This window comes from Priestia sp. FSL H7-0729 (assembly GCF_038005685.1).
GTDB lineage: Bacteria > Bacillota > Bacilli > Paenibacillales > Paenibacillaceae > Paenibacillus.
On record NZ_JBBOTQ010000021.1, the window covers coordinates 1 to 57,671 of the forward strand.

Here is a 57,671-nt window from a genome sequence, read left to right on the forward strand (position 1 = left end):
CCGTGTTCTCGCTGGGCGACGCCAGCGAGCTGGAGGAAGCAGCGCGCAGGCTATACGCCGCGCTGCGCAGTTGCGATGAGCAAGGCGCCACATATATTGTGGCTGAAGCCTGCTCACGCGAAGGGCTGGGAGCAGCCGTCATGAATCGGCTGCTCAAGGCCGCGGGGAACCAACTCATACAAGTTGGCCACCAGCAGCCCTCCTAACCTCTCCTGATCATACAGTCAGGAGAGCTACGCACTCTTTTCCAAAACAATTCATGAACCATCATATCCACGTGCACGCCAATCTAGCTTCATGCAGCATGGATATCGAGTAGATTCGTCGCCGTTTACCTTTCATCGGTCATGTTTAGGTCCTTGTCCGCATATCGTGTACAAGAACCTTTACGTGACTTGGGGGTATGGGGATGTGGGATGTGTCTGCCCATGTAGGGCAGTTGGTAACCATTTTGATCATGGCTGTTGCGCTGGGCCTCGATGCGTTCTCGCTCGGGATCGGAATAGGCATGAAGGGCATTCGGCTGAGGGATGTATTGCGAATCAGTACAGTAACGGCGCTATTTCATATCATCATGCCGCTCATCGGCATGTATATGGGAAAATACGTCAGTTCCCTGCTCGGTGACATTACGACGTATGCGGCAGGTGGATTGCTTGTTCTGCTGGGTGGTCATATGATTCTGAATGCATTCCGTGAAGGGGATACCAAGCTGGTGGACCACCGTTCCCTGCTCGGCGTTGTTTTGTTCTCCCTCAGCGTAAGTGTAGATTCATTCTCCGTTGGCGTTTCCTTAGGGATGTTTAGCAGTGATCTGATCTTGACCGTACTTGCCTTTGGTGTTTGTGGCGGGGTCATGTCGGTGATGGGTCTGCTATTAGGCCGTCGGGTGAGCCAGAATCTCGGGGATTATGGCGAAGCTATTGGTGGCGCAATCTTGCTTGCGTTTGGACTTTTGTTTATATTTTAAAATAAAACGTGAGACATCATATCATTCGCATCATATGTAAAATGGGGAGGCTAACACAATGAAACATATTTTATTCGTATGTACAGGAAATACGTGCCGCAGCCCCATGGCAGAGGGGCTTTTGCGAAAACTGGCATCGGAGCGCGGCATTCAGGTAGAGGTTCGTTCCGCAGGTGTGGCAGCTACGTCGGGTATGCCGATCTCCCGTCACGCGGAAGCGGTTTTGAGAGATCATAACGTTGAAGGTCCACCTCATTCCACACAGCTTAGCGCCAACCTGGTCGGTTGGGCCGATCTGGTTCTTACATTAACGCGGAGTCATAAGCAGCATGTCATGCAGGTATTTCCCGACTCCATCCACAAAACCTATACATTAAAAGAGTATGTGGAGGACGACGAGCAGGTATTAAGAGATGTTCAGGAGTTGGACAGCCTGTTTGCAACGCTGGAGATGAAACGCGCCCTTGGGCAAGAGATCCTGGCATCGGAGCGGGAGCGAGCCATTGAAATCAGACAACGAATTCCAAGTTTCGACATCTCCGATCCGTTTGGGGGAAGTCGTGATGATTACAATATAGCTGCAGCTGAGATTCGGACGGCATTGGACCGGCTTTTGGATAAGCTGGGTTAAATCTGATCCCGCGAGGCAGTTTATAGAAATAGGACACGTGATGTAAATTAACCGTTGATTTTAGACGCGGGTTGTTTTATGATGAAGGGGAAAACAGGGATCCGGTGTAACTGGCGACGAAGTGGGCATAACCACGATGGAGCACCGGAACAAACGGCCGGTCGCCTGGGCAAAAGAGCAATTCTGCGTTACCCGCAGACTGCTCTTTTTTTCGTCTTTCATCTGATTATTCGCTATAATAGTACCTGAGATGCCGTGCAAGAATACGAAGGACAGCCAAGAAACAGCGGGCATGATTTTATCAGGAGGCGATGATAGGATGACAATAGAGTTAGATTCAGAACAACCCGGATTACAGGAACAGACCGCATCCATTCTGCATGAACTGGCGCTTGCCGGACAGCTTGGGCCAGGACAGATCGTTGTGATCGGTACAAGCACAAGTGAAGTCGCAGGCGCGCGGATTGGTACGAATGGTGCCATTGAAGTGGCGCAACAGCTTCTTGCGGGTATACGCGAGGTGCAGGAGGAATTCGGTTTTGATACGGTATTCCAATGTTGTGAACATCTGAACCGTGCACTGGTCATGGAACGTTCTGTGCTGACTCGTCTTGGATTGACCGAGGTTGGTGCAGTACCCGTGCCCAAGGCCGGAGGTTCAATGGCATCCGCAGCATATCGTTCGCTAACCGATCCATGCCTGGCTGAACATGTGCAGGCCCATGCGGGACTGGACATTGGGGAGACCATGATTGGCATGCATCTCCGGCATGTAGCCGTACCTTTTCGTACAGCGCTCCGCTATGTTGGAGATGCGCGTGTGACCACAGCGTTGACTCGTCCGAAGTTAATTGGCGGCGAACGCGCGGTGTATCGTATGGAAGAACAACCAGATTCAACATTTTGTGACTGATATCTTCAACCAATATAAAGCTAAATTAGACTTTACACGAAAACGGAGAGTGCAACACCAATCTGAAGAAGCGAAGCGTTCGCCTTTATCCCCGGATTTTCCCCTTATTATAAGGGAGTCCAGAGAAATCCGGGGATAACAGCGATCAGAAGATGGTGATGCAATCGAAGTCAGGAATGTAACCACTGTAGTTTCGCTTTATAACTTCACTTATAACTGGGAGGAATTTAATCATGGAACAATTGCGCAAGAATGACCCGGCAGTACTGGAAGCGATGAATCTTGAACTGAAACGTCAACAGAACAACATCGAACTGATTGCATCCGAGAACATCGTAAGTGAAGCAGTAATCGAAGCATTGGGATCTGTACTGACCAACAAGTATGCTGAAGGATATCCAGGGAAACGTTACTATGGCGGTTGTGAGCATGTGGACATCGTTGAAGACATCGCGCGTGATCGTGCCAAAGAATTGTTCGGAGCAGAACACGTGAATGTTCAACCTCACTCCGGTGCACAAGCGAACATGGCAGTTTATCTTGCAGCGTTGAAACCTGGTGATACGGTACTCGGTATGAACCTTGCCCATGGTGGACACCTCACACACGGTAGCCCGGTTAACGCTTCCGGTTTGCTGTACAACTTTGTAGCATACGGCGTACAGGAAGATACATTCCTGATTGATTATGATGAAGTGCGCAAAGCGGCTTTTAAACACCGTCCTCGTCTGATCGTTGCAGGTGCAAGTGCATATCCGCGTACCATTGATTTTGAAAAGCTGGCTTCCATCGCTAATGATGTAGGTGCTTTGTTCATGGTGGATATGGCTCACATCGCAGGATTGGTTGCTGCTGGTCTGCATCCAAACCCGGTTCCACATGCGCATTTCGTAACGACAACAACACACAAAACACTTCGTGGACCTCGTGGTGGTATGATCCTGTGCCGTAAAGCATGGGCAGCAGCGATTGATAAAGCGGTATTCCCAGGTTCCCAAGGTGGCCCTCTGATGCACGTGATTGCTTCCAAAGCAGTAGCATTCGGAGAAGCTTTGCAACCAGAGTTCAAAACATATGCACAGAACGTCGTGAAAAACGCACAGGTTCTGGCTGAAACATTGATCGCTGAAGGATTGAACATCGTATCTGGTGGTACAGATAACCACTTGATGCTGATCGATACACGCAGCGTGAACATCACAGGTAAGGAAGCTGAGCATGTGCTCGATTCCATCGGTATTACCGTGAACAAAAATGCAATTCCATTCGATCCGACAAGCCCGTTTGTAACGAGCGGTATTCGAATTGGTACACCTGCGGCAACATCCCGTGGCATGAACGAAGAAGCGATGGTAGCGATCGGTAAGATCATTGCCAAAACGTTGAAAAATCCAAAAGATACAACGAAGCTGGATGAAGCTCGTGCAGAAGTGACTGCACTGACAGACCAATTCCCGCTCTATACAGATCTTAAATACTAGTATTACTAAATATTACTAAATATTACTAAAAAACATTGCTCGTGCTGTTTGTATTTGAGGGTCTCTAAAATGAAATACAAAATAACGAAGCAGACAGAATGAGGCCGTAGAAGCGAAGCGTTCGCATTTATTCCCGAATTTACACCTTTATAAGGTGATTCATAAAATTCGGGGATAACGGCGATCGAAGGAGCATTCTGGTGGCGGAGTGCCATTGTAATTATCATTTTCCTTATCTCAATGACATAACAGCAGGAGCAAAACAGGACCGGATGGATCATTTTCCGGTCCTGTTTTTTATAGGATTCGGTATTCTGTAATGATTGGGTGCCCTTTGATGGTGTAATTCGTTGTTGGTGATGATATAATATACAGGATTTATCGAGCCCATGAATGGTGGCTAGGTATATTTGGAAATGCTGAACATGAAGAACTTACCGGAGGGACAAATTAAATGGGAAAATTAGTAATATGTGATCACCCTTTGATTCAACACAAACTGACGTTTATACGCGACATGCGTACGAATACGAAAGATTTTCGTGAATTGGTGGATGAAGTAGCAACGTTGATGGCTTATGAGATTACAAGAGATGTTGAACTGGAAACGATTGATGTACAGACACCTGTAGCTGCAACACAAGGTAAAGTCATCTCCGGACGTATGCTCGGACTGGTGCCGATTCTGCGTGCAGGACTCGGAATGCTGGATGGCGTTGTGAAATTGCTGCCAGCGGCAAAAGTTGGACATGTTGGTTTGTTCCGTGACCCGGAAACACTGCAACCGGTAGAATACTACACCAAACTGCCTACAGACGTAACAGAGCGTCAATTGATTGTAATCGATCCGATGCTGGCAACAGGCGGTTCGGCAATTGCAGCTATTGATGTGCTCAAAAAACGTGGCTGTACCCAAATCAAAATGATGAACCTGGTGGCAGCACCTGAAGGCGTAAAAGCGGTGCAGGATGCACATCCCGATGTGGACATCTATGTAGCAGCATTGGACGACCGTCTGGATGATCATGGTTATATCGTTCCAGGACTCGGAGATGCAGGAGACCGTCTATACGGCACTAAATAAGCATATCTCATGCTTGTAATCGGAACTTATAGAAAAGGGGCTTTGCTCGAATGTCCAAGAAAATTAAAGTCATGACGATCTTCGGGGTGCGTCCAGAAGCCATCAAGATGGCTCCTCTTATTTTGGAATTGCAAAAACACCCTGAGTCTATTGAATCTATTGTTTGCGTAACTGCGCAGCATCGCCAGATGTTGGATCAGGTACTTGAAGTTTTCGACATTCATCCCGATTATGATCTGGATGTAATGAAAGACCGCCAGACATTGAATGAGATTACAATTCGCGTTCTTGGTGGACTGGAACCCGTGTTAGCAGAAGCTAAGCCGGATATTGTACTGGTTCACGGAGATACATTGACTACCTTTGTAGCGAGTTACGCAGCATTCCTGCAACAGATTCAGGTAGGGCATGTGGAAGCAGGACTTCGGACGTGGAACAAGCTTTCTCCATATCCGGAAGAGATGAACCGTCAACTGACGGGAGTACTGGCTGATCTGCACTTTGCGCCTACAGACTGGTCTTCTTCCAATCTTGCCAAAGAAAATAAATCAGAGTCTAGTACGTATGTCACAGGCAACACGGTAACAGATGTGTTTCAATATACAGTACGGGAGGACTACACACACCCGGTACTTGATTGGGCCCAAGGCAAACGCCTTGTGCTGATGACAGCTCATCGCCGTGAATCTCAAGGCGAGCCTCACCGCAACATTTTCCAGGCCGTCAAACGGATTGCCGACGAATTTGAAGATATTGCCATCGTGTACCCGGTGCATCCAAGTCCTGCTGTGAAGGAGCCGGCTCACGCGATCTTGGGGAATCATCCCCGTATTCAATTAATTGATCCACTAGACGTGGTGGATTTGCATAACTTTTACCCGCATACTCACTTGATTTTGACCGATTCAGGCGGTTTGCAGGAAGAAGCGCCTTCGTTTGGCGTGCCTGTGCTCGTATTGCGCGATACAACAGAACGCCCGGAAGGTATTGAAGCCGGAACGCTGGAATTGGTAGGTACGGAAGAGGAACGTGTATATGAACGGACCAAAGCTATGCTTACAGACAAAACACTGTATGCAAGCATGAGTCAGGCTGCTAATCCATACGGTGATGGACATGCTTCGGAAAGAATTGTCAATGCGATTTTGCACCATTTTGGTGTAAATAGTGAGCGTCCGGAATCATTTCACAGAAAATTCAAAAAATAATACAATTTTTCTGACGGATTTATAAAGGGCATAGCATACAGTTAAACTGTACGGTTTACGCGGGTTTATGGGCTTTGATGGTCTGTATTCCCGTCGTTTTCCCCTTTAAAACGCTAAAATCATTCAATTGACAAAGGCTCTCATCATTCAGTAAAATTAACTGGGATTGCAAGGGTGGCGTGGAAAATGGCCGATTCGAACAAACCGAATTCATCCCGTAACCATGACGATAATGTATGGAAAGCGATGGGGCTCGTGACAGCTTTTGGGATCGAGATTGCCATTCTCGCTGTTGCCGGATATTACGCTGGCTCCTGGTTGGACAAGACCATCGGAGGTAACGGAATATGGATCGCCGTAAGCGTTCTCTTTTTTCTTGCGGCAGGCGGTGTAAGCATCTACTTTATCGCGAAAAAATTCATGGGGGAAAGTGATGAGTGAACTAACCAGATACCGCAGATCGATGACTGTTTTCATCATGTACTTTCTTATGATTTGTTTTCTCGCAGCGGCCTTTATGCCACGTGTGGAGACAATTGCTTTGGGACTCGCCCTGGGTACAGGAATTAGCTGGATCAATGCATTTTACTTGGGCTACAAAGTAAGGAAAATGTCTGATGATGCGGCAGAAGGTAACTTGAAGCGTGTGAACCTGGGATTTTTGACAAGAGCGGCACTCGCTGTGCTCGGTATATTCATATCGATGCGCTTTCCGCAGTACTTCAATACATATGCGGTTGCAGGCGGTCTCGTCATTGCACAATTTTCCTTACTGATTATAGGGATTGTCCATTCCCGCAGAGCAGAATGAAGTTAAGGGCTGCAGCTTTCAAGTCGAGAAAGGGGTGAGAAAAATATGCATGAAGCTCCAATTATTATGCTTGGCGGATTTCGACTGGATCTATCGGTTCTGTTGATGCTGGTTGTTACAGGTGCAATTGTTTTTATTTTTGCTGTACTGGCAACACGGAGATTATCCGTTGAAAATCCCGGCAAGCTGCAAAATTTTATGGAGTGGGCAGTAGAATTCGTCCGCAATCTGATTTCCAGCACAATGGATATGAAGAAAGGTAAACATTTTATCTCTCTCGCTCTTTCCATGATTATGTTCATTTTTGTAGGGAATATGCTAGGTCTTCCGCTCGTAGCTGTATCTGAGGTAACAGATGTTAATCAGGCACAGGTATTCGGTAAACCGATTGTTACAGCGGTGGAGGCGTTTGAAGAAGCGCATGCCAAGGATCCTGAAGCACACCCGCACGTTGAACTGGCTTGGTGGAAATCACCGACAGCCGACTTGTCTGTAACGATGGGACTCGCTCTCGTAGCGTTCCTTGTATCTCATGGACTAGGATTGTTCCGCAACACAAAAGGGTATCTCCAGCATTACCTTAAGCCATTCGCCTTGTTCTTGCCAATCAACTTGATTGAGACGGCATCCAAGCTTTTGACACACGGTATGCGTCTATTCGCGAATATCTTCGCGGGTGAGGTACTGATTGCAACGATCCTGAAACTGACCACATTCAAAGTGTTTGGTGCTATCGCAGCAATTCCGCTGTTAATGGTGTGGCAAGGCTTCAGTATCTTTATCGGCGCGATCCAGGCATTTGTGTTTGTTATCTTGATGATGGTGTACATTTCACAGAGCATCGAGACGCACGACGAGCATTAAGTTTCAAGCCCTACGAAGAATTCTTCACCAGGCTGAACAATAAAAAATTCGATTTATCATTTTAAGGAGGATATACAAATGGGAGCAATGGCATTAATCGCAGCAGCAATTGTTGCAGGACTGGGCGCGTTTGGCGCAGGTATTGGTAACGGTATGGTAATCAGCAAAACGGTGGAAGGTATTGCCCGTCAACCGGAAGCAAAATCCACTCTTCAAACAACAATGTTTATCGGTGTAGGTTTGATCGAGGTATTGCCGATCATCGGTGTGGTACTCGCGTTCATGTTCTACGGTATGGCTTAATTAAATTTTAAAGGTTTGGCGGGGAAGGCCATAGCCATCCGCGCCTTCTTTTTAGGTAATGTCCGTTCTAACGGATGACGTTTTAAGGATACCTCCAGGAAGGAGTGAACAGATTGAGTTTCATATGGGAAAATACGCTTCTTGCGATTGTTGCATTTGCAATTTTATACTGGCTGCTTAGCCGTTATGCCTTCGGGCCTTTGTTCTCCATTATGGAAAAACGTCGTGAACTCGTGATGACGCAGATGAATGAGGCTGCACAGACTCGGGAACAGGCCATTGCCTATGTGGAGGAACAAAAACAAGCTCTTGAGCAAGCACGTCAAGATGCTTACGACATTATTGAACAGTCCAAACAAACGGGTGGCAAACAAGCTGAATCGATTTTGGCTGATGCGAAAGCTGAAGCTAATCGTCTGAAAGACGATGCAGTACGCGAAATCGAGAGCGAGAAGAACAAAGCAGTCGCAGCACTTCGCAGCGAACTGGGTACAGCTTCCGTTCAGATTGCATCCAAATTGATCAAAAAAGAAGTTGAGAACGGTCCTGCACAAGAAGAGCTTGTGAACCAATACCTCAATGAGGTAGGAGGCCGACAATGAGCCGCGATACGATTGTTGCCAAGCGTTATGCGAAAGCATTGTTCGAAGTTGCTCTTCAGCAACAGCAGGTGCTTGAGGTTGAACAGGAACTGGTTGCAGTAGTCAGTGCATTGACCGGAGATGCAGATATCGAGAAATTTATCGTATCCCCTAATATTTCTGATGAAGCCAAACAGAACGTGATTCACTCAAGTCTTGATGGCAAGGTATCCGATTCAGTCCTTCGTACAGTCTTGCTGTTGATTGAGCGCGGACGCGTTGAATTGCTGGGAGACTTGCTGAATGATTATCGGAAGATCCAAGGTGAGTCGCTGGGCATCGCTGATGCACGTGTCTACTCAACTTATGCGTTGAATGATGAAGAAAAAGAAGCGGTAGCCCGTGAATTCGGTGGCCGTGTGAATAAAAAGATTCGTATCGAGAACATTGTTGATCCGACTCTGCTGGGCGGATTGAAAGTCGCCATTGGCGATACGATCTATGACGGCAGCTTGGCTGGCAAGCTCGAACGTCTTGAGCAGTCTTTTAACAGACGAGTACAGTAGATTGGGGTGAGGACACTTGAGTATCAAACCAGAAGAAATCAGTACATTAATTAAGAGCCAAATCGAACAATACAAGACCGATATCGATGTAGTCGAAGTCGGAACGGTAATCGAGGTTGGTGATGGTATCGCTCGTGTTTACGGACTTGAGAACGTCATGTCCAACGAGTTGGTTGAATTCCCAAGCGGTGTTATGGGACTCGCCATGAACGTGGAAGAGAGCAATGTCGGTGTCGTTATCCTGGGACCTTACTACGATATTCGTGAAGGTGACCAAGTGAAACGTACGGGCCAAATCATGCAAGTGCCTGTAGGCGAAGCATTGATTGGACGCGTTGTGAACCCGCTCGGTATTCCAGTGGATGGCAAAGGGCCAATCGCTACAACGGAATTCCGTCCGGTTGAAGGTAAAGCACCAGGCGTAATGGATCGTAAATCGGTTCATGAGCCGATGCAAACAGGGATCAAAGCCATTGATGCCATGGTTCCAATCGGTCGTGGACAACGTGAGTTGATCATCGGTGACCGTCAAACCGGTAAAACATCCATCGCAATTGATGCGATCCTGAACCAAAAAGGTAGCGGCATGAAGTGTATCTATGTGGCTATTGGTCAGAAACAATCTACGGTTGCTCAAGTTGTGGAAACTCTTCGTCGTAAAGGCGCAATGGAGTACACTATTGTTGTAACTGCAGCAGCTTCTGATCCATCACCACTCTTGTACATCGCACCGTATTCCGGTTGTTCGATGGGTGAGTACTTTATGTACAAAGGCGAGCACGTTCTAGTTATCTATGATGACTTGACCAAACAAGCCTCTGCATACCGTGAGCTTTCCTTGTTGCTTCGTCGTCCACCGGGCCGTGAGGCATATCCGGGTGACGTCTTCTACCTGCACTCCCGTTTGCTGGAGCGTGCTGCGAAGCTGAATGATGAACTGGGTGGTGGTTCTTTAACCGCACTGCCGTTTATTGAAACACAAGCTTCCGACGTATCTGCATACATCCCAACGAACGTAATCTCCATTACGGACGGACAAATCTTCCTGGAAGCTGACTTGTTCAATGCTGGACAACGCCCGGCGATCAACGTAGGTATTTCCGTATCCCGTGTCGGTGGTTCTGCTCAGATCAAAGCGATGAAAAAGGTTGCAGGTTCCCTGCGTCTCGACCTCGCTCAATATCGTGAGCTTCAAGCGTTCTCCCAGTTCGGTTCCGATCTGGATAAAGCGACTCAGGCCCGCCTGAATCGTGGTGCGCGTATGATGGAAATCCTGAAGCAAGGTGTTAACCAGCCACTGCCTGTAGAACAACAGGTTGTCAGCTTGTACACTGCGGTTAAAGGATTCCTGGATGAGATTCCAACAGGTGATGTTACTCGTTTTGAGCGTGAGTTCCTCGCGTTCATGGAGAGCAGTCATCCGGAGATTCTTGCATCCATCCGTGATACTAAAGAATTGACTGCAGACAATGAAAATGCACTGAAAGGTGCAATTGAGAAGTTCAGAAAGAGCTTTGCTGTCTCTGTCTAAATAAATGATATGCAGGTGCGGAGTTGTCTAACCGATTCCGCATGTCTGCATGTAAAACTTTGACTCTGTCAAAAAAAGATGATGCTTACGATGTAGTTTTGACCTTGTCAAAACTAGTGGTGATGCTTACGAAGTAACTTTGACTCCGTCAAAGTTTTGAGGTGGTGAAATCATGGCAAAAGGCATGCGCGAAATTAAGCGGCAAATTAAAAGCGTACAAAGCACCAAGCAGATCACCAAAGCAATGGAGATGGTAGCTGCTGCAAAACTGCGTAAAGCGCAGGAAAAAGCGGAAGCAGCCCGTCCTTATTCGGAGAAACTGAAAGAAGTTGTAGCGAGTATTGCATCAAGCACGCAAGGCATACAGCATCCGATGCTGGAGAGCCGTCCGGTCAAAAAGACAGCTTACCTGATCATTACATCGGACCGTGGTCTTGCAGGTGGATACAATGCGAACGTTTTGCGTCAGGTAAATCAGACGCTCAAAGAGCGCCACAACTCCCAGGATGATTACGAATTGTTCGTCATTGGACGTAAAGGACGCGATTACTTCAGACGTCGTGAAATTGCGATGGCATCCACAACAACGGATCTGTCGGATTCGCCTTCATTTGCAGACATCAAATCCATCGCACACGAAGCTGTTCATGGGTTTGAACTGGCTGAATTTGATGAATTGTACATTTGTTATAACCGCTTTGTGAATGCGTTGACCCAGATTCCTACGGTAGAAAAACTTCTTCCGATGGAAACACCTGAGGTAACTGCTGCGGAAGGACCAACGGCGAGCTACGAATACGAGCCGTCTGCTGAGGCTGTACTGGAGGTTTTGCTTCCGCGTTACGCGGAAACGCTGATCTATGGTGCACTTCTGAACGGTAAGGCAAGTGAGCTGGGCGCGAAAATGACGGCAATGGGTAATGCAACCAAAAATGCATCCAAACTCATTAATGACTTGTCATTGACCTATAACCGTGCCCGTCAAGCGGCGATTACGCAGGAGATTACGGAAATTGTGGCAGGTGCCAACGCAGCACAAGGCTAACCGTTTTTTTATTAATGAAGGCTTGCAGAGCAAAGATAAACGAACGGTACATTATTTTTGCAAAAGTAGCAGGCTTGTAGGAGGGGAACGTTAAGATGAACAAAGGACGCGTTGTGAGCATCATGGGTCCGGTTGTTGACGTCGAGTTTGATCGCGGCGGTCTGCCGGAAATCCTCAATGCCATTACGATCACTACAGTAAGTGAGAGCGGCGTTAGTGTAAACCTTACACTCGAAGCTTCGAAACATCTGGGTGACAACCGAGTACGTTGTATTGCGATGTCCTCCACGGATGGACTTGTTCGTGGTATGGAAGCTTTAGATACAGGAGCACCAATCTCTGTACCCGTCGGAGAAGCAACACTGGGTCGTGTATTTAACGTACTCGGTGAAGCAATTGATACTGGCGGTGCCGTAGCTGCTGAGCACAAAAACCCGATTCACCGTTCAGCACCTGCATTTGATGAACTGACTACCCAAGCAGAGATGCTGGAGACAGGAATCAAAGTTATCGACTTGCTTGCTCCTTACGCTAAAGGTGGTAAAATCGGCCTCTTCGGTGGTGCCGGTGTAGGTAAGACGGTAACGATTCAGGAATTGATCAACAACATCGCACAAGAGCACGGCGGTATCTCCGTATTCGCGGGTGTTGGTGAGCGTACACGTGAAGGTAATGACTTGTATCACGAGATGAGTGATTCCGGCGTTATCAACAAAACAGCAATGGTCTTCGGACAAATGAACGAGCCTCCAGGCGCACGTCTTCGTGTAGCCCTCACAGGTCTGACGATGGCGGAATACTTCCGTGATGAAGAAGGCCGTGACGTGTTGCTCTTTATCGATAACATCTTCCGTTTCACCCAAGCGGGTTCAGAAGTATCTGCCTTGCTTGGACGTATGCCTTCCGCAGTAGGTTACCAACCTACGCTGGCAACAGAAATGGGTCAACTGCAAGAACGTATCACTTCAACGAAAAAAGGTTCTGTAACATCCATCCAGGCCATCTACGTGCCTGCGGATGACTACACTGACCCGGCTCCTGCAACGACGTTTGCCCACTTGGATGCAACGACGAACCTGGAGCGTAAAATTTCCGAGATGGGTATCTACCCTGCGGTAGATCCGCTGGCATCCAGCTCCCGGATCTTGTCCCCTGAAGTTGTAGGTGAAGAACACTACAGCGTAGCTCAAGGCGTTAAACGTATCTTGGCGCGTTACAATGAATTGCAAGATATCATTGCGATCCTTGGTATGGACGAGTTGAGTGAGGAAGACAGAGCGCTTGTATACCGCGCTCGTAAAATCCAACGTTTCTTGTCCCAGCCTTTCCACGTTGCTGAAGCATTTAACGGTATTCCAGGTAAATACGTTCCGGTTAAAGAAACGGTGCGCAGCTTTAAAGAGATTCTCGAAGGTAAGTATGATGATCTTCCGGAAGCAGCTTTCCTCTTTGTTGGTACAATTGAAGAGGCAGTGGAGAAAGCCAAAACACTGGTTTAGTCTGAATCCAGGATTGTCCTTATGTGGGCTATCCTTCGGATAGTTTCAGGAGGGATGGAATTGAGCACCTTTTTGTTGGAAATTGTAACACCCGAGCGTCTGGTATATTCAGAACAAGTGGATAGCATTACGGCTCGTGGTATTGAAGGGGAACTAGGCATTCTGCCTGGTCATATTCCTATGGTTACACCTTTGCAGATTGCACCAATCTATATTCGTAACGGAAAAGAAAATAAACAAGTTGCTATCGGCGGCGGGTTTATCGAAGTACGTAAAGATAAGGTTGTTGTACTCGCAGAGAGTGCTGAATTCCCGGAAAGCATTGATGTGGATCGTGCGCGTGCGGCGAAAGAGCGGGCAGAACGTCGGCTTGCAAGCCAAAGCAATCAGGATCATTTTGATCACCGTCGTGCAGAGATTGCGCTGCAAAAAGCGGTTAACCGGATTAATGTATTTGGCAAATAAACGATTCTTGGAAGCCCGGCGGTTTAATCTGCCGGGCTTTTTTGAGTTTGATTGATAGAATGGTTTGATCGAATATATCAAAATGGCTGATCACAAATTCCCTCATGTCCCTTCAGTAAACAGAAGTATTTTAAGCAATTATTCACCGATTATGAGGATTTGAATAGAATGTAGGACTAAAGTAATGGGCGCATTTACCACTAAGAGAACCATTTTTTTCATGAGTAAATTAAAATTATTTCCGAGGAAATGACAGAATCGATATCGAAATAGCGCTCTTTTATGTCGTTTTAGTCACAAAATCCCGACAGTTTAAAATTAAAATATTTTAGAAGTGGAAATCAATGTAATTGACAATGTATGATGAAAGAGCCTATATTCCATAGAGTCAGCAGAAGCAGGAAGCTGCGTAGTAGATTCCATAGTCATGCACTGTCGGATTGTTGCTGCTCGCTCTTTGGGCATCAGGAGATTCCTGCCTGGCAGGAGTAAAACTGACAGTACGATCAGCATGTTGTGATTAAGGCATTCCAGTATACTAACAAGTTATGGGTGCCAGGCATATGATATGCTGACCGCTGCAACAAATGTGGAGGTAAAGAGTATATGGATACTGATCTGACGAATCAGGTGAACCAGGCGTTAAGTACCAATGGCTTGGTTTCGATCATCGTCTCCCTTTTATGTATTGCGTTGTCTTGGTGGGCTTTGACAAATCTCAAATTGGATTTAATTATCAGACAGCCACGAGGTGCTCAAGGAAGACTGTTACATTTGTTGCTCGCCATTATTTTGGGGCATGCCGTTGCTGGCTTTGTCATTGACTACTTGTCTTGGACTCAAATGTTGCGTAATTTGTTTTAATGTTGAGATGGTTGGTTAATCATCTGTTAGGCCCTTGAAGGAGCTCATTGTCGAATAACATCGATTAATTGTGTTAACAATTAGAGTATGAGTTGTCGGTAAAGAAATTAAGAAAAAAGTGTGACGTAAAATTGGATGAATTTGAGATGTTTTATGTAAAAAATGCTTGTATCGTACAAATCAACAATGTTATGATGGAAGTTAGGGAATTCACAATTGTTCACTTATTTTGTAGTTATAAACGGGATATCCGGTTCATACCGGCTAATAACCATCCCACTCTGTCTGTTCTGTTGCTCTGCTGGCTTGTAAACACTAATTTTACATGCTGAATAGCAAGATGCACGACACATGGTATCATTGATATGAACTATAAAAACCAATTCTTTTCTGAACAGACATCTGTGGCAATATGCCAGAATATGTCGAAATTCCACACACAGCAACAGTCCTTTCTACACACAGTGGGGCTTACGTATTCCGGAATGAAGAAAAGGGAATAAAAGCGCGGAGGGAACCATGATGAGCAAATTTATCGTCCGCGGTGGCAAAAGGTTGACCGGAAGTGTCAAAGTTAGCGGCGCTAAAAATTCTGTTCTTCCGATCATCGCTGCCTCTCTCTTAGGGGAAGAAGGACAAAGCGTTATTATTGACGCGCCTCCTCTAGACGATGTGATGACGATTAACAAGGTGTTGGAATCGCTGGGAGCGGGAGTTACATACCGGGACGAAGTGATTACCGTAAATGCGGAGAAACTTACTTCCTGTGAAGCCCCGTATGAATGGGTTAGTAAAATGCGGGCGTCTTTCCTGGTCATGGGGCCTTTGTTGACGCGAATGGGTCATACAAGAATCTCACTTCCTGGTGGATGTGCCATCGGTACACGACCTATTGATCAGCATTTGAAAGGTTTTGAAGCCATGGGCGCAGAGATCAGCTTGGGCCAAGGTTATATCGAAGCTCGTAGCCAAGGACGGTTGCGTGGCGCGAAAATTTATCTGGATGTGGCTTCCGTAGGTGCCACTCAAAATATTATGATGGCTGCAACATTGGCCGAAGGTGTAACTGTTCTGGAGAATGCGGCCAAAGAACCTGAGATTGTAGATCTTGCCAACTTCCTGAATGGAATGGGTGCCATTGTACGTGGTGCTGGTACTGGAGTGATCCGCATTGAAGGTGTGGAGAAACTGTCAGGCGTTACACACACGGTCATTCCGGATCGGGTAGAAGCTGGTACGTACATGGCTGCTGCTGCAATTTCTGGTGGTGACGTGTACATTGAAGGTGCAATCTCTGATCACCTAGGCTCCGTTATCGCGAAGCTTGAAGAGATGGGTGTAACGATCCAACCGGATGAGAATGGCGTGCGTGTAATCGCAGATCGTCCTCTTAAGGCTGTGGATGTGAAAACATTACCATACCCAGGATTCCCGACAGATATGCAATCCCAGATGATGGCGCTTTTGCTCGCATCTGAAGGAACCAGTGTCGTGACAGAGACTGTTTTTGAAAACCGATTCATGCATGTGGATGAATTCCAATTGATGAATGCGGAGATCAAAGTTGAAGGACGCTCGTCCATCATCACAGGTAATGCCAAACTGAAGGGTGCCAAAGTAACGGCTACCGATTTGCGTGCGGGTGCCGCACTCATTATTGCAGGTCTTGTTGCTGAAGGTACAACGGAAGTGGGCGGTACTCATCACATTGACCGTGGCTATGTACATCTCGCTGAGAAGCTTAACGGACTTGGTGCTGACATCTATCGGATCTCGGTTGATGAGCCTAAGTTGGAAGCAACCAAAGCACCTAGTGAAAAAGTGGAGAAAGAAGTACCGATGTTTAAGGTGCAACCAACTCTGGCTTAACACTGGATTGAAACAAAAGAATACTGTTCAGTAGTATTGAGAAGTTCCACGGTTGTGTGAATTACAAATGCGATGGAACCTTATTGTAAAAAGTGATAAAGCTAAGCCATCAGGCTTGGCTTTTTTTGTGTTTATTTTGAAGAAAGACGGACGTAATGTTTGATACCTGATTCTATTAATAGCTGGTCCTAATTTATATAACATACCATCGTATTCTGTACCAACTCTGAACCAATTGAAAGAGCATCCTGATTATAAGGGGACGTTTCAAGATACACACTTCTATCCCGCGACAGATCAACGTTTTTAAGATGTACACAGCAAAATAAAGTGGGACAGGGAACGGATTGAAAAGGGACTCGTTTCTCTTAAATTAGGTTCTATCAGATCGAGCTATCTCATACCCTAAACTATGGATTTGAACAACACGACCGGCACATGACCGGCCATAGACAACGGAGGGTTGTAGTCGAATGAAAGAAGCTCGTATACAGGTAAAAGTACCGCTTGTCCCCCGTCCAGGTATGCAAGAGCCTGAGGAGAATGCCGTATCTGGAGTGGAAAAAGACAAGCCTGCCCCATTGAAACTGAGGGCTGTTTCACCACAGCCTGCAAGATTATCAACTCCAGAACGGGTGTCGACAGATGAACTGAACCAGCAGGCTACCGAGCATATTCATATACCTGTTATTGAGCTGGACGAATTCCGCCGTGTAAAGCGTCGCCGAATGCGGACATTTGGACGAAAACCCCGATGGGGGAGGGGGCGGAACTCTACACGATGGCAACCTGCTGCTGCTGTATCTGCCCTATTGGCAATGGCTCTGCTGATTCCGGTAATTCTGGTATGGCCGCGGACTAGCGAATCATCAAAGCCGATCCCTGCTCCAACAGATGTCAGTACTACAAGAACCCCAGCTCCTGCACCAACCGTTCCTGTTACCTACCCCGAACCCCAAGTTCGCGTCTACCTGTCTGCAACGGGGACAACGATGAATCTGCCACTGGAAGAGTATGTTACCGGAGTGGTGGCAGCTGAGATGCCAGCGGAATTCAGGCTGGAAGCGTTAAAGGCACAGGCGATCGCAGCTCGCACATTTATTGTGCGGAGACTTGCTGCGAGTGATACAAGTGGTGTTCCATCAGGTGCGGCGGATGTGACGGATACGGTAAGCCATCAGGTATTTATTCCGCCAGATCAGGTGAAATCGGAATGGACTCGTCTGGGAAAGGCGAAGGAATGGGAGAAGCTGCAACAGGCTGTACGTGAAAGTCGAGATACGGTGATGACATATCAGGGCAAGGCGATCACCGCATCCTTTTTTTCCACAAGTAATGGGTATACCGAGAATGCAGAGGATGTATGGGGTAACGCTGTGCCGTATCTGCAAAGTGTAGACAGTCCCTGGGATAAAAGCCTGGCACCAGGCTATAAGCAGACCGTTACCATGAAACGTAATGAGATTCTGCAGAAGCTGAACCTGGATGCCATTCCGGTTACTACCCAGAAGAGTGGATCGTGGATGGAAGTATTGTCTACAACCAAAGGACATCGAATTAAGGAAATGCAAATCGCAGGTGAAACATTCAGCGGTCCAGAGGTTCGCAAGCTGCTTGGATTAAGATCCAGCCAGTTCAGTTGGAAGACTACGGGTGACGAGGTCCAGATTACAACGTATGGATACGGGCATGGGGTTGGCATGAGCCAATGGGGAGCAAATGGCATGGCACAGGAGGGACACACGGCCACCCAGATTCTCAAACACTACTATACCGGCATCTCATTCGGACAGGCATCCAAGATGCTTGCATCGCAGTAGGAGAGATGAACAGACAACCAAGACTTCTCTACCAACCACCTATTCCGGAGCTTTAGAGAGAGCTTTAGAGATTCGGCTATATATGCGGAGAGTGCTAACGTATGGAGAGCGCAGGGGACAGAAAAGACCTGAAGAAACGAAGTTGAAAGCTTTCTGAAAGAAAGCTGCATCGGAAGCATTAACTTGCCTTTACTACCGGATTTCACCTTTGAAGAAGGTGATAGAAGAAATCCGGTAGTAACCAGCGGTCGAAAGGTTTTCTGGCCCCGAAGCGGCGCACATACTAATCACTCCCCCACACACATATATAGCACTCTTTGAAACCTTCGTGAAAATAATTAGAGTCGCGCGTGTATAAAAGAGTTGCACCCGGTAACACTTGTTACTGAGGTGATCAAGATGAATGAACAAAACAAAAAAACAGTCCAAGAAGAAACTCCTAAAACAACTCAAGGAGTACCGGCTAGCCAGCCCTCTTCATGGAAAAGAGCAATGTCCAAACGCTGGGTCTTCCCGGCAGCCTACATCGCAGCAGCAGGCATTATACTAACCTTAGTGTGGGTCTATCAGGGAACAGGCGACAAAGCTATGAACCCGGACTCTGCTAGCGGGGTAGTAGAAACAGGTGCATCGGCGGGTACAGAAGGAACAGCAGCAGGCGGAGAAGAAGAAAGTGTGGAAGTTGTTGCCAAGTCGGAGAATTTTGTATGGCCGGTAGCGGTACCGTCCGAAATTTCGGTAGTGAAACCTTTCTATGACAGCGAAGCTTCAACCGAGGAACATGAAGCGGCAATGGTGCAGTACAATGATACATTTATCCCGAACACGGGTGTGGATCTGGCACGTGGGGATAACAAAACGTTTGAAGTCAAAGCAGCACTTGCCGGTAAAGTTACCCGGGTTGAGCAGAATCCGCTCACAGGTCAGGTTGTGGAAATTACACACAGCGATAACCTGAAGACGGTATACCAAAGCTTGGCAGACGTCAAAGTGAAACAGGACGACGAAGTGAAACAGGGAGATGCGATCGCATCCGCTGGCGTCAATGAACTGGGTAAAACGCTCGGCAACCACCTTCACTTTGAAGTGTACGAAGACGGACAGCCGGTTAACCCGCAAGGATATCTTCCGGAAAAATAAATGATTTTTACCGCAGCAACATGACGGGCAGAGGGTTGAACCTCTGCTCTTTTTGTGCTTTTCAGAAAATAATGGGACCTTCGAAGCTTGTCACACCTCTAAACCGCGAATATATAGGCATGCTCCTCATATAATGTACCAAACTATCCACACAGTAGGGAGGCGGGAGCGTGCACGATTACATCAAGGAACGGACCATCAAAATTGGTCGCTGCATTGTTGAGACGAGGAATACGGTCCGTACCATAGCCAAAGAATTCGGCGTGTCAAAGAGTACTGTGCATAAGGATCTGACGGAGCGTCTGCCGGAAATCAACCCTGATCTTGCTGACCAGGTGAAACACATTTTGGAGTATCACAAGTCCATCCGCCATTTGCGGGGCGGGGAAGCGACCAAAATTAAATACAAAAAAACGAGTGGCAAGAAACGTGAGGTGTTGGCTTCCGCCAAATCGTAAGCATCTTCTTGAAGACATAGGCCAAAAAGCTCACACATGCATTGAATCCCTCCCCTGAAGTATGATATGTTAAAAGCTGGTACAGGATCGAATTATGACATCTTATCAGCCCGATTTTTACATATATATGTTGCACTTTGTCGAACGAGCGGTGACGTGATAAGGGACTCTTTTTCACAGGATACGCTGACCAAATAATATCACTTTGGGGGCTCTTTTATGTTTAGCAAGGATATCGGTATTGATCTTGGCACGGCCAACGTGCTTATTCACGTGAAAGGAAGTGGGGTTGTCCTCGATGAACCTTCCGTCGTGACCATTGAAAGCGATACGAAGCGTGTCCTTGCTGTTGGGGAAGAAGCGCGTCGTATGGTGGGGCGTACTCCAGGTAACATTGTTGCCATTAGACCGCTGCGAGACGGCGTTATTGCGGACTTCGAGATTACGGAAGCAATGCTCAGACATTTCATTAATCGTGTGGGTGCAAGAAGCTGGTACAGCCATCCGCGAATTCTGATCTGTGCACCAACGAACATTACTTCTGTAGAGCAGAAGGCCATCCGCGAGGCGGCAGAACGCAGCGGTGCCAAAGAAGTGTTTCTGGAAGAAGAGCCGAAAGCGGCAGCGATCGGTGCAGGCATGGATATTTTTCAGCCGAGCGGCAATATGGTCGTGGATATCGGCGGCGGCACGACTAACGTTGCAGTCCTTTCTATGGGCGACGTGGTCACCGCCTCTTCTATTAAAGTCGCAGGGGACAAGTTCGACGAAGCTATTACCAAGTTTATTAAAGCCAAGTACAAGCTTATGATCGGTGAACGGACCGCTGAAGATATCAAAATTGCGATTGGTTCCGTACATCCGGGTGGGCGTCAAACGGAGATGGACATTCGCGGACGTGATATGGTATCCGGTCTGCCTGTTACCGTAACGGTATCGGGAAATGAAGTACAGGAAGCGCTTTGGGATTCCGTGCAATCCATCATTGTGGCAGCCAAATCGGTATTGGAGCGTACACCGCCTGAATTGTCAGCGGACATTATCGACCGTGGTGTTGTATTGACTGGTGGGGGTGCATTGCTGAACGGACTGGACGAGCTTTTGTCCAATGAATTACATGTACCGGTATGGGTTGCGGAAGATCCAATGCACTGTGTTGTGAAGGGGACGGGCATTATGCTTAATAATTTGGATCAGGTGGTTAAGAAAAAGTTCTAATCTGCCGATATAAAAAGCAAAGGTTCGCCATGCTCGGAAAGCAGAACGGACAAGCAGCCAACCTGCAATGCAGGTCAAGCGCTTGAGGAGAGGGGTTAATACATGTTAAGAGGTCTGTACACCGCTACTGCGGGAATGATTACGCAACAACGCCGCCATGACACAGCAACACAGAATATCGTAAATATGAACACCACGGGATACAAACAAGTGAACAGCGTAAGCCGTTCCTTCCCGGAAATGCTCATTACCTTGGTAGGCGGAGATGCGAATCTCCCGACAAAGCGGCTGGGCAAGCTGAACACGGGGGTGTTCGCGGAAGAGAGTTTGTCCATGAATTTGCAGGGGACCATTATGGAGACTGGGCAGAAAAATGATTTTTCCATTTCATCCAATATGACGGTCAATGATCCGCAGACTGGACAACCTGTCCCGTTTGACGTATCAGGTAAATTTGTACGGGCCGATGGCACGGTTACTTACCAGCCTCAGGCGTATTTTACAGTTCAGGATGCGGAGGGTAACACCGGATATACACGTGATGGTCACTTCGAGATTACAGGAACGGGACAATTGTTGAGTTCGACAGGTTCACAAGTGTTGGATAATAATGGACAACCTGTCGTGTTGACAGGTTCAGTAGAGCAATTTAAAGTGGATGAGCAAGGCCGTTTGGTGGATGCAGCAACGGGTGCACCGACAGGGGTTACTCTCGGTATTAGTGTCATTGACCAGCCGAATCAACTGGTTCGTCAAGGGGATGGCAATTTCAGTCTGAGTGATGAAAATGGGGCAACTGCCCGGATGATGGCTGCGGGTGATAATGTGCAGATCCGTCAGGGGTACCTGGAAGGCTCGAATGTCGATGCTTCACAGGCAACGGTTGATATGAACGCCGCATACCGTGCGTATGAAGCGAATCAGAAGGTCGTACAGTTTTACGACCGCAGTCTGGATAAAGCCGTCAATGAAGTCGGGCGTGTATAACGCCGACGTTAAAATATAACCGCACAGCGGGAGGGTAACCACCGATGAATAATTCCATGATTAGTGCCAAGGTTTCCATGACTGCCATACAGCAGCGTCTGGATGTCATTTCCGATAATATTGCCAACGTGAATACGGCAGGCTATAAAAGCAAACAAGCGGCCTTCGAGGATGTGCTGACCCGGGTTCAACAACAACCGGACAAGTACAAACTGGATGGACGCTCCACACCGATGGGATATAACCTCGGTTTTGGTGCTCGATTGGCGGATGTGACGAAAGATATGTCTCAAGGCCCCTTGAACGAGACAGGCCTTCCAACCGATCTCGCCATTGAGGGGAATGCCATGTTTGCCGTTGAAGCGAATGGGGAGAAAATGTGGACACGTCAGGGTGCATTTCATTTTGTACCTGATACAAGACCGAAGCCTACTCCGAATTCACCAGATATGATGGTAATGGTCAATGGCGAAGGCCACTTTGCCTTGGATCGTCTGGGCAACCGTATTACGGCACCGAATAATAGCAAAGTTGCTTTTGATGAAAATGGCAACCTGTTAATCCGACGCGGTAATGAGGCAAACGCCACCATTGGAGCACAACTTCAAGTCGTAGACATCGAACGCCCTGAGGGGCTGGTACAGTATGCGGACAACCTGTTCGGACTGGATGCGGGATTGACCGAGGATGATGTATTTGGTGCCAACGCGGCGACACGCCAAGCGGTTGCCATGATTCGTCCGGGTTTCCTGGAGCAATCCAATGTGGATCTGACTCAGGAGATGTCTTTGCTTATGCAAGGACAGCGGACCTATCAGCTGGCGGCGAAGGCACTAACTTCGAGTGACTCCATGATGGGTCTTGCCAACACTATGAGAGCGTAAAAGGTGAATGTGATGACAGAAACACAGCAGCAGAACAGTAAGCCGGAGAAGAAGGAAGTCAAGAAGAAGAAGAGTGGATGGCGCATCGCAAGATGGTTCCTGGTTCCGGTCCTGCTTGTTCTTGCCCTTGCTGGCGGAATGGTAGCTGGCTATGTGGTACTGGGCAAACAGGATATTGGATCCGTATGGCAATGGAGTACATGGGAACATGTATATAATCTGGTGTTCGCTCCATAATGTAACGAGATAAGCGAAAACTCCTGCGCAGGCAGGAGTTTTCTTTTTGACGTTGAAAACAGTATAATGATGGATGACGTTTGACGTCAAAAGAGGCCTCCCCTGCGAAAGACATTCGTCATCGCGAAGAGAGACCCCTTATCTTAACCTTCACTACTGCAGTCATGAAGGATATAACTAGTGTTAACCGAAAATATGCTTTCCATACAAAATTTAAAATTAAAAAACCTTTATATGAGGTTCGATTTGGTCATAATTAAGTTTCATGCCGCACCGAAGTAAGTGGAGGGAACGGAATCGTTCGAAAGAAGCGAAGCGCTCGCCTTTGTTTCCTAATGTTATCCATCTGAAAAATATTTCAGAAACATTAGGAAACAACAGCGATCAGAAGAACGATCCGTGACCGTAACGCACGCCTGTGCGCCCATGAAAACTTTATGATGAAGAACGCTCATATAAACATCCCGAGAGGAGATTACACTGTGCTCGATATCAAACAGATTCAAGAAATTATCCCGCACCGTCCGCCGTTCCTGTTGGTGGACAGAATTTTGGAGATGGAAGATGGCAAACGTGCGGTTGGTTTGAAAAATGTAACAATTAATGAACCATTCTTTATCGGTCATTTCCCTGAGTATCCGGTAATGCCGGGTGTTTTGATCACCGAAGCATTGGCTCAGGTTGGTGCAGCGGCTATGTTGAACCTGGAAGCGAATAAAGGCAAAATCGGCTTTTTGGCAGGACTGGACAACTTCCGATTCCGTGGACAAGTTGTGCCTGGAGATACGTTGATCCTGGAAGTGGAGATTACACGCCTGAAGGGTTCGATTGGTAAAGGTAAAGCAACCGCCCGTGTAGACGACAAAGTGGTCGCTGAAGGCGAGATTATGTTTGCACTGTCTGACCCAAGCTGATTACATACGTGAGCACTGACATCGTGCAGGAACGTAGACGGACCGAATGATGCAAGATGCTAAAGTAACTCAGCACACCTGAATTTATATAGACGGAAGGGGTTTATCGGAATGGAACAGTTAAGCACAGCAGCAGCAGAGACGTTGCAGCAATGGTTGGAGGATGCTTCGATTGATGAAGCAACGAAACAGGAGCTTCGTGACTTGCAGGATCAGCCGAAAGAGCTGGAGGAACGTTTTTACAGAAACCTGGAGTTTGGTACAGGGGGATTGCGTGGAGTCATTGGTGCCGGAAGCAACCGGATGAACCGTTACACTGTAGGTCGGGCAACGCAAGGATTCGCGCGGTATTTGCTTGAGCAGCATGGTGACCAAGAAGGCAAACCTTCTGTGGTCATTGCTCATGATTCCCGTCATTTCTCACCTGAATTCACACTGGATGCTGCGCTTGTTCTGGCTGGAAACGGCATTGTAGCCAAGCTGTTCCCATCCCTGCGTTCAACTCCGGAGTTGTCATTCGCGGTGCGTCATCAGAAGGCAACTGGAGGAATTGTTGTAACAGCGAGTCATAACCCACCGGAATACAATGGATACAAAGTGTACAATCATGAGGGCGGTCAATTGGTACCGGATGAAGCGGAAAAAGTCATTCAGTACATCCAGGAAGTGCCTTCCCTTGCTGACGTGAAGAAGCTGACGCAAGAAGAAGCAGAAGCTCAAGGGCTCCTGATCTGGCTGGGTGAAGACCAAGACCAAGCGTTCGTGGATACCGTGGCAAGCCGTAGCCTGAGCCGCGAACTGATCCAATCCGGCATTGGCCGTGATTTCAAAATCGTATACACACCGCTGCACGGAACAGGTAACATCCCTGTACGTCGTGTACTGGAGCAGATCGGTTTCGAGCAGGTGCACATTGTAGCTGAACAGGAACAGCCGGATGCTGAGTTCTCTACCGTGAAATCGCCTAACCCGGAAGAACGCGAAGCGTTTACGCTTGCAATGAAGCTGGGAGAATCCGTGGGCGCTGACATTCTGATCGGAACAGATCCGGATGCAGACCGTATGGGTGCTGTCGTGAAAGACAACGATGGCAAATATTTCGTCTTGTCCGGTAACCAATCTGGTGCCATTATGGTACATTACCTGCTCAGTCGCTTGCAAGAGACAGGTACACTGCCAAGCAATGGTGCCGTTGTCAAAACGATCGTAACCAGTGAGATGGGTGCTGTCATTGCTGAACATTACGGTGCAGAAGTGATGAACACACTGACAGGCTTCAAATATATTGGTGAAAAAATGAACCAGTTCGAAGCAACAGGCAGTCATACATTCTTGTTCGGATATGAAGAGAGTTATGGCTACCTTTCAGGCAACTATGCCCGTGACAAGGATGCTGTCCTTGCCTCGATGCTGATTGCTGAAGCAGCTGCGTATTATAAGAGTCAAGGCAAGACCCTCTATGATGTCTTGCAAGAGCTTTACAACCAGTTCGGATACTTCTTGGAGAAGCTGGAATCCCGTACGCTGAAAGGTAAAGACGGCGTAGCTCAGATTCAGGCCAAAATGACGGACTGGCGTTCCAATCCGCCACAAGAAGTAGCGGGAATTGCTGTACAGGATGTACTGGACTATTCTCTTGGTCTGGACGGTCTTCCGAAGGAGAACGTATTGAAGTTCATTTTGGCAGACGGTTCATGGTTCTGCTTGCGTCCTTCAGGAACAGAACCGAAGATCAAAGTATACTTCGCCGTTCGTGGAGAGAGTTTGGAAGATGCGGAAAGCCGGATCGAGCGTCTGGTGACTACCGTAATGTCGCGTGTAGACGCACAATAATACGAATGCAACAATGAGCAAGAACATGAGAAGGCCTCTCCGCACCGTAAGGTTGGTTGGCGGAGGGGTTTTTCTTTGAAATAAAAGTGTAGATAGACTGGCATATATCAGGGCTTGTTGACACAAGCTGTTTGTAACCTATTGTATAAATGTTAAATGAACGAATTACTTGAGCTGAACGTGCATTTGGTTCCAACACTTGAGGAGGTACATGTAGTGCGTCAAAAATGGCTTTATTGGAATAACGCTTCTCGGAAGTGGTTGTGGCTCGTCGTTATTATCGGTCTGGTTGCGTCCATCCCTGTAATCAGTGATCGGGTGCAGACAGAATCTTCTGCCAAAAAGGTAGAACTTGTTTTCAACTATCGGGGACTGCTGGATATCTCCGCGTATCAGGCACATCCGCAAGATTTCATGAACGAACAATTAACGCGTCTGAAAGACGCAGGCGTAACAACGATGGCTGTGTTCGAAAGTACATTGGACGAGCTGAGAAAGACACGCCGACTAATGGTATATAACGGCCAGGATCTCGCGAACCTGACCAAAGATGTAATTCCTTCTAACGCAAATTACACGTATGTGTTATTTACATCGGAGGAAAATGCACAGACGTATACCCCTATTATTGAACAAACGTTCGCTGATCGGCAGATCCCGGTAGTTCCTTGGGAGTATGAAGGTCGTAGCGGCTTAATATTGCAGACTCCTCCGGAGAATGCCAACATGCAGCCTTTGCAGCCCGATCCGGTTGCCGTGAAGATGCTGCGTGATAAAGGATTCTACATCTTGCCGCGGATCTCGGACAGTGTGCCATACAGCCAGGAATCGATGGAGCGCTTGCTTACCTTCTTCGAAGAGAATGGCGTAAAGCGCATCTTGTTTGATGGTGATGCTGTGAAAGGGTACAATGATAATGCAGAGATGAAAAGTCTCGATCAATTCGCACAGTTGCTGAACAAGCACAATATTGGTCTTGCAGCTATCGAGAACTTGAAGAAACCGCAGTCTGGATTCCAGACCCTTGCGTATAAAACGGACTATAACGTTACGCGTCTATACTCACTTAGTGATGGCGATGCCAATCTGGACGTAGATACGATCGCTGACCGTTTTGTTCTAGCAACCAAAGACCGCAACATTCGTATGCTCTATATGAATGCATCACCAAGCCGGAATACAGCTAAAGCCATGATTACAGATCCGATTGAGAATTTGATCAACAGCCTGGGTGAACCTGGTCATGCGATAGAACGTATGGCGAAGCATGGCTTCGAACTTGGACAAGCTGAAGCATTCACAGTGAAGGATTCGTCGATTCAGCGTTATGCCAAGCTGGTTGCTCTCGTTGGTGCGATTGCGATGATTGCGCTTATGGTTTCTTATTTCATCCCACTATTGACCTTGATCGCATTTGTGGTTGCTCTAGTGGGCAGTGCAGGATTGTTCCTCTTGAAACCAACGCTGCTGGAGCAAGGAATTGCCTTGCTTGTGGCTATAGCGGCGCCGACCATAGCGATGGTGCTGGCCGTTCGTACCGTGAACTATCAGCAACAGCGTCAACCCGATGCATCTGCGGGTCGTCGTTTGAGACAGACTGTAGTTTTATATGTAAGAACGTCAATTATTTCGTTCCTGGCAGTACCTTTTGTCATCGCGTTGCTTAACAGCATTACGTACAGTCTGGTAATCAACCAATTCCGCGGCGTAAGTCTGTTGCACTTTGCACCTATGGCGCTGGTAGCGATATACATTGTGTTTTATCGTGGTTCAGGATCGTTCTCTATTCAGAAAATTAAAGAAATGCTTCGTATGCCAATCAATGTGTTAATGGTTGTTTTGGCGCTCGTTGCTGCCGTTGTTGGATACTATTACTTGAGCCGTACAGGCAACTCGGGATCAGTAACACCATTCGAGATGTTCCTGCGTACCACGTTGGAAGATACGTTCGGTGTACGTCCGAGATTCAAAGAATTTATGCTGGGACACCCGCTGTTTATCGTTGGCGTGTTCGCCGCTTTAAAATATCGTAAAGTCATCTTTGTGCTCATTATTGCAGCGATTGGACAGTTGTCCATGGTGGATACGTTCGCGCATATCCATACGCCGGCTGTATTGTCACTCATTCGTGGAGTGATGGGATTGGGACTTGGCTTAATCTTCGGTATCATTGCTGTGGGTGTGTGGCAAGTAGCGGAAGGATGTTGGAAAAAATGGTCACCACTTCTCAAAAGTTAGTCATCTCAGGGTATTACGGATTCCGCAACAGTGGAGACGAAGCGGTGCTAAAGTCGATTCTGACAGCACTGGAAGAGGAAAGCCAAAGGTCGAACGTCACCATTGAACCGATTGTTCTCTCGGGTGATCCCGAGTGGACAACCTCCATGTACGGTGTGCGCTCCGTGCATCGTATGAAATTGAAGGAAGTCCGTGAAGCACTCAAGGAGAGCGACGGGTTAATCAGTGGCGGAGGAAGTCTATTGCAGGATGCAACTGGACTGAAATCCATTCCTTATTATCTGGGCGTGATCAAGCTGGCTCAGATGTTGAAAAAACCAACGTTTATCTATGCACAGGGAATTGGCCCTGTGAATCGTAAATTTTTTAATCCGATGATCAAATCGGTCTTCAAAGCTTGCACTTATGTGTCCGTTCGGGATGAACAATCTGCAGACTACCTGCGTGGGCTCGGGCTACAGTGGAATCAGATCCACGTAGTACCTGACCCGGTAATGGGTTTGCCATTACCTGAAGCAAAAGTTGAGAGTGGTGCAGGTTCAGTCTCAGCCAATGGTGCTGCCGAAGCTAATCGAGTGGAAACTACATCTGGAGCACACACGAAGCTTCCTGTGATCGGCATATCCGTACGGTTCTGGGAGTCGGATCGTAAAGAGCTAACGGCTATTGCCGCAGGATTGAAAAAGTTGTGTTCCAAAAGAGCTGTTCACTTGCGTTTTCTGCCGTTTCATTTGCCGATTGATGAACAAGCATCACGATTCCTTATGGAATTGCTCGGTGATGTGACCAGCAAAGGCAGTGAGGTTAGCATCGCACAGGATCTGACCGACCCTCAGCTTATGCTGGAGGAAGTCAGCAAGTGTGATCTTGTCATCGGTATGCGTCTGCACAGTCTTATATATGCAGCTTCGCAGTATGTGCCACCGGTGGGCATCTCGTATGATCCGAAAATCGATCAATTCTTGCTTCGACTGGATAGTGAACCCGCAGGGGATACGAGCTCACTCGATGGCGACAAACTCGCCAAGACTGTCGTTGGACTGCTGGATCAACGTTCGCAGTGGCTGAAGGAACATGAAGAAGGTATCACCCAACTGAAGCAGGAAGCCAGAGTGCCTGCACAGCAGATTATTAACTATTTAGGCCGCAAAGGATGAGATAAAGATGAGTCAGACCGGATCCATACCTACCGTTTCGATCTACGGCATTCCTTTTTCCAAACTGACGATGAAAGAAACGGTAAAGGTTCTCCAGGAAGCTGTGCTGTCCAAGCAACCCCATCAAGTCATTACCGCCAACCCGATTATGGTTATGGCTGCATTGGAAAATCCCGCAATTATGGAAGTTATGCAATCTGCGGAATTGATTGTTCCTGATGGAACAGGTGTCGTATGGGCGGCGAATTATTGTGGAGATCCTGTAGCTGAGCGAGTGCCGGGATTTGAGCTTTTACATGAATTGCTGCGTGTTGGAGAAAACTATCGATGGGGCGTATATTTACTCGGTTCCACCCCTGAGGTGATTCAAGAAACGGCAGTTCGGTTACAACAGCAATATCCGGCGATTCGAATTGTGGGTTATCGCGACGGTTATTTTGGTCCGGCTGAGGATGAACAGGTCATCGCTTCCATTCGTGAAGTTTCGCCTGATCTGTTGTTTGTAGCACGTGGGGCTGACACACAAGAACCCTGGATTCACAAGCACAAAGATGCACTGCAGGTTCCCGTAACCATGGGCGTTGGCGGCAGCTTTGATGTGATCTCGGGTAAAACCAAACGTGCGCCTATGCTGTTCCAAAAGTTAAGACTGGAGTGGTTCTATCGCTTATTGCGTGAACCAAGCCGGGCTGGTCGGATGCTTGCGCTGCCGAAATTCGCTGTTAAGGTGATGCGTGACAAAGAAAACGTGACGAAAGTCCGTTAAAAACAGGTAATTAAGAGATAAATGCTTGTTTATGCTAGAAATTGAGGATAGCTTTTCGGATGGGATCGGCGTATAATTCATTCCGGATTACATGTGTGCCACTCAAATGAAACTTTAAGTTGCACGTTGCCACTTCGATGTCAGAATAACCTTTTGATCGCTGTTATCTCTGGATTTCTATTTCTAACCTTTACAAGGTTGAAATCCCGTGATAAAGGCGAACGCTTCGCTTCTACAGGTTATTTCTGCCCTCTCCGTTCTGGTGCAAATGGCATTTTTCATCAAAAGTGACTAACAATAATTTTTATATATAAAAAGAGATCAGGGGATTTATAATTTCGTACAGGTATTATAATTGGGGGTCGAATGTTCAAATGGTAGCGATCTTTATCATTGGATTTATCGTGTCAATGGGACTGGCTCTTGCCCTGACACCGCTTGTCAAAAAGTTCGCAGTCCGCATTGGCGCAATGGATACGCCGAATGCACGTAAAGTTCACACACGGATCATGCCACGTCTTGGTGGTCTGGGGATATTCCTGGCCTTTATTATTACAGTTGCTGCATTGCTTCCATTTGTATCCGCATGGTTCACAACTCGGGATATGAGTTTTGTCAGCGCGTTTCTGATTGGTGGAACCATTATCGTACTGATCGGAGCACTGGATGATCGGTTTGAACTGTCGGCCAAAGTGAAGTTGCTTGGTCAGATCGTTGCTGCTTCTGTCGTTGTATTCGGATTTAATATCCGGGTAGACTTCGTTAACATTCCTTTTCAGGATTCCTATTCTTCACTCGAAGCTTGGGTATCCATTCCGCTGACGATCTTATGGATCGTTGGTGTAACGAATGCGATTAACCTGATTGATGGTCTGGATGGTCTGGCAGCCGGTGTATCTGGTATTGCCATTGGTACCATTGCCGTAATGTCCTTCCTGATGGGGAACATGATGATTGCCTTGATGTGTCTTGTATTGCTGGGTAGTATTATCGGATTCCTATTCTTCAACTTCCACCCGGCCAAGATCTTCATGGGGGATACCGGATCACTATTCCTTGGTTTCTCTCTGGCGATGCTGTCCATGCTCGGATTCAAACAAATTGCTATCGTGTCCTTCATTACCCCGCTGATCATTATCGGTGTGCCGCTCTCGGATACATTCTTCGCGATTATCCGTCGTGCGGTACAACGGAAACCGATTTTCGCACCGGATAAAGGCCACCTGCATCACTGCTTGCGTGAACTTGGATTCAGTCACCGTCAGACGGTACTGATCATTTATGGAATCGCTGCGTTCTTCGGAGTTCTGGCGATTATCCAATCTTCCGCTGCCATGTTCGAAGCGAACTGGGTAACGTTTGTGGTCATCTGTATCATGATGTTCTTCCTCCAAGTCGGAGCAGAAGTCATCGGACTTGTTAGCAAAACGAGAAGACCGGTTATTAACTTCCTGATGCGCATGCGCGTCAAGTTAAATCCGGAGACTCGTTCGAAATCATAAATAGATAAATGTAATGCTTACAGCTATTCTTGAATATTATTCCAGACCCAACCTTATCCCTCGTGGATAAGGTTTTTTGTTTATTTTGAGCTTTTTACTAAATAATTGGAACCTTTTGCCGATATATAAAGGTAACTGACTTAAAAAGAGGAGAGATGATTGAATGCAACGTACGAAGAAGCCGTTAATCTGGCTGATGATGGTGGCGCTGGTTGTATCTCTAATACCAGCTGGCCTTGCACCAGTCGCATCGGCGGCGGGACAGACAAGTTACTTTACTCCTGATAATGCTGGGAATGTCCAATTGAAAGATACAGTAGGCCTGAAGCTGAGCGGAAACAGTGCCAATGCGGATGTGTTGTCTCGTACATCAGCTTTTGTTGTTACAGGTAAGGAACAGGTTTTAACAGGAACATTCACTAACGTAACAGGTTCTACACTTGGTGTGAACGTTCAGTTGATGAATCTTAAAGGGGACACTTGGACTCCTGATAGTACACGTGTTGCACCAGGGGTAGTAACTGTTGATCCTAATCGACCGGATAATCGGTTTAGATCAACCATTACACTTTTCCCAGGGATGAATAAAATTACGTTTACAGGTTCCCAAGGACCAAGTGAACGCTCTGAGAGTTTTTATATTTTATACGATTCCGTCCCATACATTGAGAAGCTGCAAGTCCTTGGTGGAGCGGATAACCTCAACTTGAATGAAGGATCTCAGGTCGTGGTTAACACCGGCGAAGTTACAATTCAAGGTGTTGCGCAGAACTCATCCAAAGTAACGATATCGTTGAATGGTGGCTCGGAGCTACCTACATCACTATTGCAGGATGGTACATTCTTCTCTCCGGTACTGACACTAAAATCAGGTGAGAATACCCTAAGAATGACGATTGAGAGTGGCGTCGATAAGAAAGTATTTAATTATTCTTTGTTATATTATGATGAGACCAAACCATTCACTAAGTTGGATTTGATTGAAGGTGCAAATGGGCTGCCGCAAAGCATGCTTTCATCAGCTAGACCAACCTATGGAGGCACTCCTGCTAATGCGAATGTAAAAGTACAGTTATTACTTCCAGCAGCTGATGCTACGGTAGATCCGGTCATTGATGTTGATGGAGATGGAAATGCGAGTGTAAGTAATGTGGAAGTGGAGCCTATACCTAGCGTAGGGCAAAATACACCAGCCTATGCTCTAATTACCTTCGATATTAATTCAATCTCATTTATTGGAGCACCTGATCGATTACAGAATCATAGTCTTTCGGTAGACTACGGCGATAAAAAAGTTACGACAAGTATGAATTTTGAATATGTACAAAATGCGGTTGTTATTACAGGATTGAGATATCTTAGAGACTACAACGGGTCTGGTACTGTACCAGATGGAATACCCCTTGATGGAGCCAGCGTGAGTGCTTCTAACTTCTATATTTTGGTAGAAACTAGCAGAGCACCAAGTGATCCAACCACGCTAGTTGCGGACTATCTGCCTAGAGGAACAAGCACAATTATCGTGGACCATGTGGGTCCACTTAGTGCGACAGATACTACAAAAAATATTTACCAGATTAAAGGGTTCAAAACGGGAAATCAAGTTGTTCAATTTAAGTATTCTGGTTCTGTGACAGGCCGAAACGCAACGATTTCTTTCGCTTCAAAAAGCTTTATCTCTGTAGAAAATCTTACTGATGGTCAAACTCATGATTTGAAAGACAATGCCACAGGCGTTCCAATCCTGGGTCAGTACATTGGATTTGATACGCTTAGCAGTCCATATTTTGTAGCTGAAATTTTTGCCAACGGTACTAAAGCATACTCTACTGAGGGTAGCGGAAATACGGATTTCCCACGCAAGTTGAACCTGGGGGCAGATGGAACAATTAATAGCGTGATCATTCCTATTGGAGAACCCGATGGCTTGTTATTTTTCGGTGAGAACCGAATTGTGCTGACAGGAACAACTAAGGATGAGAACGGACAACTTAAAGAGGTATCCAAAGAACTTCGAATCTATATTAATGATAATAATATTTCGAACATTCGAAACTTCCAACCTGCAATTACGAAAGGTCGACCAGAATTTATTGAACCATTAGACCAGGATGCACAGTGGGTCAAAGATGCGTTCAATATGTCACCAGAGTTTGTGTATGCTGATAATAAAATCACCACCAGCTTGAAGAACTTTGATATTGTCATTCGCGGAGCAGGTGCGACACGGATGAGTTTGAGCATGGGGACTCAGAAGATATTCGATCAGGATATTCCAGATGGAAACACGGCAAGTTGGGACAATGCAAAGATTGATCCTCAGTATGCACTGGATAATGGTACTGTTACAGTTGACAGAGCAGGTCGCCAACAGGACTTTGTTATTCGTCTGCGTAATCTCAAAATGGATACACCAGGAACGTATATCTATACACTAGACCTCTTCAATCGGACGGGAGCGAAGACCAGTCAGAAACTTGAAATTGTTAAAGAAGTAACGGGATACCGTATTTTATCACCTAAACCGACTTCAGGTGATCGTGTAGTTGTAAATAAGAACTTTGTTCATTTTGACATCGAAGCAGAAGGTGCAACAGGGGTTATCATTGATAAAGAACCTGCACAGAAGCTGCAAGGTGTAGAGACAGATCGCTTTGTCCTGGACTATGTAGGGTTGAAGCCGGACAAATCTAATAAAATTAAACTAACCATTAACCGTGATGGTGTAACAACCACCGACACTATTGATGTATTCTACACAACAAGCCCAGGTATAGATTCCCAATACATGGCTCCGAAAGTAGCTAATAAGTATTCAGCCTTTAATAAAAAGCTGGAATTAAGTTTCCCGAAAGGTACAGTTATGGAAAGTACCGATATCCGTGGAATCAAGAAGTTCTATCCAGACAATAAGTTACTCTTTGGTATTGCAGATCCAAATAATGGTATTGTAGAGCGTCGCAATGATTATGGTACTGTCATGGGCGTGGGTTCAGAGCGAGGTGAGGGTGACCCAGTCAACTTCGATGTTCAAGAAGAATACTTCAGAAGATTCTCTGCCATTGTCGGGGATACATTGAACTTCAGTCCAATTTCTGATATTTATTGGGTGAGTGGTGGTCTGGGTGAATATGGTTCAAGAGATTCAACAACGTATAAGGCTCCAACGAATGGTATCGGACCGTATACACCTGACGCTCTATACGGAGATGTTAAGGTGCCAGCGGAGCGTACAATCAAGCCTTCACAGCGTGGAACACTAACACTGACCTATGATTCGAATGTAGTTGATGATGCTGGAACGACGATCTCCGTCTTCTACTACACACCAGGACGCGAGTGGAAACGAATTGGTGGAGAAGTGGATTCCAAGAAACACACAGTTACTGTGCCATTTGATCAATTTGGATATTATAAAGTCATGAAATTAAGAAGAAGTTACAACGATATCACTAATCATGGATGGGCTAGAAATATTCTGAATGCGTTGTATGCCAAAGGTTTCATGCAACCGATTCGTTTCGAACAATTCGGAACAGATGATCGTGCATCCCGTGGCGAATTTGCTACCATTCTTGTAAAAGGATTGAACTTGCCGATTACTTCGGATAATAAACCTACATTTACAGATGTAGGCGCAGGGACAAGTTCATTTACGTGGGACTATGCAAGTATTGAAACGGCAGCCAGAGCAGGTATTGTATCAGGACTTACGGACGGAAACTTTGGTCCGGATCAACCTCTTACACGTGAGCAAGCAGCTGTAATGATCGCAAGAGCTCTTGAGTTAAAGTTAGCAAGCAATGATAGCAAGTTAACTAGTGCATTGGCCAAATCCTTTATTGACTCGGGAAGCATGGAAGCTTATTCAAGACCAGCGATACAAGCGGTTACGAAGGCTAAAATTATGGAGGGATCTCCAGTTACAGTAGCGGGTCAGAGCAAGCAACAGTTTGCATTTAACCCGAAAGGTAATCTGACTCGTGCAGAAGCGGGTAAAATTGCAGTAGAGTTGCTTAAGAAGAGCACCAAAGTTTTCCCTAAAACCTTGAGCTAATTTCTATCTAATATCGAATCAATTTAGGAAGGACCTGACCCTTACTCTAAAGGGGCAGGTCCTTTTCATGGCTGTCAATGAATTGACATAGAGTACTTTTATAATAGAAGAAACAGAATTTTTACCAATAACTATTTTTGTAATTTGCTAGAGTTTAAGATACAATAACGGTAAATACACAATGATCTAGAGGGTGAAGTTAGCTAATGAAACCGATTTATTCGAAAGCCCAGCTGGGCTACATGAAGGCAAAGACACAGTTTGAGAAGCAGGCAGTCATTCTGGAGAAAAAGTTGGAAGATACACGTAAGACTCAGGAGATCTCTCAGGAAGTTATGGAAGGGCTTGTACAGTCCACTGGCTTCCATGATGCGTATAACAATCTGGTTCTGGCTGAGAATGAGTTGATTGAATGGTCTCACACGACGATGAAGCATGAGAAAACATACCGTGAGAACAGACAACCAATTGACGATATGTATCTGAGATTGAACAGTGATCCCAATATGCGTGCTCAAATTATCGAACTCGCGATGAAGATTAAATAACTTATATTTCCAGAACTGCACCAAGAGCATCCCAAAAGGGGTGCTTTTTTATTTTATTTTTTGTGAATTTTGTCGCTTCATGGGCTGAAGTTGCGGGTATAAATAAACGTTGGTAGCACAGACAAACCAGAGATCACCATTCCACATTCACTGCTGTATCAACGGTTTGAAAAGGTTTTGAATGGCTTCATACCCGCACTGTACCTATACATAAAAAAAAACAAAACTTTTTTTGTGCAATCCGCAACTTTTTGAAATCTACTGCGTTTAAAGTGTAGAGTCGAAAACATTGGGCCTGTTACCAAGAATGACCTCGTGAAGAATCTTGTCTATTTATTAGAAAAAATTGCTTTACGGCACGAGAGACCCATTGTATAATACGTAAGGTAGGATTAGGAAACTACTCTATTTACGTGTGATTCTGATTTACAAACTAGTTTACAAGTTTCTGTGATATGCTCACAGACATCATTTATATTAACTTGCTCACAACTCTGGAAAGGGGGTGCAACAATATATGAGGAATACGAGCGACCCTATTAAAAAAGAAAATTCAAATGTTATGAACGCCCAAGGAGGAGAAAAAAAGGTTATGAAGAAAATTTTATCCGTAGCATTGTCTACAGCAATGGCATTCTCAATGTTTGCATCTGTAGCATTCGGTGACACAGCAGTTTCCCCGCAACAACAGTTTGATGCATTGAAAGCAAAAGGTATCTTCAACGGTTATCCGGATGGTACAGCAGGTCTTGACAAAGACATGACTCGCGCTGAGTTTGCAAAAGTTATCACTAAATTGCTGGGTCTGAAAGAGATCACTGGAACTCTTTCTTACACTGACAAAAACTACACAGCTAAAAACTGGGCTGTACCTTACATCGAAGCAGTAACTGCTGCTGGTATCATGGAAGGTAAAAACGTTGAGAAGAAAATCTTCGACTTCAACGGTAAAGTGACTGTGTCCGAGATGGCTACAATCCTGACTCGTGCATTGGATCTTGAAATCCCAGCTGAAACAAACAACACTGCTCCAGCTTGGGCTAAAGGTTATGTTCAAGCAGCAATCAACGCTGGTTTGGTTGATGCAAACACTAACTTCACAGCTAACGCTTCCCGTGAATTGCTTGTAGGCGCTGCTTACGCAATTGACGAAGCACAAAGCTTGAAAGTAACTTCTTACACAGTAACTGAAGGTGGAAAAGTTGTTGAATTCAAAATCAGCGACGGCGAAACTGTAAAAGTTACTTTGGATAAAGCTCTTGAAGCTAACAAAGAAACTGAAGTGAAATTTACTTACAAAGAAAAATCTTTCACTGAAAAAGTTACTTATGTTGTAGAAGCTGCAACTAAAGTACAATCCGCTTCTTCTGTTAACTTGAAAGAAGTTGACGTTGCTTTTGACGGTAAAGTAGACAAAGCTACTGCAACTGACAAAAACAACTACAGCATCGATTCCAACTCTAAAGGGATCAAATCGATCACTTTGTTGGCTGACGGTAAAACAGCTCGTCTCTTGCTGAATGAATCCAGCAAATTCGTACAAGGAACAACTTACAAAGTTGTTGCTAAAAACGTGAAATCTTCTACTGGTACAGTATTGCCACAAGGTGAAGTTTCCTTCACATCTGCTGACAATGTTCTGCCTACAGTAGCAGAAGTTAAAGCTCTGGGAACTAAAGTTATCAAAGTAACTTTCTCTGAGCCAGTTGTAGCTCCAACAAGCAGCAACTTCCAATTGGATGACAAAGCTTTTGTTGGTTCTGTAACACAAGGTGCTAACCAACGTGAAGTAATCCTTCGTGATTACACTGGTTCGATCTCTGAAGGTGCTCACAAGTTGACAACTTCTTTGGTTGAAGACTTCGCTGGTTTGAAATCTTTGTCTGCAACAACTGACTTCACAGTAGCTGTTGATACTGAAGGTCCTAAAGTGACTGAAATCTCCGCTACTCTTGAAAAAGTAACTGTTACTTTCGATGAAGAAATCGATCCAGCTTCTGTAACTAACGACAGCTTCTACTGGAAGTCTGGCGATACTAAGAAAACTGGTACAGTAACTCAAGTTGCTTCTAACGTATATGAAGTTCAATTCACACAAGCTAACCGTCTGCCAGGATATGAGTCCACTTTGTTTGTAGAAGTTAAAGACTACTCCGGTAACGTTAATGCTGTGAAAGAACACAAAATCAATGCAACTGTTGACTTGGTTCGTCCACAAGTAGTTGAAACTACATTTGGAGATCGTACTAACACATTGACAGTTCGTTTTGACAAAGCTGTAAGTGCAGCTGATAAAAAATACTTCACTATTAAAAAAGGTGACGATGTCATCCCAGTAAACAGTGTGGTAGCAGCTGACTCTTCCAACAAAATCTTCTACGTTACTTTCTTTAACACACTTGCAACTGGCACTTATAACTTGAAAGTTGCTGATGTTCAAGACACTACAGCGTTGAGAAACACATTGGTAGAATACAATGGTACATTCGTAGCTAACGATACTGCGAACCCTTCCATCTCTTCTACAGATTACAATGAGTCTGCTCGCAAAGTAACATTGAACTTCGGTCGCGAAATGGACTTGGCAACTGTTAATACTAAAGGTAACTACTACATTAACTTCGAGAAAAACGGTGCTAATACTCAAAACATCGCTCTTCCAACTGAAGTTAGCGTAAACGCAGTTAACGGTGGTAAATCCGTAGTACTTCAGTTCCCTGAGTTCATCGATGGAACTAAAGTTACATTCGGACCGAACGGCTCCGTTAAAGGTGTAGTAGCAACTGGATTGAAATCCAAAACAGGTCAAGTAGTATCCTTGGATGCTTCTAGCTTGAAAGATGCTGCTACTAACCAATTGAAATGGACTAACGCTGTACAAAAAGATGCTAAAACTTTCGAGTTGACATTCAACCAAGTAGTTGCATCTGCAAATGTTAGCGACTTCCAAATCAACGGTGCATACCCTGCTTCCGTTAGCATTGATGAGAACAAAGTAACATTGAAAACTACTGATGAAGTAGCAGGTCAAACTCTTGTAACTCTGTTTGCTAACAACTCTATCGAGACTTATTCTAATGGCAAACTTAACCTGTCAACTAATGCTTCTATGACAGTTAACAATGCTGTAGCTCCTCGTGTAACTGGAGTATCTACTAGAACTGGAGCAGGTGCAAACCAAGAGTTTACAATCACATTTACAAATGCTGTGGATAATATCGATGGCACTAATGAAGCTGACATTGCCAATGATATCATTGTTAAAGATTTGTCTGTAACAAATACTCCAGCGCTGACTCCAGTTGCTGATTATGAAATTGCTTCTGTTACAGATAATGAAGTAGTGGTAACGCTGAAAAAAGCATCAGCTCTTGACAAACCAATCTCTGTTCAAGTAAAAGATGCTAAATATCTCGTAGCTTTGGGTACAACTTCTAAAGCTGCTGATTCCAGCGTGTATACTGTTGCTGCTCCTTCTGCTACTGTAACTAATCCAATTGCAACTGGAACTACAATCACAGCTCCAAAGACTGCTATTGCAGCTTCAGCTGATGTTGCTGGTATTAAATTGATTGCTAATACTCCAGGTGCTAACGGTAATAACATTACTCCTGTTGTTATCACATTGGATACTGCTGCAGCTGATAAAGTGACTTTCGCTAATAACGGCGCTGCAATCACTATTAACAGTGCTGCTACAAAAGCTGACATCATTCAAGCTATCACTGATGCAAGCTTGCCTTACAAAGCAGAAAATGGTACTTCTACACAAGCTCTTCCTACAACAAATGGTGATACTGTAACTTATACGTTTGCTAACGGCGCTAACTCTGCTGCTGGTAAGCTGTCTGTAGCACTGAGCAAAACAGTAACTTCACTCGTTAACGGTGAAGTAACTATTACTACTGCTGGTGTTGCTAAAAAGTACACTGCTACTTTGGTAGGTGGAAATTCAATCGAAGTTAACATTGGTAATGACAATGTTGCTGGCGATCAATTCGCAGCTACTGTAGTGTACAACAACAACAACATTGCTGTGGCAACAACAATTAGCAATAACTAATATCTTTGAAGGAGGGACCAGAGAGTTAATTCTCTGGTCCTTTTTTTATTTATAATCAATTGTAATGATTGAGCTTTACTTGCAGACATAGTATCTTCATTTATGCGAGAGTGATGATGAAAAAAGCAGCCTAGATTCTGAGGGTTAAGCATTGAAAATTACAACTAGTTTGTTCCTCGTGATGATTCCAATTGTGGATGACACAATACCTATGGACTGGAGTAGATTCCCCACTTTTTAGTGGGTTATTCTCTGAATTTTAAGTTAAGGTCAGAGATGCATCCTCAGATAATGGAAAATAACTAAGCGTCGAAAGTCTCTTACAAAAAACCAACAACATCGTAACTTTCTCCCCATCCCAAACGTTTATACTATAAAGCAACAAGCAACTTATGGGAGGTTTGGAAGTGGATCATAAAAAGGTCATAACGACTTTGATAACTAGTATGTTATTCATCAGTTCAAGTGGAGGCTTAGTAGTTGCCGCAAGTACACCAGCTAACTCAGGTAAACCTGCTACAAATAACAGCGCAACAACAAAGAAGCAACAGACAACAACCACGAATAAAGTCGTACATACTTTGGCTAAGGTACCTGCGGTTAAAGTGAACGCACGGAGTACCGTGAAATTAACCGACGTTAATATCTTGTCGCAAGACGACGGGAATACGGTGACGTATACACTGACGTATAAAAATAATGACAGCACACCGATGATGATGCTTGATTATTGGAGCAAAGTGAAAACAAAAGGTGGAACAAGCTTCTCTCCAAAGCTGATCGCCAAGGATCAGGAGAAAAAGACGGTATCACCAGGTTCCACGGTGGATCTCACATACGTTATGAAGGTTGGACGTGAAGTGAAATTAAGTGATCTGAACTTCCTGATTGTAAAATGGGATTTCAGCAAACCGAATTATGAAAGCACGCTGGGGAAATTCAATGTTCCCGCATCATATAGCATCACTACACCTGTAGGCAAAACGAAGACGGTTCGTCTGAGTGACTCAGCCGTCAAGGTTAAAGTCTCGGGTATTAAAGTATATCCGGGTGAGAATAAGAAACAATACGTCAAAGTCGGCGTAAACCTGAATAATATCAGTTACAAGCTGTTGGACAATCCAAACATCAAGTGGATTCTACGTACACCAGGTGGTACGAATTATCCGTTGACTCCGGATAAGGATAGTACAAGTGTCAGCATTCAGGCACAGGCCAACAAAACGTTAAATTTAATGGCTTCATTGCCTACAGCATTGAAACTGGAAAAGTCCGAATTACTTCTTGTGGAAGAACAAGGTGAAGAGAAGACTGCTCTGCCAGTGGCTGCATTACAGCTTCCTGAAGCTAGCCAAACCAATGTAAACGTAGTAGCGAATCAACCGAACATTATCTCGATTGATGGACAACCTGTATCGACTCTTCTGGAATCTGCTCGTGTCCGTGGAGAGGATGAAGAGTTTGATCTAACGATGCAGTGGGTTATTAAGAACCAAGGGAAAAAAGAAGTTAAGGTTCCCAAATACGCATTAGAGATCCGTACAGAAGATGGTACTTCCTATCCGATCGAGACGAAAGCGCTGGATGATCTGAAGTTGAAGCCAGGTGCAACTAAAACGATTAAGCTGATCACTACGATTCAAGGAGATGGGGATACCAGTAAAATCAAATTATATGCGATGACACCGACGACCAAAGATGAGAGCAAAGAAGGGGAAACGTCTGGTGGAGGCACGAGTGGTTTTGAGTTCTCCTATCCGGTTGGCATCTATGCTATTCCTGAATCCGTAACAAGTGGAGATGGACTTACGACAGAAACGGTAATTAAAAATAGTAAAGGTACATTCGGTGTATCTGTAGGCTCCTTGCAACGGCTTCCTTGGACAGACAGTGATATTATTGCTGCCAAGGTCACTATTCGTAATGCATCAGCCAAAACAGTTCAATTGCCTGAACTGGAAGCGATGTTCACGATTGATTCCGCTAGAATTGACGGAGATACGAAGCTGATTAGCGCGCAAGGTGGCAAGTTGCTCGGTTCGGGGATGGTCATGGAAGCTTATCTCTTGACGAAGATTCCATCTGAACTTAACATGAGCCGTCTGGAATTGACTTTGCTGGAGAAAGTAAGTGAGGAAGAAAAGAATGATTGGATTACCCTTAGCACGTCCGGGTTAATTCAGCCCCTCTCTTATGTAGGCGAAGGGAAGACTTATACCCAAGGAACTTCTGATAAAGAAACAGAGCTGGGCATACGCAGAACGTATGTGTATCCGGGATCTTCGTCCGATATTGTATATACCGAATTCGAGATGACGAATAAGTCTCTGCGTCAGAGTGGCCTTGCGAAGTTGGTAGGATACTACAAAACAGCAGATGGTCAATATTACAAAGCAACAGCCAAGCAGGCAAACCGTGTACCGGGACCAGGTCAGAAGAGTATTGTGACGTTCTGGGCTAAAGTGCCGAAAAGTGTAAAAACATTATCTGATATGCGTCTGATTGTAGGTGAAGGCGTTGCTGACAACAAGTTTGTCACCGGTGAAGGCGAGGCGACGGCTTATGTTAATGCCATGTCATTTGAGGTGCAACCGAAATCATTATCTGTTCTATCCTCTCTGAATGACATAGACTTGTATCCGTTCAAATTCTCGGGTAGCAATATCAAAGCTTACCTTACAGGTGGAACGGCAGTACAGATCGAGATGATCTACTCCTTAACACAGGAGGAAGCTGTGGATAGTGGAGAGTATGGACACAAGCTTGTTCTATCTCTAACCGATGGGTCAGGAAAAGTGTTTGATAAAGAGATCACACCAGGGACCGATCTGAAGACAGGCATTAACCAGACGCTCAACTGGAGTATTGATGACACCGTATTTGACAAAATACGTGGTGGCTCATATCGCGTAGCCTTATATGATGTGTTCGAGGGACAACGCCTACGCCTTGCAGAACAAGGCTATAGTTACGATGTATCCAAACTGCCAAAAGAAGAACCAATCATCCCAGAGTTTCCGGAAGAGGGTTCTAATAATCCCAATAATAATCGGTAATTTGTACGAAAATTAAGATATTCTAAAGCTAAGACCTCGCTTCCACATCTGCGGAAGCGAGGTTTTGCTTGTCGCATGTCTATTTATTCTCTATAGTTAAAGTTAATAGATTACCAAAGGAGGAAAATGATTCACATGAAACCTTATATGAAAGTATCCCTCGCTGCGCTCGCCATTGGTGTTGGCGTGTGGGTTGGGTCGGTATACAGCAATACAGCCAGTGGAGCAGGGACTAGCCAACCAGGTACAGCGGATGATCCAGTTGTAACGAAGAGTTACGTAGATCAGCAGATCCAACAGGCTTTGGGCGGTAAGATCCCGACAGGAAACGGTAGTACCAATATGGGAACAGACAGCAATGCAGGAAATGGTAACAACACCGGCTCCACGGGAACAGGGAACTCAGGTAGCACAGGTGGAGACACTTCGCTTCCTCCACTGGTCTCAGGCGCATCTGATGCCGTTGAGATCGTAACGGTGAAGCCGGGTCAACAGCTGATCGGGAAGTCTGGAGCGGAGTTCATTGTACGTAGCGGCAAAGCTGTGATCGTCAGTGAAGGTACGAATGGTGTAGCTGATCTGACGGACGGGATTGACCTGACAAATGGACAGGCAGCGCCAACCAATCATCTGCTCTCTTTTCCAAGGGATGGACGGGGGATCGCGGTATTGGAAGGGAATAAATATAGCCTAACCGTAATGGTTCGTGGTGGATATACTCTGAAATAGGATGGGTAGCTGTGAAAGGAATTATTCATTCGTAATACATTTCATTTGCGCAGATTAACCAGTTCTAACAAACATTAATACGGCTAGCCAGTCTGGTTCCTGCTCACTCTATAACTGTTGATAATTAATTAATGGAGGTGCAGGAACATGGCTAGAAGCAATCGCAAAGTGGTACCCGAAAGTCGTCAAATGCTGGATCAGATGAAGTATGAGATTGCTGCAGAGTTTGGTCTCAATGTGGGTTATGGTGGCAGAGGTCTGGCTGGTGCGGATACAGAATTTGGATCTGAACTGGGCGAAGTGAGTGATCATTCTTATGGGCAATACAAAGGGTGGGGACATCTGACTTCCCGCGAGAATGGATCGGTTGGTGGAGAGATCACCAAAAGGCTAATTCGTCAGGCAGAGCAGCACTTATAGGGCTTTTTTCCTTACCCCAATTCGTTTGACACGTCTTGACAAATACGTTAAGATGGCATTTGAGGTATGCAACCTTTTCCACTAGGGAAAGGTTGATTTTCGTTTGAGGCAATTACCTGAAAAATCCTTATCTTCGTAACTGCGGACCCTGGGTCCTTATTCCATGTTGGAAAGCTTCGAGGGTACAGTGAACGAATCGCTGTCATGTTTTGTTCGGGCAATCGCCATACTACTAGTTATGGGAGGTTGAAACTTCATGTCTGTTAAAGGCCGGCATCTATTTACATCGGAGTCTGTAACTGAAGGACATCCGGATAAAATCTGCGATCAGATCTCAGACGCCGTATTGGACGCGTTTCTTGCAAACGACCCCAATGCTCGTGTAGCTTGCGAAGTTTCCGTAGCCACAGGCTTAGTGCTTGTCATCGGTGAAATCAGTTCAGCTTCTGAATACGTGGACATCCCGTCCATCGTTCGTAATACAATTAAGGATATTGGCTACACACGTGCCAAGTTCGGTTTTGATTATAACACTTGTGCAGTTCTGACTTCTCTGAATGAGCAGTCCGCTGATATTGCCCAAGGCGTTAACGCAGCGCTTGAGAATCGTGACCCGGAACAAGTCGCTCGTGAAACAGAAAACATTGGTGCAGGTGACCAAGGTCTGATGTTCGGTTTTGCAACGAACGAAACACCAGAACTTATGCCTTTGCCAATCGCATTGTCACACCGTATCGCACGCCGTCTGGCGGAAGTGCGTAAGAATGGTACGTTGGAATATCTTCGTCCGGATGGTAAAACGCAAGTAACGATTGAATACGACGGTGACAAGCCGGTACGTGTGGATACAATCGTTGTGTCTACTCAGCACGCTGAAGAGACTACACTGGAACAGATTCAAAAAGACATCAAAGAACATGTCATCTTGCCTGTCGTTCCAGCTGAATTGCTGGATGAGCAGACTAAATATTTCATCAACCCAACAGGACGTTTCGTTATTGGCGGACCTCAGGGAGATGCAGGCCTTACTGGACGTAAAATCATCGTAGATACGTACGGCGGTTATGCACGTCACGGCGGTGGTGCGTTCTCTGGTAAAGATCCGACTAAAGTAGACCGGTCCGCTGCTTATGCGGCTCGTTATGTAGCGAAAAACCTTGTAGCTGCAGGACTTGCAGACAAAGTGGAAATCCAGCTCGCCTATGCGATTGGTGTAGCCAACCCGGTATCGATCAACGTGGATACATACGGAACTGGCAAAGTCAGCGAAGAGAAATTGGTTGAGCTTGTGCGCAACAACTTCGATCTTCGTCCGGCTGGCATCATCCGTATGCTGGATCTGCGTCGCCCAATCTACAAACAAACTGCTGCATACGGTCACTTCGGCCGTACAGACCTGGATGTACCTTGGGAGCAAGTGGACAAAGTAGACCTTTTGAAAACTCAAGCAGGTCTTTAATTAGCTAACGTTATGTGGATCATCCAATGAGACCCTTGGTTCCGATAAGGAATTAAGGGTTTTTTTGTGCTTCTATCATTTTATGGAATATATCCCCAAATAACTAAATGAAATCCCTTCTCTAACCGAAATACATAATGAGGTCTGTACATCAGACAGAGAGGAAATTCAGATAAGGGGGAAGATCAGTGAAATTGAAGAGAATCGCCAGAAAAGGCATACTTGGACTCTTGATCGTCATGCTAACGGCTCAAGGCTGGCTTACGGGTTGGAGTGGAGTTGAGCGGGAAGCATCTGCGGCACACGCATTAAGTGCAAATGGAATAACGAATACTGTTCCTGCTGTGAAAGGAACGAATGTGGATAGTTCAGTACCATTCGTTATTGATTTTGATAAACCTGTTCAGAAGGCAACTGGTACACAAAGTTCAATCTTGATTAAACGTTTGGATGACAATACAACAATGGATTCGGTGTTGGTAACCAGTGACCAAGTTGTGATTGATCCCACACCACCGATTACAGATCCTACGACACCGGACGCGGGAGACAACACACCTGTAGCAGCTACGGGTCTACGAGTGACGATTACACTGGGCAAGGTTCTACCGGGAGCAACGTACTACGTAGAGATAGATAATAAATCTTTTGTTTACGCGGACAATACTCCATTTCCAGGACTGACTAACAAAGAGTGGACCTTCAGTACGCTGGGGCTAGGCTCAACTTCCCTTGTGACTAGAGTTCCTGATAACGCAGCAATGGTATCCCCTTCAACTAAAGTAGTGATGACATTCGATAAGCCGGTAACCGCAGGTAGAGGCAACCTCACTATTTATCAGGGAAGAGTTGGTGGTACTGTATTTGAGCAGATTCCAGTCAACGCAGGAGCACCTCGAATCACAGGTTTTGGAACCAATACGATTACGATCGTTCCCACGAATAACTGGAACAACAACACTACATATTACATCGTAATGCCAGAAGGTTTTTTGAGGGATAGAAATGAGAATGATATCAGTGCAATTGATGGGAATGTTTGGGGATTCAATATCATATCCGATCCGACGTCCCTTATGGTATCTACTGTATCTCCCACGAACGGTACTACCAATGCACCATTAACGGGAAATTTAACAGTTACGTTCAACAAAGAACTTGATCCGAATTACATTCAGAATGTAACGCTCAAAAAAGCAAATGGAGCAATTGTTGCATCTAAGACAGCCATTAATAGTGCAAACAATAGACAATTGCTTATTACACCTACGAACGCATTGGATAGCAACACAAATTATGTGATAGACATTCCAGCCAATACGTTTCGTGATAAAGCAGGAAATACATTTACAGGTCTTAATGGGTCTACATCATGGGCCTTTAAAACATTAAGTGCAGATACAACTCCGCCTGTGTTGAAGAATGCTAAGATGCATAGCAATAACACCATTCGCCTGACGTATGATGAGTGGCTGTACAGCACTAATTCGTTGAGTAGTACGTATGCTGTAACTGTAAATGGTGAAAAGAGGAATGTCAGCTCCACTTATATCTCAGGTGACAGTGTATATGTTGTCTTAGATACAGGTGTAGCGGTAGGACAGGTTGTGCGGATCGCATATGCACCCGGTACTACAGGTAATCGTCTTACAGATCAATCTTCCAATGCTGCGGCTGCTTTTGGCGCAAGAGATGTGGAGAACGGTTTAGATTCTGTTATGTCCAAGCCGCGAGAAGGTAACGTGTATTACAGTACAATTACGTTGTACTACCCTGAGACGGTATATGTCACTTCAAGTGATGCAGCAAGACAATTCAGTGTAACTGCGGATCAGTCGGCTGTAGGTATCAATAGCATATCGATCAATGGTAGTTCTGTGGTGACATTGAATCTTAGTCGATCGATTACGGATGGGGAAGTTGTTCGGGTTGCATACACGCCAGGTTCATGGCCTGTAAAAGATACACGAGGACAGGCTCTTGCTGGATTTAGCGGCTTCTATGTCCGCAATTCCATTGATACCAAACCACCTGAGTTCAAGAGTGCTGAGGTGAGTGGTAACAAGTTATGGATGCGTTACAATGAACCACTGATCACGACGAATAAACCGCTCAACAGCCAATATTCTGTTCTGGTTGATGGCAAGCCAGTCTTCGTTAATGATTCCGAGATCGAAAATGATCTGGTCACGTTAACACTGGCTTCAGCGGTGAAGGATACACAAAATATATCTTTATCATATGTACCTGGAGCATTGAGATTAACGGATCTGAACAATAACCCGGCAGGATATCTCAATCTGACTCCAGTAACGTACACATATGGAAATGGAAAAATCCTGTCGGCTACACTTCAAGGAGACACGGTTCAGATTAATTTCCGTGATTCAATCCAGTCCCAGGCTGCATTAACAGTATCTCAGTTCAGTGTAGTGATTGGTAATTCAACGACAACCGTATTGTCTGCTTCAGCTTCTGGTTCTGTGGTGACGTTGAAATTGGATACTTCAACAATAGCATCGACAGCTACTCAGACGGGAACGGTGAGTTATGTACCTGGGGCTGTGCCGTTACGAGATGCGTCGAATGTAACAGTAACAGCATTTGGTCCACTTACGTTGCAACAGACGAATAATAATTCGAACAATAATCAGTCAGGAGATCGTCCTTCCTGGCTGTCGGAATTGGATGCATCGAGCTATGGTCAGTCTTTACTTGTGATGAGTAATACCACGGCTTCCGCTGTATCTGCGATGTCACACTATAATCGCCCGACTCGTCAATTCAACGTGGATGCAACCAAGTTGATTCAGTCCTTTGAATACGCTGGAGCAAACGGGAAATTGACTCAGCCGGTGGTATTCGAGATTCCGGACAGTGAATCGGCTGCATATGTTGGATTCCCATTGAATGCACTGACTCAGATTGCTGCAAGTTATCGCACAGGCTCTATTGGTGTGAAATATGGCGATCTTCTCTGGACGGTGCCACTGTCTAATCTAGATATGGCGGTTATGAGTCGGAGTGTAGGAACGTCAAACACAAGTACAACGACAGGAGCAGCAGTTCCATCGTTATACGTTCAGTTAGAGACGGTGCCCGTGTCTTCATCGGGGACGATGGAAGGCTTGATTGCAGGTGCAGGAGCGCAAAAGCTTGGCAACTATACGGACGTATATTTGTATACCGGTAATGGAACAAGCGATCAACGTGTGGATCAGAATGTCAAAAGCCAACTGGCCATGCAATTGGCTAGCAATACCCCAAGTGTAACATCCGGATTTACGTATATCGATCCAGTTACGTTTAGGTTATCGAATGTACCTAGTTCCTTTAAAAATACGACAGGTGGTGTAGTTGTTCGAGGACAACTGAATGGCAATCAGTCAGTTGTCCCTGTTAACAACATCGTTAATTATCCGGATACAGCGTCACACTGGGCTAGTGAGGTCATTAAGGAGCTCTCTGCCAAATGGATTATTAGCACACCGGGTGGTACCTTCTACCGACCGAATGAGAACATTACACGTGCAGAGTTTGCTGAATTGGTCGCTAGAGGTCTTGGACTGAATGGAGAACCGACCGCAGCAAGCCGTTTCCAGGATGTACGTAGCGGTAGTGTGACAAGTGCTTATATCGGTGCTGCAGCTGAAGCGGGAATCATTACGGGAAATACCGATGGTACGTTTAAACCGGATCGCCCCATCACGCGTGAGCAGATGGCACTTATGATGGTACGTGCGATGAACTATGGTGGGAAAACAGTCTCTCTTCAATCTTCGGCTGCCACCACTCTATCCAAGTTCAAGGACAGTAACAAAATCCAGTCCAAGGATTCTGTCGCCAAAGCAGTGCAGGAGGGAATCATTCAAGGCATGACAGCCAGAACATTCGAACCTCAGGGAAATGCTACTCGTGCACAGGCAGCAGTCATGTTGAAACGGGTATTGGACAAGTTAGGATATCTATAATAGTAATTAGCTCTTTTATCTTAGTGAAGCGAAATCGATCAGGGGAATAAGTTCAACTGGTTGGTTTCGCTTTTTTATATTATAAAGTCATAAATTTCATGGATAGAGGGTGTAAATTTGCTAAAAAAAATGCTAGTAATTTTCCTCGTTCTGGGGTTAATATCCATACCATCACTGGCTTATGCTCAAAATAATAAAGAATCCATACAACTGTACGTTAATGAAAAGCCTACTGACATTAAACTGATGACAAAATCAGGGACGGTGTATGTTCCATTTCGAGAGTTTATTCAACTAATGGGGTACCAAGCGGAGTACTCAGTGGTAGATCGAGAGATCTCAGTTAAGATCGGGAAATCAAAATTTATCTTTCTACCGGACGATGGTTATATTAGTGGATCGGGAGATTACTACGAATTACAAAGGCCAGGTATTCAGATTGATGGAAAATTCTTTTTACCTATCCGTTATGCCGCCTGGTTAACCAAGCACTCGGTTAAGTATGATCAAAAGTCGAATACGGCGTGGATGGTGCAGTATGGGTATGGTCAAGAGAAAGAGATACTTGATCTGATAACAACATATGATAGAGCTTTCACTGTAAAACTACTAGCTTCAAACCATATGCAGAGATCCTATCTGACGGATAGTAAGATTGCACCCCAAGTGAGCGAAATCCCTGATCGAATTTATAGTATCGATATAACAAGCATTACATATGAATCTGCGAACCAGGCATTATTGTATGTTACATATATCCATAATAATCAGGTAATGGACGACCAACATGAGATCGTGTTCCGAATCAAGAAGGAAAATAATTTGTGGAAAATTCTTCAGTCGGAATATCTGTCCAGTTATACCAGTCTCCCAGAAGATATTGATACATCTGCTGATAATATAAAGGAGAATTTTAAAGAAAAGCAACAGAGCATATTGTCAGATCTGAGGACATATTATGAAGCTTTGAATCAGGAAGATTATGAATTAACATATAAATATACTTCGCCATATAAGATTCAGCAAAGAAATGCAGATGCTCTTGCTGACTGGATGACTTGGGAGAAAAGTAAAAAGGCTTCTTTTGAATATGAAGATGCTACGCACCGTATGTCCAACGAACGTGTCGTGTTTCTTGGGGAGAAGCAAGCCGTTGTCCATGCTACGTTGCAATGGAGTAGCATTTCAGAGAATGGAGAGCAGCATAGTTCTGAGTATAATGCACTCCTCTATCTTGATTATGCCAATGGGCACTGGAATTATAGTGATGAATTTAACATTGATGCTAACTACGAGGAAACCAATAGAGAGCTTCCGAAATTTTTTTTCCAGAATTATAATAGGATTCAACATAAATCAATATTGTTCTAGAACTCAGGTGTGCAGTTAATGCCGCGCCTGGGTTTCTTTTTGCCAAGAATACCCTCAAAGTTAGCTGGGGGCGTAACTTTTTCCACTAAAAGCAGTCTATTAATAGAAGAGTATACTAGGGATCTCGCTATCGGCTGCCTACTTGGCAGTGTTCGTGATGTCTAAGATTGATATACAAGATGGGAGAGACGTTTCAGACATGCTGGGGAAACATGGGAAACAGCTGGAAGACGTTAAGGGCAGTAAGGTGAAGAAATGGGCAATTGTGACGCTGGCGGGTGTAATCTGGATTGCGCCGGTGATGAGTGCAGGTGGGCAGATGTGGTCAGGCACTTCATGGCAATCGGTGGCCGCAGCGGCCTCTACGAATACAAGCAAGTTGAGTGAAGAAATTCTGACTTCGGGTGCGAAGCTCATGAAATACAGATATACGACAACACGTTCCGGTTCCAAGGTCAACGTACTGGCGGATGTGGTCCAGGTGGATCTGCAGAACCCGTATGTGAAGCTGGATGTGATGACAGGCAAGGGCGGTAATCTGAACAGCAAACAGAGCACAGGTGCCATGGCTAAGGAAAATGGTGCAGTGGCTGCTGTGAATGGCGATTACTTCAATGTATCCGGGGAGCTCGCGCCAATTGGTGGACAGGTCTCCGGTGGCGTACTGGTCTCCACACCTTCCGAACTGTCGGGCATGTATGCTCTCACAGTGACGAAGGATGGCAAGCCGATGATTGACGAGTATTCTTTTGATGGAACAGTGAAGGCTCAGGATGGTTCAACTTTTGCTTTGCGTGGGATAAATAAAGAGGATTATACGGTAGAGTCGGGCTCGGTGAAATATAGTCATGCCAACTCGATGTATATTTATACACCGGCATGGACATCCACCAAACGTCCGAATGACCCTTCCACAACACCGACAGAAGTTCTCGTGCAGAACGGAGTAATTACCCAAATCTCGGATAAAAAAGCGTTAAACATGACGGTGCCGCAGGATGGGTACATTTTGCGTGCGCACGGAACAGCAGCGACATGGATCATGAGCCATCTCTCCGTTGGGCAAACCTTGGATGCGGATTACAAGCTAAAAGCCAAAACAACCGGGCAATCGGTTGATCCAAGTAATCTGGAGATGATGATTGGCGGTCATACCATTTTGGTGAACGGTGGCAAGGCAGCTTCCTTCTCCCGGGATATCGCAGCGTCCGGCATTGGTGGTATTCGTGCAAGAACGGCAGTAGGCTACTCCCAGGATGGTCGTTATGTCTACATCGTTGCAGCGGAGAAAAACAGTAACAGCAGCGGGATGTCGCTGACGGAACTGCAATCCTTTATGACCAGTGTGGGTGTCTGGAAAGGCATGAACTTGGACGGAGGCGGCTCCACAACCATGGTAACACGCCCGTTAGGTGAGCAAACCGCCGGTCTGACGTTCAACACAGAGTATGGTACCGAGCAACGTCAGGTTGTAAACACGCTGGGTGTGTTCTCTACGGCTCCTGCAGGTAAACTGAAGGGCTTTGCCGTAAGTGGAAGCCAAACGTTGCTGGTGGGACAAGAGGGCAAGTACACCGCCAAAGGGTATGACACTTACTACAACCCAATTGCAACAGGTGATATCAGCATGTCCTGGAAGTCCAGCAACAACGGCATCGTGAGTGTTAGTAACGGCACGATCAAAGGCGTGAAGCCAGGTACGGCAACGCTGACGGCAACGAGCAACGGAGCTTCATCCTCCATTAAAGTATCGGTACTCGGTGGAAGTGAATTGGCTTCCCTGACAGCAGGATCGGGCCTGGGTTCGCTCAAAGCGGGCACAACAATGTCCATCCCGGTAACGGCAACGACGAAGAGCGGACAAAGTGTTACGGTTCCGGCAGACTCACTGACATGGGAATTTATCGGATTCAAGGGTAAAGTGACGGCAGACCAATTAACCGTATCTTCCGTCAATGCTGGTGGACAAGTGGGATATGCGATTGGTCGTTATGATGGATACAGCACAGTCGTTGTACTCTCGGCTTCTGCAAGCGAAACGATCTGGGAGAACTTCGAAAATGTGAATTATCCGATCAACTTCACGACGAACGCAGCGGGTGTGACCGGATCGGCAACTGTTACAGCAGGAACTGGTGAGAAAGCCGGCTCCAATGTATTGCAGCTCGGTTATGATATGACAGCTGGAACAGGCAAAATGTACGCTTATGCACAACTGAATGGCTCTACCGGCAGAGAGGTATCTGCTGCAGCTACATCAATGTCCATGGATGTTATGGGAGATAAGAGCCTGAACTGGCTGCGTGCTGAATTCACGGATGCCAATGGCAAAACGGTATATGCCGATCTCGCCAAGGCGATTGACTGGAACGGGTGGAAGAAGCTGAGTGTGGACCTGAACGGACTGAATATTGCCTATCCGGCGAAGCTGAAGCGGGTCTATGTGGTGAACGTGGAAGAAGGTCAGGATGAGCGTGCGAAATCAGGTACGGTTGCCTTTGACAATATCGCATTCACGATGCCTTCCAAGTCCAGTGAAGTTGGATTACCTACAGGAACAGCTTCGCTTGTGCTTGGACAGAAATCGATGACGGTGAACGGAACGAAAAAAGCCATTGATGCAGCACCAGTCCTGAAAAATGGTACGACGTATGTACCAATCAAACATGTTTTGGACGCTTTTGGTGGTCAGGCAAGTTGGGATAGCAAAAATCAGCGAATCACAGTATTGCGTGGTAGCAAGCTGATTGATCTGGTTGTAGGGCAGAAAGAATTCATTCTGAATGGCAAAAGACAGAGCGCAACTGTTGCACCATACGTAACGGGTGGTAGGACTTTAGTCCCTCTTAGACTCGTTTCCGAGCAACTTGGACTGACTGTAAAATGGGAACAGAAAACGAAGACCGTTACCATCTCATCGTGATATGGTATGATATATACCGGAAACGATAGAAATGGAGTCGAACAAACGTGGATTTACAAGCCGATGCCATAGACCGCGTCATTAAAAACGCCATACAAGTCATGGAAAACAGCAAATATCAAATGTTCGAAATTATGGACTCGACTCGCGATGAGCTCAAAACGCTCAACGAGGAGTTAAAGTCGGTGTTGAAGGAGACGGCGGAAACGATCGAGAAAGTAGATCAATTGGAGCTGAACTACCGCCGTTCCCGGATCCGGCTAACGGAGGTTAGCCGCGACTTTGTCCGTTATTCCGAGCATGATATCAAGCAGGCGTACGAGAAAGCAACACAGCTGCAGCTGGATCTGATGATTTATCGTGAGAAGGAAATGTATCTGAAGGCCCGTCGGGATGATCTGCAGAAGCGTGCCAAAAATGTGGAAGCATCTGTGGAGCGTGCCGAAACCATTGGTTCGCAGATGGGTGTTGTACTCGAATACCTGTCAGGTGAACTGGGTCAAGTGACCCGGATCATCGAATCTGCCAAAAATCGACAAATGATTGGTTTGAAAATAATTTTGGCCCAGGAAGAAGAGCGGAAACGTATTGCTCGTGAGATTCATGACGGGCCTGCGCAGATGCTTGCCAATCTAGTGCTTAGGACGGAAATTGTAGAAAGAATGCTCATTAAGCAGGATTTTAAGATGGTCCAGGCCGAAATAGTAGATTTGAAAGGCCAGGTTCGTTCCAGTCTTGAAGAAATGAGAAAAGTTATTTTCAATCTGCGTCCTATGGCACTGGATGATCTGGGACTGATTCCAACGCTTCGGAAGTACGTGCAGGATTTTGAGGTAAAAACGAAAATCCGGTCGCTTTTTGAAACACGAGGTAAAGAACACCGTTTATCTTCCGCGATGGAGGCTGCGATCTACCGCCTTGTGCAGGAAGGTCTATCGAATGCTGCAAAGCATGCTTATCCCACTTATGTTGTAGTGGAGATTACATACCAGGCTCAGCTCGTCAAAATTGTCGTTCAGGACAATGGGCTTGGGTTCAAACCGGAGCTTCTTGCGAAGAAAAGCAAGGATCATACCCACTTCGGTCTGATTGGGATGAGAGAACGGGTTGAACTGTTAGAAGGAAGAATAGAGATTGAATCCGGAGAAAATCAAGGAACCAAAATAGTGATTCATATCCCGACAAACGTGGATAAGGGAAAGGAGTAGCAGGATGATGGAAAACCGTGATACTGGTAAAGCATCAATTAAAGTTCTTTTGGCTGATGATCATCAGCTGTTCCGTGAGGGACTGAAACGCATTTTAAATATGGAGGACGACATTGAGGTCATCGGCGAATGCGGCGATGGGATTCAAGTGCTCGAATTCTGCAATCAGGATAAACCTGATATCGTATTGATGGACATTAACATGCCAATCGAAAACGGGGTTGAAGCAACGGAGAAATTGCGTGAGCTGTTCCCTGATGTCAAAGTAATAATCTTGTCCATTCATGATGATGAAAGTTATGTATTTGAGACGCTTCGTAAAGGGGCTAACGGATATTTGCTGAAGGATATGGAGGCCGAGTCTCTGATCAATGCGATTCGTTCCGTGCATGAAGGACATGCGTTCATACATCCGAAAGTGACTGGCAAACTGATCATGCAGCTGCGTCGTATGACGTATCTTAATGAAACAGGGGCGATGAGTGAAGGAGCTTCTAAGGAAGCAGGCGTTAAATTTGTCGCTGGCGACAATAACCCGCTCACACGTCGTGAGGCTGAAGTGCTTCGCTTGATGGCAGAAGGCAAGAGCAACAAAATGATTGGTGAATTCCTGTTCATCAGTGAAAAAACAGTAAAAAACCATGTCAGCAGTATTCTGCAGAAGATGGAAGTGGACGACCGTACACAAGCGGTTATCAATTCGATCAAATATGGTTGGGTTACGCTCTAATTCTTTTTTTCTACGTATAGCATTATTCTTACGGTAAGTCAGTCCATTGGTTGGTACAACCTTGAGGAAGTATAGATTGGTGTTCACTCGCGCCCTTTCCAGAATGTTGGATTGGTCTGCGGGTTAATGGACTTTATCACTGCAAATGAGCAAAGCGTAAAGCTACGCGGAACAGATGTTCAAGCTTAGGCGTGAATGAATGACCTGGCCTGTCTTTCTTCGTCCGGTGTCGATCAGCGTGGAATATGAGTGATAGCAATTGCAAGTGTAACCCTTCAGGAAGTACAGCATATACTTGTTGTATACAGGGATGTTCGCCATGGGTGAGCATGACCTTCCGAGGAGGTGCAGTTGCCATGGTTGCTCATCTGACTATGATTCTGCTCATATACTTCCTGGCGGCAATGGCCGTTCATGCCATGCACCAGCGCCATCTTTCCCGTCCGGAACCTGACGGTTTCGAGCAGATTCTGCTCATCCCTTCCAATCAGGCAGGGCGGATCGAAGGCATTGTAAGAGAACTTTGCCGGGAATTATTATACCGTGGAAAGAGCTTCAGATTAACCGTTGTTGCTGATCGTACAGAAGCGGAAACGATTACGATTATTGAAAAGCTTATGCAAAGGCAAGGCTTGGAGACATCATATCTGTCTGCTGTCCCTGCTGATTTTGAACAGGTAGCACAGACCGATCACACGTTTCGACTTATTGATTTGCGTGAGACAAAGCAATAAATCATCTTGTGAACGGGAAATGGGATAAGCATTTCGCAGATCTACAGTGAAAAGATTACAGCAGAAGCTGTAGTCTTTTTTTGTAATTGTAGCCAAGTCTGCTTTTAAATTAAAAATGGGTTTTTATGCAATCTATGGTTATTGACTGGGTTTTGACGAGCTCATGAGTATTAAAATAAGATTTTCGAAGTCAGAACTCTTAATTTAAAAGTATAGACGATTCAGATTGGAAAAAGTTTCGCCATTTTATAGAAAGATTCTGGTTATTAGAAGAATTTTATGATGCGTGACTAACCTTGTGCTGTGAAGATTCAATTGGTATAGTGATAAGTAGATTGATCATAGGAAGATGAATATGGACATGAAGCACATGCTCCGGCGAATAGCCGGGTTGGCATGTGCTTTTTTGCGTTCGGAAAATTACGATGGGGGAGGAGAGTAAATGAAGGTTGCCTTATATGTGTGCCGTATAAGGGAAGGGTGGAGCATGATGTTATCACTCGACATTCGTGTGGATGTGGCCTGGTGGCTAGAGGGAGGAAGTGGGCGACATGTGCTGCGCT

The 57,671-nt window shown here is 45.7% G+C and carries 45 protein-coding genes, 1 pseudogene and 1 riboswitch (1 of these 47 running past the window's edge); all 46 genes and pseudogenes read left to right on the forward strand.

Going from position 1 to position 57,671, the window contains the following annotated elements; genetic code table 11:
* Nucleotides 1-206 (forward strand): Sua5 family C-terminal domain-containing protein (locus tag MHH93_RS26545; RefSeq protein WP_500056465.1); only part of this gene is annotated, 206 nt, incomplete at its 5' end.
* A 203-nt stretch (nucleotides 207-409) separates the two neighbouring features.
* The gene (locus tag MHH93_RS26550) at nucleotides 410-970 is read left to right on the forward strand and encodes a manganese efflux pump MntP (protein WP_074092526.1); all 561 of its coding nucleotides are present in this window, start codon (nucleotides 410-412) and stop codon (nucleotides 968-970) included.
* Nucleotides 971-1,028: 58 nt separating this feature from the next.
* Nucleotides 1,029-1,601 (forward strand): low molecular weight protein arginine phosphatase, encoded by a 573-nt coding sequence (locus MHH93_RS26555; protein ID WP_500056467.1) that lies wholly within the window; start codon nucleotides 1,029-1,031, stop codon nucleotides 1,599-1,601.
* A gap of 96 nt (nucleotides 1,602-1,697) precedes the next feature.
* Nucleotides 1,698-1,779: riboswitch (ZMP/ZTP riboswitch) on the forward strand.
* A 141-nt stretch (nucleotides 1,780-1,920) separates the two neighbouring features.
* On the forward strand, nucleotides 1,921-2,514 hold the full coding sequence (locus MHH93_RS26560; protein WP_500056469.1) for a TIGR01440 family protein: 594 nt from the start codon (nucleotides 1,921-1,923) through the stop codon (nucleotides 2,512-2,514).
* Between the two features lie 230 nt (nucleotides 2,515-2,744).
* A complete protein-coding gene (glyA, locus tag MHH93_RS26565; protein ID WP_500056495.1) occupies nucleotides 2,745-3,995 on the forward strand; it encodes a serine hydroxymethyltransferase in 1,251 nt (416 codons plus the stop codon).
* Between the two features lie 454 nt (nucleotides 3,996-4,449).
* Nucleotides 4,450-5,079, forward strand: coding sequence for a uracil phosphoribosyltransferase (gene upp, locus MHH93_RS26570; RefSeq protein WP_017691929.1), 630 nt, complete (start codon nucleotides 4,450-4,452; stop codon nucleotides 5,077-5,079).
* 50 nt (nucleotides 5,080-5,129) lie between these two features.
* Entirely contained in the window at nucleotides 5,130-6,287 is a 1,158-nt protein-coding gene (wecB, locus tag MHH93_RS26575) for a non-hydrolyzing UDP-N-acetylglucosamine 2-epimerase (protein ID WP_500056470.1), read from the forward strand.
* Nucleotides 6,288-6,473: 186 nt separating this feature from the next.
* Nucleotides 6,474-6,728 (forward strand): AtpZ/AtpI family protein, encoded by a 255-nt coding sequence (locus MHH93_RS26580; protein ID WP_024632723.1) that lies wholly within the window; start codon nucleotides 6,474-6,476, stop codon nucleotides 6,726-6,728.
* Nucleotides 6,721-7,098 carry an ATP synthase subunit I gene (locus MHH93_RS26585; RefSeq protein ID WP_062836961.1) on the forward strand — a complete coding sequence of 126 codons (378 nt, stop codon included), beginning with the start codon at nucleotides 6,721-6,723 and terminating at the stop codon, nucleotides 7,096-7,098. Before MHH93_RS26580 ends, MHH93_RS26585 begins: the two co-directional genes overlap by 8 nt.
* A gap of 45 nt (nucleotides 7,099-7,143) precedes the next feature.
* The gene (gene atpB / locus MHH93_RS26590) at nucleotides 7,144-7,962 is read left to right on the forward strand and encodes a F0F1 ATP synthase subunit A (RefSeq protein WP_124116536.1); all 819 of its coding nucleotides are present in this window, start codon (nucleotides 7,144-7,146) and stop codon (nucleotides 7,960-7,962) included.
* A 78-nt stretch (nucleotides 7,963-8,040) separates the two neighbouring features.
* Nucleotides 8,041-8,265, forward strand: a complete 225-nt coding sequence (gene atpE / locus MHH93_RS26595) for a F0F1 ATP synthase subunit C (protein WP_017691934.1) — start codon at nucleotides 8,041-8,043, stop codon at nucleotides 8,263-8,265.
* Between the two features lie 113 nt (nucleotides 8,266-8,378).
* Entirely contained in the window at nucleotides 8,379-8,867 is a 489-nt protein-coding gene (atpF, locus tag MHH93_RS26600) for a F0F1 ATP synthase subunit B (RefSeq protein WP_036612568.1), read from the forward strand.
* On the forward strand, nucleotides 8,864-9,412 hold the full coding sequence (locus tag MHH93_RS26605; RefSeq protein ID WP_036612565.1) for a F0F1 ATP synthase subunit delta: 549 nt from the start codon (nucleotides 8,864-8,866) through the stop codon (nucleotides 9,410-9,412). The genes atpF and MHH93_RS26605 overlap by 4 nt, the downstream gene beginning before the upstream one ends.
* 16 nt (nucleotides 9,413-9,428) lie before the next feature.
* Nucleotides 9,429-10,943, forward strand: a complete 1,515-nt coding sequence (gene atpA / locus MHH93_RS26610; protein ID WP_047840700.1) for a F0F1 ATP synthase subunit alpha — start codon at nucleotides 9,429-9,431, stop codon at nucleotides 10,941-10,943.
* A 172-nt stretch (nucleotides 10,944-11,115) separates the two neighbouring features.
* Complete coding sequence (gene atpG, locus MHH93_RS26615) at nucleotides 11,116-11,988, forward strand: ATP synthase F1 subunit gamma (protein WP_036612560.1); 873 nt, start codon at nucleotides 11,116-11,118, stop codon at nucleotides 11,986-11,988.
* Nucleotides 11,989-12,083: 95 nt separating this feature from the next.
* Nucleotides 12,084-13,487: a F0F1 ATP synthase subunit beta gene (atpD, locus tag MHH93_RS26620; RefSeq protein ID WP_047840699.1), complete on the forward strand. Its 1,404-nt coding sequence runs from the start codon at nucleotides 12,084-12,086 to the stop codon at nucleotides 13,485-13,487.
* 60 nt (nucleotides 13,488-13,547) lie between these two features.
* The gene (locus tag MHH93_RS26625) at nucleotides 13,548-13,952 is read left to right on the forward strand and encodes a F0F1 ATP synthase subunit epsilon (protein ID WP_264932855.1); all 405 of its coding nucleotides are present in this window, start codon (nucleotides 13,548-13,550) and stop codon (nucleotides 13,950-13,952) included.
* 606 nt (nucleotides 13,953-14,558) lie between these two features.
* Nucleotides 14,559-14,816 (forward strand): DUF1146 family protein, encoded by a 258-nt coding sequence (locus MHH93_RS26630; protein WP_017691941.1) that lies wholly within the window; start codon nucleotides 14,559-14,561, stop codon nucleotides 14,814-14,816.
* Nucleotides 14,817-15,338: 522 nt separating this feature from the next.
* Nucleotides 15,339-16,685 carry a UDP-N-acetylglucosamine 1-carboxyvinyltransferase gene (gene murA / locus MHH93_RS26635; protein WP_500056497.1) on the forward strand — a complete coding sequence of 449 codons (1,347 nt, stop codon included), beginning with the start codon at nucleotides 15,339-15,341 and terminating at the stop codon, nucleotides 16,683-16,685.
* 473 nt (nucleotides 16,686-17,158) lie between these two features.
* Nucleotides 17,159-18,505: a stage II sporulation protein D gene (spoIID, locus tag MHH93_RS26640; RefSeq protein WP_500056476.1), complete on the forward strand. Its 1,347-nt coding sequence runs from the start codon at nucleotides 17,159-17,161 to the stop codon at nucleotides 18,503-18,505.
* 399 nt (nucleotides 18,506-18,904) lie between these two features.
* The gene (locus tag MHH93_RS26645) at nucleotides 18,905-19,645 is read left to right on the forward strand and encodes a M23 family metallopeptidase (protein WP_253441323.1); all 741 of its coding nucleotides are present in this window, start codon (nucleotides 18,905-18,907) and stop codon (nucleotides 19,643-19,645) included.
* Nucleotides 19,646-19,815: 170 nt separating this feature from the next.
* The gene (spoIIID, locus tag MHH93_RS26650; protein WP_024632710.1) at nucleotides 19,816-20,103 is read left to right on the forward strand and encodes a sporulation transcriptional regulator SpoIIID; all 288 of its coding nucleotides are present in this window, start codon (nucleotides 19,816-19,818) and stop codon (nucleotides 20,101-20,103) included.
* A 219-nt stretch (nucleotides 20,104-20,322) separates the two neighbouring features.
* Nucleotides 20,323-21,321: a rod shape-determining protein gene (locus MHH93_RS26655; RefSeq protein ID WP_500056477.1), complete on the forward strand. Its 999-nt coding sequence runs from the start codon at nucleotides 20,323-20,325 to the stop codon at nucleotides 21,319-21,321.
* Between the two features lie 102 nt (nucleotides 21,322-21,423).
* A complete protein-coding gene (locus tag MHH93_RS26660) occupies nucleotides 21,424-22,308 on the forward strand; it encodes a flagellar hook-basal body protein (protein ID WP_500056478.1) in 885 nt (294 codons plus the stop codon).
* 44 nt (nucleotides 22,309-22,352) lie between these two features.
* Complete coding sequence (locus MHH93_RS26665) at nucleotides 22,353-23,192, forward strand: flagellar hook-basal body protein (RefSeq protein WP_500056479.1); 840 nt, start codon at nucleotides 22,353-22,355, stop codon at nucleotides 23,190-23,192.
* Nucleotides 23,193-23,204: 12 nt separating this feature from the next.
* A complete protein-coding gene (locus MHH93_RS26670; RefSeq protein WP_017691949.1) occupies nucleotides 23,205-23,429 on the forward strand; it encodes a DNA-directed RNA polymerase subunit beta in 225 nt (74 codons plus the stop codon).
* A gap of 482 nt (nucleotides 23,430-23,911) precedes the next feature.
* On the forward strand, nucleotides 23,912-24,343 hold the full coding sequence (gene fabZ / locus MHH93_RS26675) for a 3-hydroxyacyl-ACP dehydratase FabZ (RefSeq protein ID WP_105406857.1): 432 nt from the start codon (nucleotides 23,912-23,914) through the stop codon (nucleotides 24,341-24,343).
* A gap of 111 nt (nucleotides 24,344-24,454) precedes the next feature.
* Complete coding sequence (locus MHH93_RS26680; protein WP_249912665.1) at nucleotides 24,455-26,176, forward strand: phospho-sugar mutase; 1,722 nt, start codon at nucleotides 24,455-24,457, stop codon at nucleotides 26,174-26,176.
* 216 nt (nucleotides 26,177-26,392) lie between these two features.
* Nucleotides 26,393-28,414: a DUF5693 family protein gene (locus MHH93_RS26685; protein ID WP_440391335.1), complete on the forward strand. Its 2,022-nt coding sequence runs from the start codon at nucleotides 26,393-26,395 to the stop codon at nucleotides 28,412-28,414.
* On the forward strand, nucleotides 28,390-29,571 hold the full coding sequence (gene csaB, locus MHH93_RS26690; RefSeq protein ID WP_500056480.1) for a polysaccharide pyruvyl transferase CsaB: 1,182 nt from the start codon (nucleotides 28,390-28,392) through the stop codon (nucleotides 29,569-29,571). Before MHH93_RS26685 ends, csaB begins: the two co-directional genes overlap by 25 nt.
* A gap of 7 nt (nucleotides 29,572-29,578) precedes the next feature.
* Complete coding sequence (locus MHH93_RS26695) at nucleotides 29,579-30,337, forward strand: WecB/TagA/CpsF family glycosyltransferase (RefSeq protein ID WP_440391337.1); 759 nt, start codon at nucleotides 29,579-29,581, stop codon at nucleotides 30,335-30,337.
* A 374-nt stretch (nucleotides 30,338-30,711) separates the two neighbouring features.
* Entirely contained in the window at nucleotides 30,712-31,839 is a 1,128-nt protein-coding gene (locus tag MHH93_RS26700; RefSeq protein ID WP_036612523.1) for a glycosyltransferase family 4 protein, read from the forward strand.
* A 163-nt stretch (nucleotides 31,840-32,002) separates the two neighbouring features.
* Nucleotides 32,003-35,896 (forward strand): S-layer homology domain-containing protein, encoded by a 3,894-nt coding sequence (locus tag MHH93_RS26705; protein ID WP_500056481.1) that lies wholly within the window; start codon nucleotides 32,003-32,005, stop codon nucleotides 35,894-35,896.
* Between the two features lie 206 nt (nucleotides 35,897-36,102).
* Nucleotides 36,103-36,444: a hypothetical protein gene (locus tag MHH93_RS26710; protein ID WP_036612519.1), complete on the forward strand. Its 342-nt coding sequence runs from the start codon at nucleotides 36,103-36,105 to the stop codon at nucleotides 36,442-36,444.
* Nucleotides 36,445-36,961: 517 nt separating this feature from the next.
* Nucleotides 36,962-40,507, forward strand: coding sequence for an S-layer homology domain-containing protein (locus MHH93_RS26715; RefSeq protein WP_500056483.1), 3,546 nt, complete (start codon nucleotides 36,962-36,964; stop codon nucleotides 40,505-40,507).
* 407 nt (nucleotides 40,508-40,914) lie between these two features.
* A complete protein-coding gene (locus tag MHH93_RS26720) occupies nucleotides 40,915-43,563 on the forward strand; it encodes a hypothetical protein (RefSeq protein WP_500056485.1) in 2,649 nt (882 codons plus the stop codon).
* 135 nt (nucleotides 43,564-43,698) lie between these two features.
* Nucleotides 43,699-44,292 (forward strand): hypothetical protein, encoded by a 594-nt coding sequence (locus tag MHH93_RS26725; protein WP_500056487.1) that lies wholly within the window; start codon nucleotides 43,699-43,701, stop codon nucleotides 44,290-44,292.
* A gap of 147 nt (nucleotides 44,293-44,439) precedes the next feature.
* Complete coding sequence (locus MHH93_RS26730; RefSeq protein WP_017691962.1) at nucleotides 44,440-44,712, forward strand: alpha/beta-type small acid-soluble spore protein; 273 nt, start codon at nucleotides 44,440-44,442, stop codon at nucleotides 44,710-44,712.
* Nucleotides 44,713-44,968: 256 nt separating this feature from the next.
* Entirely contained in the window at nucleotides 44,969-46,171 is a 1,203-nt protein-coding gene (gene metK / locus MHH93_RS26735) for a methionine adenosyltransferase (protein WP_105600112.1), read from the forward strand.
* A gap of 188 nt (nucleotides 46,172-46,359) precedes the next feature.
* Nucleotides 46,360-50,142, forward strand: a complete 3,783-nt coding sequence (locus MHH93_RS26740; RefSeq protein WP_500056489.1) for an S-layer homology domain-containing protein — start codon at nucleotides 46,360-46,362, stop codon at nucleotides 50,140-50,142.
* 117 nt (nucleotides 50,143-50,259) lie between these two features.
* Nucleotides 50,260-51,513, forward strand: a complete 1,254-nt coding sequence (locus MHH93_RS26745; RefSeq protein ID WP_500056490.1) for a stalk domain-containing protein — start codon at nucleotides 50,260-50,262, stop codon at nucleotides 51,511-51,513.
* Between the two features lie 199 nt (nucleotides 51,514-51,712).
* A complete protein-coding gene (locus MHH93_RS26750; RefSeq protein ID WP_500056492.1) occupies nucleotides 51,713-54,436 on the forward strand; it encodes a stalk domain-containing protein in 2,724 nt (907 codons plus the stop codon).
* A gap of 47 nt (nucleotides 54,437-54,483) precedes the next feature.
* Complete coding sequence (locus MHH93_RS26755; protein ID WP_307541774.1) at nucleotides 54,484-55,644, forward strand: sensor histidine kinase; 1,161 nt, start codon at nucleotides 54,484-54,486, stop codon at nucleotides 55,642-55,644.
* Nucleotides 55,645-55,651: 7 nt separating this feature from the next.
* A complete protein-coding gene (locus MHH93_RS26760) occupies nucleotides 55,652-56,374 on the forward strand; it encodes a response regulator transcription factor (protein WP_026081439.1) in 723 nt (240 codons plus the stop codon).
* Nucleotides 56,375-56,730: 356 nt separating this feature from the next.
* Entirely contained in the window at nucleotides 56,731-57,108 is a 378-nt protein-coding gene (locus MHH93_RS26765; protein ID WP_500056494.1) for a hypothetical protein, read from the forward strand.
* A gap of 442 nt (nucleotides 57,109-57,550) precedes the next feature.
* A pseudogene (locus tag MHH93_RS26770) lies at nucleotides 57,551-57,671 on the forward strand (hypothetical protein); its annotated part runs 352 nt beyond the window's last position; the annotation flags it as partial.

What these genes read in the sequence shown, in the direction of transcription:
- MHH93_RS26550 (WP_074092526.1), top strand. Translation starts at nt 410, where the DNA reads ATGTGGGATGTGTCTGCCCATGTAGGGCAGTTGGTAACCATTTTGATC.
- MHH93_RS26555 (WP_500056467.1), top strand. Translation starts at nt 1,029, where the DNA reads ATGAAACATATTTTATTCGTATGTACAGGAAATACGTGCCGCAGCCCC.
- MHH93_RS26560 (WP_500056469.1), top strand. Translation starts at nt 1,921, where the DNA reads ATGACAATAGAGTTAGATTCAGAACAACCCGGATTACAGGAACAGACC.
- upp (WP_017691929.1), top strand. Translation starts at nt 4,450, where the DNA reads ATGGGAAAATTAGTAATATGTGATCACCCTTTGATTCAACACAAACTG.
- wecB (WP_500056470.1), top strand. Translation starts at nt 5,130, where the DNA reads ATGTCCAAGAAAATTAAAGTCATGACGATCTTCGGGGTGCGTCCAGAA.
- MHH93_RS26580 (WP_024632723.1), top strand. Translation starts at nt 6,474, where the DNA reads ATGGCCGATTCGAACAAACCGAATTCATCCCGTAACCATGACGATAAT.
- MHH93_RS26585 (WP_062836961.1), top strand. Translation starts at nt 6,721, where the DNA reads ATGAGTGAACTAACCAGATACCGCAGATCGATGACTGTTTTCATCATG.
- atpB (WP_124116536.1), top strand. Translation starts at nt 7,144, where the DNA reads ATGCATGAAGCTCCAATTATTATGCTTGGCGGATTTCGACTGGATCTA.
- atpE (WP_017691934.1), top strand. Translation starts at nt 8,041, where the DNA reads ATGGGAGCAATGGCATTAATCGCAGCAGCAATTGTTGCAGGACTGGGC.
- MHH93_RS26605 (WP_036612565.1), top strand. Translation starts at nt 8,864, where the DNA reads ATGAGCCGCGATACGATTGTTGCCAAGCGTTATGCGAAAGCATTGTTC.
- atpG (WP_036612560.1), top strand. Translation starts at nt 11,116, where the DNA reads ATGGCAAAAGGCATGCGCGAAATTAAGCGGCAAATTAAAAGCGTACAA.
- atpD (WP_047840699.1), top strand. Translation starts at nt 12,084, where the DNA reads ATGAACAAAGGACGCGTTGTGAGCATCATGGGTCCGGTTGTTGACGTC.
- MHH93_RS26630 (WP_017691941.1), top strand. Translation starts at nt 14,559, where the DNA reads ATGGATACTGATCTGACGAATCAGGTGAACCAGGCGTTAAGTACCAAT.
- murA (WP_500056497.1), top strand. Translation starts at nt 15,339, where the DNA reads ATGAGCAAATTTATCGTCCGCGGTGGCAAAAGGTTGACCGGAAGTGTC.
- spoIID (WP_500056476.1), top strand. Translation starts at nt 17,159, where the DNA reads ATGAAAGAAGCTCGTATACAGGTAAAAGTACCGCTTGTCCCCCGTCCA.
- MHH93_RS26645 (WP_253441323.1), top strand. Translation starts at nt 18,905, where the DNA reads ATGAATGAACAAAACAAAAAAACAGTCCAAGAAGAAACTCCTAAAACA.
- MHH93_RS26655 (WP_500056477.1), top strand. Translation starts at nt 20,323, where the DNA reads ATGTTTAGCAAGGATATCGGTATTGATCTTGGCACGGCCAACGTGCTT.
- MHH93_RS26660 (WP_500056478.1), top strand. Translation starts at nt 21,424, where the DNA reads ATGTTAAGAGGTCTGTACACCGCTACTGCGGGAATGATTACGCAACAA.
- MHH93_RS26665 (WP_500056479.1), top strand. Translation starts at nt 22,353, where the DNA reads ATGAATAATTCCATGATTAGTGCCAAGGTTTCCATGACTGCCATACAG.
- MHH93_RS26670 (WP_017691949.1), top strand. Translation starts at nt 23,205, where the DNA reads ATGACAGAAACACAGCAGCAGAACAGTAAGCCGGAGAAGAAGGAAGTC.
- MHH93_RS26680 (WP_249912665.1), top strand. Translation starts at nt 24,455, where the DNA reads ATGGAACAGTTAAGCACAGCAGCAGCAGAGACGTTGCAGCAATGGTTG.
- csaB (WP_500056480.1), top strand. Translation starts at nt 28,390, where the DNA reads ATGGTCACCACTTCTCAAAAGTTAGTCATCTCAGGGTATTACGGATTC.
- MHH93_RS26695 (WP_440391337.1), top strand. Translation starts at nt 29,579, where the DNA reads ATGAGTCAGACCGGATCCATACCTACCGTTTCGATCTACGGCATTCCT.
- MHH93_RS26700 (WP_036612523.1), top strand. Translation starts at nt 30,712, where the DNA reads ATGGTAGCGATCTTTATCATTGGATTTATCGTGTCAATGGGACTGGCT.
- MHH93_RS26705 (WP_500056481.1), top strand. Translation starts at nt 32,003, where the DNA reads ATGCAACGTACGAAGAAGCCGTTAATCTGGCTGATGATGGTGGCGCTG.
- MHH93_RS26710 (WP_036612519.1), top strand. Translation starts at nt 36,103, where the DNA reads ATGAAACCGATTTATTCGAAAGCCCAGCTGGGCTACATGAAGGCAAAG.
- MHH93_RS26715 (WP_500056483.1), top strand. Translation starts at nt 36,962, where the DNA reads ATGAGGAATACGAGCGACCCTATTAAAAAAGAAAATTCAAATGTTATG.
- MHH93_RS26725 (WP_500056487.1), top strand. Translation starts at nt 43,699, where the DNA reads ATGAAACCTTATATGAAAGTATCCCTCGCTGCGCTCGCCATTGGTGTT.
- MHH93_RS26730 (WP_017691962.1), top strand. Translation starts at nt 44,440, where the DNA reads ATGGCTAGAAGCAATCGCAAAGTGGTACCCGAAAGTCGTCAAATGCTG.
- metK (WP_105600112.1), top strand. Translation starts at nt 44,969, where the DNA reads ATGTCTGTTAAAGGCCGGCATCTATTTACATCGGAGTCTGTAACTGAA.
- MHH93_RS26750 (WP_500056492.1), top strand. Translation starts at nt 51,713, where the DNA reads ATGCTGGGGAAACATGGGAAACAGCTGGAAGACGTTAAGGGCAGTAAG.
- MHH93_RS26760 (WP_026081439.1), top strand. Translation starts at nt 55,652, where the DNA reads ATGGAAAACCGTGATACTGGTAAAGCATCAATTAAAGTTCTTTTGGCT.
- MHH93_RS26765 (WP_500056494.1), top strand. Translation starts at nt 56,731, where the DNA reads ATGGTTGCTCATCTGACTATGATTCTGCTCATATACTTCCTGGCGGCA.